The following is a 41,408-nucleotide window of genomic DNA, read 5'->3' on the forward strand; positions in this document are numbered from 1 at the left end:
CGACACCACCGCCGGCCGCGGTGCCCGTATCCGGTCCGCCGGCGTCGGTGGTGCCGACGTCCGGGCCACCCTCCTCGGCCGTACCCGGCCCGAGGAACGGCTCGGACGGGGAGAACGAGCAGGCGTCCGCGCCATCCGGCGAAGCGCCATCCGACGAGGCGCCATCCAGCGAAGCGCCGCCGGTGGTGACCCGCCCGTCGCTGGCCGACCCGGGCGACCCGGAGCAGGTGCTGGCCGCGTACCGGTGGCGGTTGGACCCGGTCACCCTGCGCGAGGAGTTGACGGAGCCGGACGACCTGCGGGCGATCCGGCGGCGGCTGACCGAGAAGTTGGGCTCGGCGGTCGACAACCGGGCCCGGGCCCGGCTGCTCAGCCTGCGGGCGGTGGCCTCGCGGATTCTCGGCGACCTGGACGACGCGCTGGCCGACGGTCGGCTCGCCCTCACCTACGCCGAAGCCACCGGCGAGCTGCGCCGGACCGCGCTGGCCCAGGCCCGGCTGGCCCACGTGCTGCGCTGGCGCGGCGATTTCGCCGAGGCCGATCAGCTCTTCGCCCAGGCCAACTCGGTCGAGTTGCCCGACCGGCTACGGGCCGCGCTGCACGAGCACGCCGGGCGGTCGTGTTACGACCAGGGGCGGCTCATGGAGGCCTGCGAGCATTTCGAGAAGGCGCTCGACCTGCGCGGCGCGGGCGACGCCGAACTGCTGGACCGGGTCCGGATAGCCCTCGACGCGGTCACCGTCCGGGCCGAGGCGGATGGCTTCGGGGCGTACCCCCGGGGTCGGGACGAGGTGCTCGACCGGGACCGACCCCCGTTGCCGGACCAGGACGGGCCGCTGTGGGGTTACACCAGCCAGGACGGCGACGTTGTCGTCCCCGCCCGGTACGCCGAGGCGCAGCCCTTCCACGACGGGTTGGCCTGGGTCCGCCGGCCGGACACCGACCGCTGGTCGCTGATCAACCTGCTCGGTACGACGGTGATCCCGCCGTCCTTCCGGGCCGCGCAGCCGTTCAGCGACGGCCTGGCCTGGGTGGTCGGCGACGGTGGTTGGACGGCGATCGACGCGACCGGGGCGGTGCAGGTCGCGCCCAACTTCGCCGAGGTACGACCGTTCCGTCGTGGGCTGGCAGCGGTGCGGCGCGAGGGGTGGGGGGCTGTCGACCGGACCGGTCGGGTCATCGTGCCCACCCGCTACCACGGCTTCGTCACCGAGTTGGCCGACGGCCAGCAGATCGACGGATTCACCGACGAGGGGCTCGCCGTGGTCGACGTGGCGGGTCGGCGGGGCGTGGTGGACCGCACCGGCACGGTGCTGGTCCCGCCGGCGCACCCGATGCTGGTCATCCACCCGGTGGCGTTCCTGGTCGAGAGCGACAACGGGCGGTGGGGCGCGCTGGACCGGCGCGGCGTGCCGCTCATCGACCCGGTGCATCGCGATCGCGCCGAGGTGATGGAGGAGATCGACCGGCTACTCACCGACGCCAATCCGGTGCTCTGAGGCACCGGTCGCCACTGGTGATCCACTGGAGCTACTGTCGGTACATGGAATTCCGACACCTGGGCCGTTCCGGCCTGATGGTCAGCGAGATCTCGTACGGCAACTGGATCACCCACGGTTCGCAGGTCGAGGAGGACGCGGCGTTCGCCTGCGTCCGCGCCGCTCTCGACGCGGGGATCACGACCTTCGACACCGCCGACGTGTACGCCGGCACCCGGGCCGAGGACGTGCTCGGCCGGGCGTTGCAGAACGAGCGCCGTGAGGGCCTGGAGATCTTCACCAAGGTCTACTGGCCGACCGGGCCCGGCCGCAACGACCGTGGCCTGTCCCGCAAGCACATCATGGAGTCGATCAACGGCTCGCTGCGCCGACTGCGCACCGACTACGTGGACCTCTATCAGGCCCACCGCTACGACAGCAGCACCCCGCTGGAAGAGACGATGGAGGCGTTCGCCGACGTCGTCCACTCCGGCAAGGCGCACTACATCGGCGTCTCCGAGTGGACCGCCGCCCAGCTGCGCGCCGCCCACCCGCTCGCCCGGGAGCTGCACATCCCGCTGGTCTCCAACCAGCCGCAGTACTCGCTGCTCTGGCGGGTCATCGAGACCGAGGTCGTGCCGGCCAGCGAGGAGCTGGGCATCGGGCAGATCGTCTGGTCACCGATGGCGCAGGGCGTGCTCTCCGGCAAGTACCGGCCGGGCCAGCCGCCACCGGCCGGTTCCCGCGCCACCGACGAGAAGTCGGGTGCGGGCTTCATCTCCCGGTTCATGAACGACGACGTGCTGACCCGGGTCCAGCAGCTCAAGCCCCTCGCCGAGCAGGCCGGGCTCAGCATGGCCCAGCTCGCCGTGGCGTGGGTGCTGCAGAACCCGAACGTCTCGTCGGCGATCATCGGCGCGTCCCGCCCCGAGCAGGTGCACGACAACGTGAAGGCGGCCGGGGTGAAGCTCGACGCCGACCTGCTCAAGGCGATCGACGACATCGTCGGCCCGATCGTCGAGCGGGACCCGGCGAAGACCGAGTCCCCCGCGCAGCGTCCCTGACGCCGTTCCGGCCCGGCCGGCGCGAAACCCTCGCGCCGACCGGGCCGGGTCAGCAATCAGCCCCGCCCGATCAGCCCCGCCAGAAGCGGATCAGCTCCAGGCCGGTGGCGTAGAGCCACGACGGCAGACCGAGCAGGTCACCGACCGCGAAGACCGCGTCGAAGAACCAGCCGCCGATGCGCGGGTTCCACAGCAGCGCGAAGAGCAGGATGAAGCCGTACGGCGCGAACAGGTCGTACATCTTGCGCCACTGCGGGTTGAGCCACGGCTGGATCATGTTGCCGCCGTCCAGGCCGGGTACCGGCAGCAGGTTCAGCACACTGGCGGTGAGCTGGAGGAAGGCGAGCAACGCCACCCCGGCCCAGAACTCCACCGGACCATCCGACTGGGTGCCGAGCCGCACCGCCGCCACCAGCACCAGCGTGAACAGCACGTTTGTCGCCGGGCCGGCGAGGCTGACCAGGGTGTGCCGCAGTCGACCCGGGATGGCGTGCCGGTCCACCCAGACCGCGCCACCCGGCAGGCCGATGCCACCGAGCAGCACCACCACCACCGGCAGCACTATCGACAGCAACGGGTGGGTGTACTTCAACGGGTTGAGCGTCAGGTAGCCACGATGGGCGATGTCCCGGTCGCCGGCCCGGTAGGCAACCACCGCGTGGGCGTACTCGTGCAGGCAGAGCGACACCAGCCAGCCGGACACCACGAAGAGGAACACGTTGAACCGGACGCTGCCGTACCCGTTCCAGGTCAGCACCCCGCTGACCGCGAAGAGCGCGACCAGGCCGAGGAAGACCGGGCTGGGCCGGAACGCCGCCTTGGGTACGCCGAGGACCAGCCCGTCACCGCCCGGGCGGTCGTAGGCCATCACTCGGCCGTGGGCAGCAGGCTCATCCGGTACTCCACCCGGTCGTCCTCCACGAGCGCGACCGAGGTGACGCCGGACGCCGCGAGCTCCCGCCAGGTCTGACCGATCCAGGATTCGGCGTCGGCCTGGCTGCCGAACGACTCCGCCGGTCCCTCGACCGTCTGGCCGTCCGTGCCCTCGTACCGCCAGCTCCACGCCATGCCGCGTCTCCCCTCGCCGCTGAAGTCCCCGTGGGACGAACCCTCGCCAGCGTAGTCGGCCCGACGCGCAACGGCCGCTCGCTCGCCCCGGCGGGACCCACGGGGTGGATCAATCCGATCGACGGCGGCCGGTACGGTGGCTCGGTGCTGACACGGGGAGTGCTGCTCGGCGACCGGTACCGGCTGGGCGAGCGGGTGGCGACGGGTGGGATGGGCGCGGTCTGGCGCGGCACTGACGTGCTGCTGGAACGCGAGGTCGCGGTGAAGGTGCTGCTGCCGTCGCTGGTCGCCGATCCGGAGTTCACCGCCCGGTTCCGGGCCGAGGCGCGGATGCTGGCCGCGCTGCGGCACCCCGGCGTGGTGCCGGTGCACGACGTGGGGCAGGCGGCGCTCGACGACGGCAGCCAGGTCGACTACCTGGTGATGGAGTACGTCGAGGGCGAGCCGTTGTCCGCCCGGGTGCGCACGGTGGGGCGGCTGGATCCGGCCACCACGATGTCGGTGCTGGCCCAGGCCGCCGACGCGCTGCACACCGCCCACCTCGCCGGCATCGTGCACCGCGACGTGAAGCCGGGCAACCTGCTGGTCAAGGGCGACGGCACTGTGGTGCTGGTCGACTTCGGCATCGCCCGGTCCCGCAACATGGCCGGGCTCACCGCCGCGAACATGGTGCTCGGCACCGCCTCGTACATGTCTCCCGAGCAGGCCACCGGGCAGCCCGTCTCGGCCGCCACCGACATCTACGCGCTCGGCGCGGTCGCGTACTTCTGTCTTGCCGGGCAGCCGCCCTTCCACGGTGACAACCCCCTCGCGGTGGCATTGCGGCACGCCCAGGAGGACCCGGCGGCGCTGCCGGCGGACACCCCACCGGCGGTTGCCGCCGTGGTGTCCCGCGCGCTGGCCAAGCGTCCGGAGGACCGGTTCGGCAGCGCCGCTGAGCTGGCCGCTGCCGCCGCCGATGCCCGGGACGCGACACTGGCCAGCATTCCGGTCTCGGCCCGCCCACCGTGGGCGCTGGCCGCTCCCACCCCGCGTGCCTCGGCCCCCGCCACGCCTGGGGTCCCGGCCCCCGCCGGGCCGGTTCCCGCCTCACCCGCCGGGCCGGTGTCGGCGGGGCTCGCCGCCGCCCCGCCACCGGCGCGCGTCGCGGGCGAACCGACGACCGAACCGAAGCCCACCCGGGAGGACGCGCTCCCGGCCGGGCCGGGCGGCCGACGTCTGCCGCTGTTGCTCGGGGCCGGCGCGGCCGTCCTCGTCGCGGTGATCGTCGCGGCGGCCGTGCTGGCGCTGCGACCCGAGGCGAACCCGGGTGCGGCGGACCCACCACCCGCACTGGCCGGGGAGTCAGCGGTAGCGACCGACGCCCCGCTGCCGGCCGGCGACGCGACCACCACCGGGCCGCGACCCAGCGGCACGCCGGGCGCCACCCGCACCGCGCCGGCCGACCCGACCGGATCCCCCGCCGACGCGCCCGCCAGCGGCGGACCGGCCGAGACCCCGGGAGCGGGAAACGCGCCCACCGGTACGGCCAGCAGCCGACCGACGTCCAGCGGCAAGCCGTCGAGCCGGCCCAACCCGTACACGGCCGCGCAGGCGTGCGGCAGCGGCTACCAGGTGATCGACTCGGCGACGCTGACCGGCGGGGACGGGCAGCGCAGGGGTCGGGTCTTCCTGCTCTACCACTCGGGCACCGGCACCAACTGCGTGGTCACCCTCAAGGACAGCGCGGTGGGCGCGAAGTCGGCCGCCTCGGCGTACCTGGAGGTGCAGGGGCGGGCACGCAGCACCGACAGCGGGTCCTTCGACTACTACGCCGGACCGGTGAAGGCGGTCGCCGCCGGGACGTGCGTCAAGTGGGGCGGCTCCACCGGCGGGGTCAGCTACGGCAGCGGGTTCGAACACTGCGACTGAGCACCGGTAGGCACCCGGGCCCGCAGGCGCGGCATCGAGGGGTTGTCCGCCTGCCTACTTGTCGCTGACGTAGGTGCCGCGCTGGGGAACGGTCATCACCAGTCCGCGCTCCCGGAGCAGGCGCACCGCCGCCCGGACCGTTCCACGCGCCACGCCGTACTCCTGCTGGAGCGTCGACTCACTCGGGATCGGCCGCCGGGGAGGCAGCTCTCCGTCCTCGATCCGTTTGGCGATCACGTCTGCGAGTTGGACGTAAATCGGCGTCGGAGACAGCGGGTCGATCATGGACGCAAACATAGGAGACGTTCATAGACGTCTAGTCTTTCGGTACGTCTATAGACGTACACAGACGTACACAACTACGGTTGGTTGCGGATGAGCGACCGACCGTAGGAGTTCGAGTGCGGAGAGTTTGGTTCGACGACTACCTCCTCTCAGCGGCATTGACGCTGGCGCGCCGCCACCGGCCGGTCTGGTCGTGGATCCGGTGGCGGAACGTCTGCCGCTGCGGCGCGGAGCTTCCCTGCCGATCCCGCCACCGCATCCCGATCAACCGGGGGCACCGGCCGGGTGAACGCCGATGACGCGGCACGGACCGGTCCTGCCCCTGTGGCTCTGCGAGACGTGTGGCAAGCCGTGGCCCTGCGTCACCCGCCGGGAAGAACTGTTGGGCGAGTACGCCGACGCCTCGTTCACGCTGGCCGTCTACATGGGCACCTATCTGGTCTCCGCCGAGCAGGACCTGAGTTGGGCTCAGCCAGACGGGCTCCGCCGCCGCTTCCTCGGGTGGGTGCCGTGACCACGCTCCACCCCGGCGACATCGTCCGCATCGGGTTGGCGTGCTCGGTGCAGTTCACCGGGAACCGGGTGCTGCGGCTTCGACTCGTGGCTGTCGGGGAGCCCGACCCGTACAACGACTGGATCTGGTTGACGGGCTACGTCCTCGGCCCGAAGGGCAACGCCACCGACAAGCGCGAGGTCTACGTCCAGCGCGCCGGAGTCGTGGTCGTGGAAGGGGTTCCCCGACCAACTCTCTCGACGCGGAATCCGCACGCCCAACCTCACCCCAGGCGCACCCGGGTACGGACGGTCTGAGGTGCGCGTAGCTCGGTGCCGCGCCGACGGTTGGGAACATCGGCCCGCGACGGACGCAGGACGAACTTTCGATCTTCGGTTGGGCTGGGGCGAGGTGCCCGGGTCCAAGGCGGGAGAACTAAGGTACGGGCATGTCCGTAGACGGGTGGAACACGGTCCTGGTGCTCGGCGGTATCCGGTCCGGCAAGTCCGAGTTCGCCGAGTCCCTGGTCACCGACGCGCCGGTGGTCCGCTACGTCGCCACCGCGCCCGAGGGCGACCCGGAGGACACCGAGTGGGCGACCAGGCTGGCGGCGCACCGCGCCCGGCGGCCCGGCAGCTGGACCACCGAGGAGACCACCGAGGACCCGCGTCGGCTGGCCGACGTGCTCGAGTCCGCCGAGCCGAACGAGATGCTGCTCGTCGACGACCTGGGCGGCTGGGTGACGGTGCTGCTCGACCCGGACCACCAGCCCGCCGACGACGTGGCGACCATCGCCGAGCTGGCCGAGGCGATCCGCGGGTGTGCTGCCCGGGTGGTGCTGGTGAGCCCCGAGGTGGGGCTGTCGCTGGTGCCGACCACCCCGCTGGGCCGGGCGTTCACCGACGCGCTGGGCGCTGCGAACCGCGCGGTCGCCGACGCCTGCGACGCTGTCGTACTGGTCGTCGCCGGTCAGCCGGTCTGGCTCAAGCCGGCCGCCACCGCGACCGAGCTGTCCGCTCCCGCCACCGTGACCGCGCCGACGGCCGCCGCCACCGCACCGGTCGTGGCGAGCCTGGCCGACACCGAGCCCACCCCTGAGGTGCAGCTGCCCGACGTGCTGACCCCCACGCCGCCGGCCGCCCCGACCGCGGAGTCGGGCAACCCGTGGGCGGCGCCGACCATGGCGCTGCCGATGGTGTCCACCGGGCTTGTCATCCAGCCCGGCATGGAACTGCCGATGCCCGACGAGTACGCCGGCCCGCAGGCTGTCGACCGGCTGGCCACGCTGGACGTACCGGGTGCCGGGTTGGGCGTGCTGGACCGGGTGGTGGGCTTCGCCGCCGCCACCCAGGGCACCTCGACCCCTGTCGCCTGGGGCTCGGTGCGGGTGCTGCTGCTGCACGGCGACCACGCCGGCGGGGCGGCGGCCGGCACCGTCGCCGGTGAGTCGGCGCGCCGCGCCGCGCAGGCCCGCGCCGGTCAGGGCGCATTGGCGCGGCTGGCCGCCGAGAGCGGCGCGAGTCTCCAGGTGGTGGACACTCCGGCCTCCGCGCCGATCGAAGACCAGCCGGCTCTCGCGCCGGAACAGGTGGAGTCCGCGCTGCGCTACGGCTGGCGGCTGGCCGAGCAGGCCGCCGACGCGGGCGTACAACTGCTGGTGCTCGGTGCGTGCGGCGCCGGCACCGAGGCGGCGGCCGCGGCGGTGCTCGCGGCGACCGCGGGCGCGGAGCCACCCGCCGTGCTGGGCCGGGTGATCACCGACTCCGGCGAGATCGACGACGCGGCGTGGATGATCCGCTGCGCGGCGGTGCGCGACGCGCTGCACCGCACCCGGCGCTCGTCGCGCGGCGCCAAGGACATCCTGGCCGAGCTGGGCGGCGGCGACGTGGCGGTGGCCACGGGCGTGCTGCTCGGCGCCACCGCCCGCCGGGTGCCGGTGCTGCTCGACGGGCCGGTCGGGTTGGCCGCCGGCATGGTGAGCCGCGACCTGGCCGGGCAGGCCCGGCACTGGTGTCTGCTGGCCGACCACGGCGGGCACCCTGCCGTGCGGCTCGCCGCCGACGTGCTGGGTCTCACCCCGCTGCTCGACCTGCGGATGGATCTCGGCGAGGGCGCGAACGCGCTGGTCGCGCTGCCGCTGCTGCGCTCGGTGCTGGCGTTGTCCGCCGCGCTTCCGGTGCACCCGTCGCTGACCGGCACCGACGACACCGACCCGGCCGCCGACGAGCCGGAGTCCACCGACCCGAGCTACGCCGACCCGGATCTCACCGAGCCCGACCCGACCGAGCCCGACTTCGCCGAGCCGGAGCCGGCCGGACCAGGACCGGCCAGCACCGGGGCGGACGAGCAGCCGGCGTCGAGCTGGCGTGCCGGCTGAGCCACGGCTGCTCGCCGGGGCCCGGCTCGCGGTCACCACGTTCACCACGCTGCCGGTGCGGGCCGGGCGCATCGACCGCCCGGTCGCCGGCACGGCGATGGCCCTCGCCCCGGTGGTCGGCGCGCTGCTCGGCGCCCTACTGGCCGGTGTGCTGCTGCTGGTCGGGGCGCTCGCCCCACCGCTGGTGGCGGCCGGCGTGACAGTCGGCGTCGGCGCGCTGCTCAGCCGAGGGCTGCACCTGGACGGGCTGGCCGACACAGTGGACGCGCTCGGCTCGTACCGGCGGGGCGAGGCCGCCCTGGAGATCATGAAGAAGCCGGACGTCGGCCCGTTCGGGGTGGTCGCCCTGGTGGTCGTACTCCTGGTGCAGGCGGCGGCGCTCGCCGACCTCGCCGGTCGGTCCTGGCCGGCGTGCCTCGCGGCGGTGGTCGCGGCGACCGCGGCCGGGCGGCTCGGTGTCACCGTTGCCTGCCGGCGGGGCGTGCCGGCGGCCCGACCCGACGGGCTGGGCGCGCTGGTCGCCGGCACTGTCGGCCCGGTGGCAGTGGCCGCCGGCGCGATCGCCGTCGTGCTGCTGGCGGTGCCCGCGGTGCCGGGCCGCCCATGGCAGGGGCCGCTGACCGTCGTCGCCGCGATCGCCGTCGCGCTACCGCTGCTCAACCACGTGGTACGCCGCCTCGGCGGGATCACCGGCGACGTCCTCGGCGCGACCGTCGAGGTGGTCACCACGCTGGTCTACCTGGGTCTGGTGCTGTCCGGCTGAACCGGGCCCGGCGGGCCGGGTAGCGTTCGGCTCGACAACACCGGCGCGGCCACCGGGGGAACCCACAATGCTCATCACGGACGACTTCCTGCCCGTTCCGGTGCCGGAGTCGCTCAGCGCGACCTACCTGGTGCCGATGGCGGGGCTACCGAAGGTCAGTGCGAAGACCGCGGTGGCGGCCCTGACCGGCCGGCTGGCCGAGCCGGTGCACGGGCTGGCCCGGCAGATGCTCGACAGCCCGCTGATGAGCGTCGACACCCGGCCGATCGCCGAGTTCCCCGAGCTGCCACCGGACCTGCTCACCGCGTTCGGTGCCACGAAGGAGCAACTGGACCGGCTGGCAGCGGCGACGCACCTGGTGGTCGTACAGGCCGAGTACCGGCCCGGTTGGCCACCCGCGCACGAGTGGGCCGCCCGGGCGGTCGCGGCCGCCGTGGCGGAATCCGTCGACAGCGACGTCGTGGACGTCTTCGGCCTCCAGTTCCTCGACCCGGCGACCGCGCTGCGCTCGCTCCCCGACGAGAACGGCCGGATCCGGCTTGTCGACTGGGTGCTGGTGCCGTACTCCTCGGACACCGAGGGCCTGTGGTTCACCACGAAGGGGCTGCGCCGCTTCGGTCTGCTGGAGTTGCAGACCCAGGGGGTGCCCGACCACCTCACCCGCGCCTGGGGTGCGGTGATGACCGGGGCGGCCCGCCGACTCCTGCGGGACTGGACCGACGGGCTCACCGGCGAGGAGGTGCCGGCGTTCGTGCAGTTGCCGGTGCTGGCCACTGTCACCGGGCACGACATCGCTGTGGCGTACGGCAACCCGGAGCAGCACGGCGCCACCGCCCCGGTGCTGCTGCGCCTCGAACTGGACCCGGCGACCGACCCGGAGGCCGACTCGTTCCTCAGCCTGCGCCCGCCGGCCGGGCACCCCGGCCCGGACGGGCGCTACTACGCCGCCGCCTGCGCGACCCTGTTCTCCGGGATCCAGCCGGACGTGCGCTACGCCCGCTCCGGTGACGCGATGAGCCGTGCGGTCGCCACCGCCCGGGGCGCGTTGGCTGACGCGCGGGCCCGGTTCGTCGCCGGCCAGTTCCCCACCGAGTCGCAACTGGTGGTGAAGTACGGCCTGCCCGGAGACGACGGCCCGGAGTACGTCTGGGCGGGCGTCACCTCGTGGGAGACCCCGGAACGCATCGTCGGCGTGAGCGCCAGCGACGCCAACACCGACCAGAGCGTCCGCATCGGCGCCCCAGTGGTCGTGGAGACGTCCGACGTGGTCGACTGGGCCGTCCTGGACGCCACAGGCGTCATAGAAGGCGGCTGGACCCAAGCAGTCCTGGACTCAGGCGAACCCCCAACCCCCTCCCGCTAACCTCCCGCGGTCCCACCCACCCCCACCCCCACCCCCACCCCGCGTTGATCATGAAGTTATTGCCACCGCCGTCGGCGTGTCGTGGCAATAACTTCATGATCAACCAGGGCCAGGTCCAGGGCAGGGCCAGGGCAGAGGTGGGGGTGGGGGTTACTTCACTGAGGGGGTTACGAAGGGGGGTTTGGTCAGGGTCAGGGGGGCTCGGCGGCCTCGGATGTCGATCTCGACCTCGTCGCCGTCGGTCAGGTTGGCGGCGGTGTCCAGCAGGGCCAGGGCGATGCCCTGCTTCCTCGTCGGGCTGAAGGTGCCGCTGGTCACTGTGCCGACCTGGGTGTCCCCCACGTGCAGGGTCATGCCGGGACGCGGGATGGCCCGGTCGACTGCCACCAGGCCGCGCAGCGTACGCCGGGGGCCGGCGGCCTTCTCGGCGAGCAGCGCGTCGCGGCCCCAGAAAGCCGGCTTGTCCCAGCCGACCGCCCAGCCGGAGCGGGCCTGCACCGGGCTGATGTCCAGGGAGAGGTCCTGCCCGTGCAGCGGGTAACCCATCTCGGTCCGCAGTGTGTCCCGGGCGGCCAGCCCGCAGGCGCGCAGCTCGAACGCCGCGCCGACGGCGAACAGCGCATCCCACACGACGACCGCGTGCTCCGCCGGCACCACCAGCTCGTAGCCCAGCTCACCCGTGTAGCCGGTACGACAGACCGTCAGCTCCACCCCCTCGAGGCTCGCGGCGGAGAAGCTCATGTAGCCGTGTTCGGTGGGCAGGTCCAGGGCGGCCAGCAACTCGGCCGAGCGGGGGCCCTGCACGGCCAGCACCGCGTACGCCTCGTGCTCGTCGGTGACTGTCACCTGCGCGGGAGCGGCGGCGCGCAACCGGCGCACCACCTCGGCGGTGTTCGCCGCGTTCGGGATGAGGAAGACGTGGTCGTCGGCGTACAGGTAGGCGATGATGTCGTCCACCACGCCGCCGGTGGCGTCGTCGCAGCAGAGCGTGTACTGCGCCCGGCCCGGGCCGATCCGGCCCAGGTCGTTGCTGAGGCAGGAGTTGACGAAGTCGGCCGCGCCGGGGCCGCTCACCCGGGCCTTGCCCAGGTGTGACACGTCGAAGACCCCGACCGCCGTACGCACCGCGGTGTGCTCCTTGAGCACTCCGCCGCCGGCGTACTCCAGGGGCATCTCCCAGCCCCCGAAGGGGGCGAACTTGGCTCCGGCGGCGGTGTGCCGCTCGTGCAGCGGGGAACGGCGCAGCCGGGTCGCGGCGGCGTCGGAGGTCACGTCGGTCATGGGTGGCAACTTACCGGGGACAACGTCGCTGGTTAGCATCGGCGGGAGCCCGCTGGCGCTGTCGGCGGGACAGCCATGACGTCCGGCGGGTAGGTTCCGCCGGAGACCTTCACCGCTGGTACGCGACGCCGCGACCGGCCCGGCCCGCCCGGAGTAGCTTCAGTGACTTCACCCCGCACCACCAACCTGAGCCTGGTCGACACCGACCCGGCCGAGCTCGCCGTCGACGCGATCGTGATCGGCGTGCACAGCCAGACCGGAGAGCAGGGCGCCACCAGCGGCCTCGCCGGCACCCTGCTGCTCGCCAGCGGCGCGGAGAGCATCGCGGCCGCGTTCGACGGCAAGCTGACCGAGACCCTCGCGCTGCTCGGCGCGACCGGCGGGCCGGGTGAGGTCATCAAGCTGGCCACCCTGGGCACCGTGACCGCCCCGCTGGTCACCGCGGTCGGGCTCGGCCCGGAGCCGTCGGGTGCCGCCCCGGCCCCGGAGACGCTGCGCCGGGCCGCCGGTGCGGCGATCCGGGCCCTGGCGGGCGCGCCCACTGTCGCGCTGGCGCTGCCGCTGCCCGACGACGCGGACGCGTCGGCTGAGCTGCGCGCGATCGCCGAGGGCGCGCTGCTGGGTGGGTACCGGTTCGCCGGTTACAAGACGCGGCCCCAGCCGACCCGGCGCGAGCCGGTGGCCGAGGTGCTCATCGCGGTGCCGGACGCCGGCGACGCGGGCGCCCAGGCGGAAATCGCCCGGGCGCAGGCGGTGGCGGGCGCGGTCCGGCTCAGCCGGGACTGGGTGAACACCGCGCCGAACGAGCTGCGTCCGCCGTCGTTCGCCGACGCGGTCGCCACCGCGGCGCGCGAGGCAGGCCTCGGCGTCGAGGTGCTCGACGAGGCGGCGCTGGCCGCCGGCGGGTACGGCGGCATCGTCGCGGTCGGGCAGGGCTCTGAGGCCCCGCCGCGGCTGGTGAAGCTGACCTACACCCCGCAGGGCGGCGGCAACGGCAAGCGGGTCGCGCTGGTCGGCAAGGGCATCACCTTCGACACCGGCGGCATCTCGATCAAGCCGGCGCAGGGCATGTGGGAGATGAAGTCCGACATGGCGGGCGCCGCCGCGGTGGGCGCGGCCATGCTGGCGATCGCCGCGCTGAAGCCGACGGTGGCGGTCAGCGCGTACCTGCCGATGGCGGAGAACATGCCGTCGGGCACCAGCTACCGGCCGGGTGACGTGGTCACCATGTTCAACGGCAAGCGGGTCGAGGTGCTCAACACCGACGCCGAGGGCCGGATGATCCTGGGCGACGCCATCGCCCGCGCCTGCGCGGACGGCACCGACTACCTGTTCGAGACCTCCACACTGACCGGTGGCCAGGTGATCGCGCTGGGCAAGCGGATGGCCGGCGTGATGGGCACCCCGCAGTTGTGCGACCGGGTGAAGGTGGCCGGCGACGCCGTCGGCGAGCCGGCCTGGCCGATGCCGCTGCCCGACGACGTCCGTAAGGGCATGGAGTCGGATGTGGCGGACATCTCGCAGGTCAATGCCGGGATGGACCGGGCCGGTCACATGCTGCAGGGCGGCGTGTTCCTGCGCGAGTTCGTGGCCGACGACGTGGCCTGGGCGCACATCGACATCGCCGGGCCGGGCTACCACTCGGGCGAGCCGACCGGCTACTGGACCAAGGGCGGCACCGGCGTTCCGGTCCGCACACTGGTGCAGCTCGTCGAGGACGTCGCCGCCAACGGCTGACCGGACACGCGGAAGGGGCCCCCTGCTCAAGGGGGCCCCTTCCGCGTTGCTCACTACCGCTCGGGGCGACGTTTGCGGCGTTCGTTGAAGTCGCGCATCCGCTGCGGGTAGCCCATCAGCCGGACGTCGTACACCGGGATGCCCATCCGGTAGGCGAAGCGTCGGGCTCCGTCCGGGCCGTCGATGCGCCGACGGGTCCACTCCCCGTCGTCGGCGATCAGGATGACGGTGGTCTCCGTCACCGTCGTACGGGGTTCGATGAACGCCTCGACGCCGCGCCGACTCCGGATGAAGTTCTCCAAATGGTCCAGATCGCCGCGACTGGCAGCACGGTCATGGCTCGGCACAGCCGTCTGTTTGCGGCGCCGGAACAAGCCCACCGGATCTCTCCCCCACCGTGCGTCATCGACAACGGTGCCAAGGGTACGTGTCGATGACGTGTCGTTGGGCACCTCGGTACGCACCCTGTGCCCAGTGGTGACAAGATGACCGAGGTGGGGTGTGTCCGTGTTACACCTCTGTGACCCCCGATGCAGCGACGCGACCTGGGAGTTGGACGTGAGCGAGCCGAACGAAGCGACCTTCGACATTGTCATTCTCGGAGGTGGCAGCGGCGGCTACGCGACCGCGCTGCGCGCCGTCCAGCTGGGCCTGAAGGTCGCGCTGGTCGAGAAGGGCAAACTTGGCGGCACCTGCCTGCACAACGGCTGCATTCCGACGAAGGCACTGCTGCACGCCGCCGAGATCGCCGACCAGGCCCGCGAGTCGGAGCAGTTCGGCGTGAAGGCCGAGCTGATCGGCATCGACATGGCCGGGGTCAACTCGTACAAGGACGGCGTGATCGCCCGCCTGTACAAGGGCCTGCAGGGCATGTTGAAGGGCAACAAGGGCATCACGATCGTCGAGGGCGCCGGCAAGCTGGTCGGCAAGAACGTGGTCGAGGTGGACGGCAAGCGTTACACCGGCCGCAACATCGTCCTGGCCTCCGGCTCGTACGCGAAGAGCCTGCCCGGCCTGGAGGTCGACGGCGAGCGGATCATCACCAGCGACCACGCCCTCACGATGGACCGGGTGCCGTCGTCGGTGATCGTGCTCGGTGGCGGCGTGATCGGCGTCGAGTTCGCCAGCGTGTGGAAGTCCTTCGGTGTGGACGTGACGATCGTCGAGGCGCTGCCCCGGCTGGTCGCCGCCGAGGACGAGGAGTCGTCCAAGGCGCTGGAGCGGGCGTTCCGCAAGCGGAAGATCAACTTCAAGGTCGGCAAGCCGTTCGAGAAGGTCGAGAAGACCGACAACGGCGTCAAGCTGACCATCCAGGGCGGCGAGACCGTCGAGGCCGAGCTGCTGCTCGTCGCCGTGGGTCGCGGCCCGAACACCGCCAACCTCGGGTACGAGGAGCAGGGCGTCAAGATGGACCGCGGCTACGTGCTGACCGACGAGCGGCTTCGCACCAGCGTGCCGAACGTCTACGCGGTCGGCGACATCGTGCCCGGCCTCCAGCTCGCACACCGGGGCTTCCAGCAGGGCATCTTCGTCGCCGAGGAGATCGCCGGGCAGACCCCCGCCGTGATCGACGAGGTCGGCATCCCGCGCGTCACCTACTGCGACCCGGAGCTGGCGTCGGTGGGCCTCACCGAGGCCAAAGCCAAGGAGCAGTACGGCGCCGACAAGGTCAAGACGTACAACTACAACCTGGGTGGCAACGGAAAGAGCCAGATCCTCAAGACCACCGGCTTCGTGAAGCTGGTTCGGGTCGAGGACGGCCCGGTGGTCGGCGTACACATGATCGGCGCCCGGGTGGGTGAGCTGATCGGTGAGGCGCAGCTCATCTACAACTGGGAGGCCTACCCGGCGGAGGTCGCCCAGCTCGTGCACGCCCACCCGACCCAGAACGAGGCCCTGGGCGAGGCGCACCTGGCCCTCGCCGGCAAGCCGCTGCACTCGCACGCCTGATCATCCACAACCGCGGCGTCCGGCGACGGGCGAAGATCCCACCAGGGGAATGAAGGAGTCTCAGAAAATGCCGGTATCGGTCACCATGCCCCGGCTCGGCGAGAGCGTCACCGAGGGCACCGTCACTCGCTGGCTCAAGCAGGAGGGCGACACGGTCGAGGTCGACGAGCCCCTGCTCGAGGTCTCCACCGACAAGGTCGACACCGAGATCCCGTCACCCGCTGCCGGCGTGCTGAGCCGGATCGTGGTCGGCGAGGACGAGACCGCCGAGGTCGGCAGCGAGCTGGCCGTCATCGCCGGTGAGGGCGAGTCGACCGGCGGTGGCGAGGCCGCCGGGCAGGAGCAGGCCCCGGCCGAGTCGGTCGAGCCGGCTGCCGAGCCGACGGCCGCCGCCGAGGGCACCGCTGACGAGGTGGCCCAGGACGAGGCTCCGGCCGAGGCGCCGGCTCCGGCCGCCGCCTCGTCGGGCGAGGGCACCGCGGTGAAGATGCCCGCCCTGGGCGAGAGCGTCACCGAGGGTACTGTCACCCGCTGGCTGAAGCAGGTCGGCGAGACGATCGAGGTCGACGAGCCGCTGCTGGAGGTCTCCACCGACAAGGTGGACACCGAGATCCCGTCGCCGGTCGCCGGCACGGTGCTGGAGATCAAGGTCGCCGAGGACGAGACCGCCGCGGTCGGCGCCGACCTGGCGATCATCGGCGTTGCCGGCGGGGCCTCCGCCCCGGCGCAGCCCGAGCCGAAGCCCGAGCCGAAGGCGGAGGCCAAGCCGGCGCCGAAGGCCGAGCCGAAGCCGGCGCCGAAGGTCGAGGAGCCGACCCCCGGCATGTCGTACAACGAGCCCGCCGCGGAGACCGAGAGCTCGGCGCAGCCGGCGAAGACCGAGCAGGCCGCACAGCCGGCCGCGTCGACCTCGACGCCGCCGCGTCCGTCCGCCCCGGCACCTGGTGCCGGCGAGGAAGCTGCCGGGTACGTCACGCCGCTGGTGCGCAAGCTGGCCAGTGAGCACGGCGTCGACCTGGCCGCGCTCAACGGCACCGGCGTGGGTGGTCGGATCCGTAAGCAGGACGTGCTGGAGGCCGCCGAGAAGGCGAAGGCCGCCAAGGCCGCTCCGGCTCCGGCGGCTGCTCCCGCCGCCGCGCCCGCGGCCAAGCCGGCCGCGAAGCCGCAGCCGAGCACCAAGCGGGGCACCACGGAGAAGCTGCCGCGGATCCGGGCGACGATCGCCAAGCGGATGCAGCAGTCGCTGCACGAGACGGCGCAGCTGACCACTGTCGTCGAGGTCGACGTCACCAAGGTCGCCAAGCTGCGGGTCCAGGCGAAGGACTCGTTCCAGGCCAAGCACGGCGTGAAGCTGTCCTTCCTGCCGTTCTTCGCCCTCGCCGCCGTCGAGGCGTTGCAGACCCACCCGATCATCCAGGCCAGCATGGACCTGGACGGCGGCACGATCACCTACCCGGCCGCCGAGCACCTCGGCATCGCCGTGGACACCGAGCGCGGGCTGCTCGTGCCGGTCATCCACAACGCCGGTGACCTCAACATGGGCGGCATCGCCAAGCGGATCGCCGACCTGGCGGAGCGCACCCGGGCCAACAAGATCACCCCGGACGAGATGGCCGGGGCGACCTTCACGCTGACCAACACGGGCAGCCGGGGCGCGCTCTTCGACACCCCGATCGTGCCGTCGCCGCAGTCGGCGATGCTCGGCACGGGTGCCGTGGTGAAGCGTCCGGTCGTGGTCAACGACCCGGAGCTGGGCGAGGTCATCGCGGTCCGGTCGATGGTCTACCTGGCCATGTCCTACGACCACCGGCTGATCGACGGCGCCGACGCGGCGCGCTTCCTGACTGCTGTCAAGGAGCGGCTGGAGGGCGGCAACTTCGAGGCGGAGCTGGGCCTGGCCTGATCCGCAGTAACGCCGAAAGGGGCGCCCCGGTCATCGACCGGGGCGCCCCTTCGTCTGCGCCGCTCAGCCCTTGAGCAGATCCGTCGAGACCTGCCAGAGCCGCTCGGAGGCCTCCGGGTCCAGCGCGTAGTCGGCGACACCCGTCCGCCCGCCGGGCTGGGCGGGGGCGGCCTGCTGACAGTCCTCGAAGTAGCGCCCGCCCACTCCGTCGAGCAGCGGCGAGGCGGCGACCAGCACCGAGGTGGCGGCGCCCTGTTCGACTGTCTTCCAGGCCGCCGCGTTGCCCGCCCGCATCCGGTCCAGTTCCTCCTTGCTGACGTAGCGCTGGAGGTTGGTCTGGATCGCGCCGGGCATCAGCGAGTTGGTGTAGATGCCGTCGTCGGCCCAGCGGCGGGTCGCCTCCACGGCGAACAGCACGTTTGCCGTCTTGGACTGCCCGTACGCCTGCCACGGCTCGTACTCCCGCTTGTCGTACTGGATGTCCTCGAAGACCACCGGTGAGCGCAGGTGCGCGGCGGAGCTGACCGAGACGATCCTGGCGCCGTCGCCGGCCGCGAGTGCCGGGCGCAGACCGTTGGCGAGTGCGAAGTGCCCCAGGTGGTTGGTGGCGAACTGCATCTCCCAGCCCTGCGGGGTGCGCGACAGGGGTGCGGCCATGATGCCGGCGTTGTTTACCAGGATGTGCAAGGGGCCGTCCCAGTTGGCCACGAAGTCGGCGACCGATCCCTGGTCGGCGAGGTCGAGCGGGGCGACCAGCACGCGGTCGTTGCCGGTGGTGCCGGTGATGTCGTTGGCGGCCTGCTGACCCGCGTCGGGGTTGCGGACGGCCAATGTGACCTCCGCGCCGGCGCTGGCCAGGGCGCGGGCGGTCTCCACGCCGATCCCGGAGGACCCGCCGGTGACGACCGCCCGCCGCCCGACGAGGTCCACGCCCCGGATCACGTCCATGGCGGTGGAGTGATGGGCGAAGGAAGTGGTGATCGGGTTATTGGTGGTCATTGTCCATCCTTGTCCGGGGTGGGGCGGACCGGCCGGCCCGCTGTGGGAGGCCGCGGCCCCGGTGTTTTCCCGACCCTGGCCGGAGGTAACGCCGGACGCCTTCGCCATCGCCGTTCGGCCTCCGACCAGCCCCGACGCTGCCAGAGTGGGATCGTGGGCGGCTACCGGCGGGGTGGACAGCTGGGACCGGCCGTCCCGATCGCCCCCGGCGCGCGGGTGGACAAGTTCGAGGTCTTCTTCGATCTGGTCTTCGTCTTCTCGTTCTTCATCATCACCCGCGCCACCGCCGCGAACATCACCAGCCGGCAACTGCTGCACGCCGGCCTGGTGCTCGCCGTGCTGTGGTGGATCTGGGTGGTGCACAGCCTGGTCGCCACCCGGGTCCGGCTCGGCGAGGGCTACGTGCCGGTGCTCATGGTGATCGCGATGGTCGCCCTGTTCGCGTTCGCGCTGGCACTGCCACAGGCGTTCACCGACCCGAAGGGGAGCGCCGCCGGCCCGATGCTGGTGGCGATCAGCTACGTCGTGGTCCGTGGCATCCACTGGGTCCTCTATCAGCACGTGGTGCGGGACAGCCCGCAGGAGCGGCGGCAACTGCGGCGGTTCGCCCCGGAGCTGGCGGTGAGCATCGTGCTGCTGCTGGCCGCCGCGCTCATCCCGCCGCAGATCGCCGACCCCGACCAGGCCGCCATGGTCCGCGACGGCCTGTGGATCACCGTGGTGGTGGTGCAGTACGCCACCGGCTTCATCGTCGGGACCTGGGGCTGGGGGGTGACCAGCGCCGAGCACTGGACGGAGCGCTACGACCTCATCCTGATCATCGCGCTGGGCGAGTCGATCATCTCGACGGGCGTGGGCGGAAACCTGCTCGGCAAGCCGGTCACCTGGCCGGCGGTGGCGGCCGCCGCGCTCGGCATCGTGGTCACCGCGGCGCTCTGGTGGGCGCACTTCGACTTCATCGGGCCGGCCGCCCGGATCGCCCTGCACGCGGCGGAGGGCGCCCCCCGGGTGGCGATGGCCCGCGACGCGTACGCGTACCTCTACCTGCCGATGATCGCCGGGGTGATCCTCTTCTCGATCGGCAACGAGGAGGTCCTCCACAAGATCACCGACCCGGCCGGCGGGCTCGCCGAGAAGGTCGAGGGGCCTGCGGTGCCGATGCTCTTCGGCGGCTTGATCTGCTATTTCGCCGTCAACCTGCTCTTCCAGTTACGCACCCTGCACACCGTCACCTGGACCCGCGTCGGCGTCATAGTGGCGCTCACCGCGGCCCTCCCGGTGGGTCAGCACCTGCCGGCGCTGCTGGCGCTCAGCCTGGCGACAGTGATCTGCGTGGCGCTGGTGGCCGTGGAGGTGGTGGTGATGGCGCAGTCCCGGCACGCCCTGCGGGCCGCCGTCTTCCAGGAGCGGACCACCCACGAGGCCCACGAGGCCGAATGGCGGGCGCGCTGGCACGACGTCCGGGAGACCGACGAGCCGACCACTCCGTGACGGCGGAATTGGGGGCGTGACCGGCTGGCCCTAGACTTCGTCGCAGCGTCGCAGTGCACCCGGCCCGAAGGCCGCCGTGGGCATGGAGGCGCGGGGACAGCATGGGACGAAACGTGCACCCAACAGGTTCACCGGCCGGCCGGCTCGCCGCCGTCGGCAATCAGATGATCGAGATCCACCTCTGGCTCAGTGCGGAACTGGCCCGACTGCAGGCAAGCCTCGACGCCCCGTCCCGGGACCTGCGGGCGCACTGCCTGACCTTCTGCGCCGCGCTCGGCCGACACCACAGCGGTGAGGACGCGGGCGCGTTCCGGTTGCTGGCCGAGGAGGCCCCCGAGCTGCGGCCGGTCATCGACAACCTGATCACCGATCACGAGGTGGTGGCGGGGATCCTGGAACGGGTCGAGGCACTGCTGGGCGGCGACGCGGCGGTGCCGGTCGCCCAGGTGCGCGCCGAGTTGGGCGGGCTGGCCGCCCTGCTGGAGTCGCACTTCCGCTACGAGGAGAAGCGTCTGGTCACCGCCCTGAACGCGCTCACCGGTCGAACCGGAACGACAGAGGACCTGCTCGGTCTGAGCGCGCCCGGTTCCCGCTAGCCGGCCTCCGACCCCGCTGCGGTGCCGGATGGCCGCTCGTAGAAGCTGATCTTCTCCCGGAGGTGGTCGTACTGGCGCTGGAGCAGGCGCATCTGCTCCTCGACCCGCGCCGCGTGGTGGCACAGCAGCTCGTGCCGCTCGTCTGTGGTGTGCTCACCGTCGCGGGCCAGTTGCGCGTAGCGGCGCATCTGCGCGATCGGCATCCCGGTGTCGCGCAGGCAGCGGAACAGCACCAGCCAGCCGAGGTCGTCGTCGGTGAAGACCCGCTGCCCGCCCGACGTGCGCTCAACGTCAGCGAGCAGGCCGATCTTCTCGTAGTACCGCAGAGTGTCCAGGCTGAAGCCGCTGCGGCGGGCGGCCTCCGAGGGGGCGTAACCGCTCATGTCGCGAGATGGTAGTGCTTGACCTGGAGCGCGCTCCAGGTTGGAGGCTGCTGACCATGACGACGACACGGACGCTGGGACGCAGCGGCATCACGGTGAGCGCGATCGGAATGGGGTGCTGGGCCATCGGCGGCCCGCTCTGGGGTGACGACGGGCAGCCGTTCGGCTGGGGCGAGGTGGACGACGACGAGTCGATCCGCACCATCCACCGGGCGCTCGACCTCGGGGTGACCCTGTTCGACACCGCCAGCAACTACGGCGCCGGGCACAGCGAGCGGATCCTCGGTCAAGCACTGGCCGGGCGGCGGGACAGCGTGGTGATCGCCACCAAGTTCGGCAACGTCAGCGAGGAGGGCACCCGGCGGGCGCTCGGCACGGACGCCAGCCCGGCCTTCGCGGTGCGCAGCCTGGAAGACTCGCTCCGCCGGCTCGGCACCGACCACGTCGACCTCTACCAACTGCACATCAACGCACTGCCGGTGCCCGCCGCGCTCGATCTTGTCGACACCATGGAGGCCCTGGTCGACCAGGGCAAGATCCGGGCGTACGGCTGGAGCACCGACGACGCGGCCTCGGCGGAGGCGTTCGCGGCTGCCGGCCCGCACTGCGCCGCTGTCCAGCACGACGAGTCGGTGTTGCGCGACAACGCGGCGGTGCTGGCGGTCTGCGACAAACACGACCTGGCCAGCCTCAACCGTGGGCCGCTGGCGATGGGGCTGCTCACCGGGTCGACCCGGGCGGTCGGGACGGATGATGTGCGCGGGCGCGCACCGGAGTGGCTGGAATGGTTCACCGACGGCCGGCCGACGCCACGCTGGGCGGCCCGGGTCGACCAGGTCCGCGCGGCGCTCACCGCCGACGGGCGCACCCTCGCGCAGGGCGCGCTCGGCTGGCTGCTGGCGCGTAGCCCCCGTACCGTGCCGATCCCGGGTCTGCGCACCGTGGCCCAGGCCGACGAGAACCTGGCCACCCTGGAGCAGGGCCCGTTGAGTGCCGACTCCTACGCCGAGGTGGAGCGACTGCTCGCCGACCTGCGCACCCCCTAACCCCCTCCCCCCTCGCCGATCTTGCAGTTGCTGTCCCGACGAAACGGATGTGTCGGGGTGTAACGGCGACAGAAAGTGCAAGATCGGCGAGGGGGTGCGTCCGTCGGCGGCGTTCTGGACGAAGATGGGGGTATGCGGATCCTTCTGGCCGGCGCTTCCGGTTTCCTTGGCACCCGACTGGCCGACCTGCTCGTCCGCGACGGGCACGAGGTCACCCGGTTGGTCCGTCGGTCGCCGCGCGACTCGAAGGAGCGGCGGTGGGACCCGGCCGCCGGGCAGCTCGACCCGGCCGTGGCCGCCGAGGCCGACGCAGTGGTCAACCTGGCCGGCGCGGGCGTCGGCGACAAGCGCTGGAACGACGACTACCGGCGGTTGATCCGCACCAGCCGGGTGGACACCACCACCACGCTGGCGACCACCATCGCCGGGCTCCCCGCCGCCGACCGACCCGGCGTGCTGCTCAACTCATCGGCCGTCGGCTGGTACGGCAACACCGGCGACCGGGCGGTCGAGGAGGACGCACCGGCCGGCGAGGGCTTCCTGGCCGACGTCTGCCGGGTGTGGGAGGCCGCGACCCGGCCGGCCGAGGACGCCGGGGTACGCGTGGTCCGGCTGCGTACCGGTCTGCCGCTGCACAGCGAGGGCGGGTTGCTCAAGCCGCAACTGCTGCCGTTCAAGCTGGGCATCGCCGGCCGGCTGGGCAGTGGCCGACAGTGGCTGCCGTGGATCTCGATGGCCGACTGGCTGGACGCGACCCGCTTCCTGCTCGACCGTGACGACATCGCCGGACCGGTGAACGTGGTGGGACCGAACCCGGTCACCAACGCCGAGTTCACCCGCGAGTTGGCCCGGCAACTGCACCGCCCGGCGATCATCCCGATCCCCGCGTTGGCGCTCAAGGTGGTCCTCGGCGGCTTCTCCCACGAGGCCCTCACCAGCACCAGAGTCCTCCCCGGAGTCCTCACCAGGGCCGCCTACCCCTACCAGCACCCCACCCTCCCCGAAGCCCTCCACGCAGCCCTGACTCCCTGACCCGGTGGTTCGGCCCTCGGCAGAATCGGCTGCCAGCGGGTCGTCGGTGGGCCGGCGTGGGCCGATGCTGGACCAATGGCGACCTTCTCCCTCCAGGCCACCCCGACCGACGCGGCGAGCTGGGCCGAGCTGGCCCGTCGGGCCGAGACCGCCGGCTTCGACGCTCTGCTCGCCGCGGACCACCCCGGCGACGTGACGTCACCGTTCGTGGCGTTGGCCGCCGCCGCCCCGGTCACCTCGACGATCGGGCTCGGCTCGTACGTGTCGAACCTCGGCGTACGGGAACCGATGCTGCTCGCGGCCGACGTGGCCACCCTCGATCTGATCTCCCGTGGACGGGCCCGGCTCGGTGTCGGCGCCGGTCACACCCCGGCGGAGTGGCGCGCTGTGGGCCGGGAACGCCCCGATGTGGCCGGTCGGGTCCGCCGTTGCGTGGCCGTCGCCGAGGCGGTCCGTGCCCTGCTCGACGGCGCCTCGGTCACCGTCGACTCGGCCGAGCTGACGATGCGCGAGGCGGTGCTGCGCGAACCCCGGCCGGTGCAGGACCGGATCCCGCTGACGATGGGTACGGCGAACTCGACGCTGTTGCGCTGGGCCGGCGCGCACGCCGACGTGGTCGGGCTGACCGGGTTCGGACGTACCCTCGCCGACGGCCACCAGCATGAGGCGCGCTGGCGGGCCGACCAGATCGAGGCGCAGTTGGCCTGCGTTGCCGCCGGCGCCGCCGGCCGGACCGACCCGCCGGCGCTGGAGTCGCTGGTGCAGACGGTGGTGGTCACCGACGACGCCGAGGCTGCCGCCGTGGAACAGGCCCGGCGCAACGGCATGACCGCCGCCGAGCTGCTGGCCACCCCGTTCGTGCTGATCGGCACGGTGGGCGAGATCATCACGGCGGTCGCCGAGCACGAACGGCGCTGGGGGGTGACCCGGTTCGTGGTCCGCAGCGACGCGCTGGATCCGCTCGCGCCGGTCCTGGCCCGCCTAACCTGAGCCCCCGCCCCCCATCGCTGTTGATCAAGAGGTTTGCGTCATCCGGGAGCCGGAATCTGACGCAAACCTCTTGATCAACAGGGACAGGCGGGTGGGTGGGGGGTTCAGCAGCCGATCACCCAGTAATTGGGGGCGGTTTGCTTGAGGGCGCTGGTGTAGAAGGTGTTGTAGAGACCCATGCGCTGGTTGGAGCCGTTGGCGTAGGCGTAGCCGCCGGACTGGTACGCCCGACCCGCTGCCACGTGCGCGTAGTTGCTGGCCGTCACGCAGGTCGGCGGCGTGGTCGGGGTGGCCGTCGGGGTCGGGGTGGCCGTCGGGGTCGGCGTGGGGGTGGCCGTCGGGGTCGGGGTCGGGTTGGTCCCGCCGCCGTTCAGACCGAAGAAGAGCGCGTCACGGTACGTCGAGCAGATGGTGTCCAGGAAGTACGCGCCAGCGGTGCCGCACTGCTCGGCCGCCGAGCCCGGGTCGACCGGGGTGCCGTGGCCCATCCCGGAGATCCGGTAAAGGCGAACGTCGTCGTTGCCGTACACCTCCAGGCTGGTGTTGCCGGGCAGCGACGAGGTGCTGGTCGGGGTCTGCGACACGCCTCGCACGTTGGTCCACTGGTCGCGGGACTCGGTGCCGTTGAGCGGGGCGACAGTGGTGTCCGAGGTGCCGTGCCAGATGGCCACTCGGGGGCGCGGGCCGGTGTAGCCGGAGTACGCGCCCCGCACCAGGTCGCCCCAGGCCGCGGGGGTCTTGTCGGCACCCGGGTTCATGCAGCTGAACGCGTTGACCATGCTGGTGGCGCAGCGGTACGGAATCCCCGCGATGATCGATCCGGCGGCGAAGACGTCCGGGTAGGTGGCCAGCATGACAGCGCTCATCGCCCCGCCCGCGGAGAGCCCGCTGACGTAGACCCGGGAGCCGTTCACCCCGAAGTTCGCCTTGGCGTGGTCGACCATCTGCTTGATCGACAATGCCTCACCCTGACCTCGGGCGGTGTCCCCCGCCTCGAAGAAGTTGAAGCAGGAGTTGGCGTTGTTGCCGCTGGGCTGCTGGGCGACGATCAGGGCGAACTTCCACTGGTCGGCGTACTTCTGCCAGCCGGAGTTGGCGAAGTAGCCGGAGGCGTTCTGCGTACACCCGTGCAGCAGGACGACGGCCGGGGAGTTGGCCGGCAGGCCGTCCGGCCGGTAGGCGTACATGGCGAGGTTGCCGGGGTTGGAGCCGAACCCGGTGACCTGGGTGAGGGTGGCGGCCTGGGCTGGTGCCGCGACGGCGACCGCGCCCGCGACGGCGAGGGCGAGCCCGGCGACCGCACCGAGCAGCCGGGTGAGGGTGGACGAGGAGCGGCGCACGGCGGCCTCCTGAAGGGGCGGACTGTGAACTGGGTCACGGTCGAGTTGCCGAGACGTTACGACGATGTGTCGCCGCTATGACATGGGGCACACTCACACATTCACGACGGACGCTGTGTACGTCAGACAGTCGACGTGGCGGACCGAATCCGTCCCCAACGGTCCCGTCCTTGCAGGTCTGACCGGCCCGTCCAGGTCCGGTTGGTAACGTCCGCTGCGTGCCGTCCTCCCCGTCGCTGGCCACCGGGCCCGCACCCGTGCCACCGCCGCACACCGTCCGGGACCGCCGGGCCGACCTGATCGTCGTGCTGGTGGCGCTCGCGCTCGCCGTCTGGGTGACCAGTGGGCTGTGGCGGGACCCGAACGTCCGCACCATCACCGTCAACTCCAGCGACCAGGCGTTGTTCGAATGGTTGCTGGCCTTCGGCGGGCACGCGGTCACCCACTGGGAGAACCCGCTCTTCACCTACCTGATCAACGTCCCGGACGGTGTGAACCTCGCGGTCAACACGACGATCACCGTGTACGCGGTGGTCTTCGCCCCACTCACGTACCTGATCGGGCCACCGGCGACGTTCCTGGTGATCCTCACCCTGAACCTGCTCGCCACAGCCCTGGTCTGGTACTGGCTGCTCTCCCGGCACCTGGTCCGCAGCCGGCTGGCCGCCGGGGTCGGCGCGCTGTTCATCGCCTACTCCCCCGGCATGGTGTCGCACGCCAACGCGCACCTGAACTGGACCGCCGGTTGGCTGGTGCCGCTGCTGATCTGGCGGCTGTTCGCGCTGCGCCGCGCCGGGCACTGGCTGCGGGACGGGGTGATCCTCGGCGTGCTGGTAGCGGTGGCCTTCTCGATCGCCGCCGAAGGGCTCTTCTTCGCCGCGCTGGCGCTGGGGTTGTTCGTCGCCATCTGGGCGCTGCACCCGGCCAACCGGGCCGAGGCCCGCGTCGCGCTGCCCAATTTCCTGCGCGGGCTCGGGGTGACCGCCGTGGTCGCCGGTGTGCTGCTGTCGTACCCCTTGTGGTTGCACTTCGCCGGGCCGCAACGGTTCCACGGCACCGGCTTCGACCCGGTGATCCACTCCGAGGACATCGCGGCGTTCGCCGCCTTCCCGCGCCGCTCGCTGGCCGGTGAGGCGGGGCTGGGCACCTCGCTGGCACCGAACCCGACCGAGGAGAACTCGTTCTTCGGCATCCCGCTGCTGGTGCTCAGCGTGGTCTGTTTCGTCGTGCTCTGGCGGCGGGCCGACCCGCACCGCCGGGCCACCCTCTGGGCGCTGGGCGCCGTCGCGCTGATCTTCTCGGTGCTCTCTTTCGGCCCGATCGCCAAGGTCGACGGGCGACGCACCGACCTCCCCATGCCGTTCGACCTGCTCGGCCAACTGCCTGTGGTGAACGCCGCGCTGCCCGCCCGGCTGGCGCTGGTGGTCGCGCCGGTGATCGGGCTGCTGCTGGCGTACACGGTCGACCAGTTGCGCGCCGCACCACCCCGGCACCGCTCCACGGAACTGGCCTGGCTGCTGGGTTTCGCGGTGGCCCTGGTGCCGCTGCTGCCCACCCCGCTGCTGACCGACGAGCGGGAGCCGATCCCGCGCTTCATCACCTCCGGCACGTGGCGGGACTACGTCTCACCCGACGGGGTGCTGACCCCGGTGCCGCTGACAGTGGACATCTACCCGGACGGCCAGCGCTGGCAGGCGTACGCGTTGTCGCACCGGCAGGGCGAGTTCGCCATCCCGGGCGGCTTCTTCCTCGGCCCCGGCGGGCCGGACGGCCGGGGCCGGATCGGTCCGGTTCCGCGCACCCTGAGCGCCCTGATGGACCAGGCCGGTCGTACGGGCCTGGTGCCCATCGTCACCGACGGCACGATCCGGGAGGTCCAGTCGGATCTGCGGCACTGGCGCATCGAGACGGTGGTGCTCGCCGACCAGGTGCACGGCGCGAAGTTCGAGGTTGACGAGGAGGCGCTGCTGCGTACCGGCACCGCCCTGTTCGGCGAGCCGCAACGGGTCGACGACGTCTGGCTGTGGCGCATCCCGCCCGCCGATCGGTAGACCGCGACGCGGCCGGCCGGGGCATCACGACCGGCCGCCGTCGCGTCTAATGGGCCGATGAGATTGACCGGTGGGCGATTGCGGCGTGCCGCCGTGGTCGGGCTCGCGCTGGGGCTCGTCGCGCTCAGCGCGCCAGCCGCGAACAGCGTCGCGCTCGGCGCGCCAGCAGCCGGCGCCGCGAACAGCACTGTCGCCGACAGCACGGCCGGCGGGAGCACCGTCACCGACAGCACGGTCGGGGTGGTGCCGAGCCGGGTGCGCGATCCGTGGCTGTGGCAGGCCACCGTGGGGCAACGACCCGCCGGTCCGGCCGCGTTGGTGTTCTTCACCGACCGCACCCGCTACTTCGAGTCGACAGGGGTGCTGGTCGCCCGGGACGGCGCCTACCGGCTCATCCCGATCGGCATCGCCGAGGGGCACGGGCTGCTCTCCCCCGACGGGCGGCACTACCTGCGGCCGCAGTCCGGCGAGCTGCTGGACCTCACCACCGGCCGGCAGCACCGCACACTGAAACCCGGGCTGCACCCTTTCGCCTGGTCGCCGGATGGGCGGCGCGTGCTCGGCACCCGCAGCAACGACGATTCGGTGATCAGCTACGGGCCGGACAACCAGCAGCTGAACGACCCGGAGAAGCCCGACGACCTGCTCGTCGTCGACCCGTACCAGGGCACCGAACAGGTCGTCGCGGCCGGCACCTTCGCCGCCCACAACCAGGCGGCCTGGTCACCCGGTGGCGACCTGGTGGCGGTCACCGGCCCGCCGGACGTGCCTGCCCAGCTCGCCGAGCGCCAACGACTGGTGGTCGTCGACCCGGCCGGCGGCGGTCCTCGCTGGCAGGTCGACCTGGGCGACCGGCGGACACTGGCCGGCCCCGCCGCCTGGCACCCCGACGGCCGGCGGCTCGCGCTGCTCGCCTTCGACGGCTGCGCCGGGCCCAGGTGCACGGCCGAGCAGGCGGCGGCGCGCACCTGGCGAATCGAGTTCCTGGACACGGCCACCGGTCAGGCGGTCGGCCAGGCCCTGCCGGCCGGCACTTCGGCCAGCGGGATCATCGGCTGGCGCGCGGACGACCCGATCCTGCGGTATGTCAGCGATACGGAGCAGGACACGGACCGGCAAGCCCTCCTCGCCGCGCTGTCGCCCGACGGCGGTCGCGAGGTGCTGGTGACCACGCCGGTCGGGTCGACCGACCTGATGGTGCCGGCCGACCTGCTGACCCGGGCCGCGTTCGGTGGGCCGGAGCCCCGGCCGTCACCGTTCGCCGCCCCGCTGTGGGTCTACCTGACGCTGGGCGTGCCGACGCTGCTCGCGATCGCTCTCATCGTTCGCCGCACCCGCCGCCACCGCGCTGCGACGGTCCCTGCTCCGGAGTGACACGAGCCGCCGAGCGGTGCCGCCGAGCGGCACGACGACGTCCTCGTGAGGCGGCTCACCAGCGAAGATCGCCTCCAACAGGATTAGGCTGGGGCCGTGACGACGACGACCCCCGGCCTCACGGCCGTCCGTGCCGGCCTACTCGACTACCAGGCCGCCTGGGACGAGCAGCGACGCCTGCACGAGTCGGTGGTGGCTGGCGAGCGCGGCGACACAGTGCTGCTGTTGGAGCACCCGAGCGTCTACACCGCGGGCAAGCGCACCGAACCGTGGGACCGACCGATGGACGGCACTCCGGTCGTCGACGTGGACCGCGGCGGCAAGATCACCTGGCACGGGCCGGGGCAGCTCGTCGGCTACCCGATCCTGCGCCTGCCCGACCCGGTGGACGTGGTCGCCTACGTCCGCCGGACCGAGGAGCTGCTCATCGACGTGTGCGCCGAGTTCGGGCTGACCGCCGGCCGGGTCGAGGGACGCAGCGGGGTGTGGGTTCCCGAGGACGACAGGGGGCCGGCCCGCAAGGTCGCCGCCATCGGCATCCGGGTGGCCCGGGGCGTCACCCTGCACGGCTTCTCGATCAACTGTGACTGCGACCTGACGTACTTCGACCGGATCGTGCCGTGCGGCATCCGGGACGCGGGCGTCACCTCGCTCACCGCCGAGCTGGGCCGCCCGGTCACCGTGGCCGACGTGCTGCCGGTGGTCGAGCGCCGGCTGTCCACCCTCGTCACTGTCTGACACCCGGCCGCGCGCCGGGTGACCGAAGGTCGCCTACCCTCGGTCGGGTGCAGATCGATCTCGTCACCGTCGTCGTCACCGAGTACGACCCGGCCATTGCCTTCTTCACCGACGTCCTCGGCTTCGAGCTGGCCGAGGACACCCCGTCGCTGACCAACGACGGGCGGCCGAAACGCTGGGTGGTGGTCCGCCCGCCGGGCGGCGGCACCGGGCTGCTGCTGGCCCGCGCCGACGGCGAGCGGCAGCAGGCCGCGGTGGGCGACCAGACCCACGGCCGCGTCGGGTTCTTCCTCCAGGTCGACGACTTCGACGTCACCTACCGCCGGATGGCCGAGATGAACGTCGAGTTCGTCAAGCCGCCCCGCACCGAACCGTATGGCCAGGTCGCCGTCTTCCGGGACGTCGCCGGCAACCTCTGGGACCTGCTCGGTCCCGCCTGAGCCCCTGCCGGCCCGCTCCACGCGAACGAGTGGGCCGGCAGGGCACAGTGCTACGGAGTCAGGCGGTGCAGGTCCCGCGGGAACGCGGTGACCTCCCTGATGTTGGCCGCGCCGACCAGCCGGGCCACGAACCGTTCCAGGCCGATGGCGAAACCGCCGTGCGGTGGCATGCCGTGCCGGAACGCGTCCAGGTAGCCGGCGTACGGCTCGACCGGCTCGCCCCGGGCCGCCAACGCCGCCAGGTAGTCGGCGTGCCGGTGCAGCCGCTGCCCGCCGGTGACCAGCTCCAGACCGCGAAAGAGCAGGTCAAACCCGTTGGAGTACGCGGGCCGCGCCGGGTCCGGGTGGGTGTAGAAGGGCCGCTTCGCCATCGGGTAGCCGGTGACGAAGAGGAAGTCCGACAGGTGTTCGCGGCGGGCCCACTCGCCCAACGCCCGTTCGTGGGCGGGCGCCAGGTCCGGTTCGTCGGCGGGCGCGCCGGCGATCGCCAGCGCCTCGGTGAAGTGCACCGCCGGGATCTCCGTGGGCACCTGCGGCGGCGTGACGCCGAGCGCGGCCAGCGCGCCACCGGCCCGCTCGCCCACCGCGCCCAGCATCCCGTCGAGGGTGTCGCGCAGCACCCGCATCACGTCCCGGTGGTCGGCGACGAAGCCCAACTCCGCGTCGAGTGACGTGTACTGCGCGAGGTGCCGGACGGTGTCGTGCGGTTCGGCCCGGAACACCGGCCCCACCTCGTAGACGCGTTCGAAGACGCCGACCATCAGCTGCTTGTAGAACTGCGGCGACTGGGCCAGGTACGCGGGCCGGCCGAACCAGTCCAGCGCGAACACGTTCGCCCCGCTCTCGGTGCTGGAGCTGACCACCTTCGGCGTGTGGACCTCCACGAAGTCCTGGGCGTCGAGTGCGGCCCGGAACCCGGACACCGCTGCCGCCGAGATCCGCAGCGCTGCCGACCGGGTGGGGTGCCGCAGCGCTGTGGGCGCGTTGTCCAACTGGGTGGGCAGGCTCGCGGTGAGCGCCGGCCGGTACAGGTCGAACGGTGGCGGTGCGGCGGGCGGCCCGAGGAGACGTACCGTCGGGTCGGTCAGCTCGACCCCGGCGGGCGCGGTGCCGTTCGCGGTGGCCGTCGCGGTGACCTCGACGACCGTCTCCTCGGTGAGTTTCTCCAGCTCGGCGCGGACGGCCGGGTCGGTGACGACCACCTGGGCCAGGCCGGTGGCGTCGCGCACGATCAGGAAGGCAACCGACTTGAGCAGTCGGCGGCGGTGCACCCAGCCGGCGATCCGCACTGTCGTGCCGATCCTGGCGGGCAGTTGCTGGGACAGGGTTCGTTGCATGGCGGGCTGCTCCTCGGTCGATCGCCACGCCGTCGCCGCCCTGGGGTGGCGAAAGCGTCGCATCAGCCCCAGGGAGGTGTGGGCGAGCGGGAACCTCGCGGTGCCACCACACCTTCGCCCCCGCCTAAGCGGGGGCCTCGTTCGTCGCCTGATGACCGGGGCCAGCCGGGCGGGCTCTACTGGGCGCGGGGAGCCCGCGGCCGTTCTTCCCGCAGCTCGGGAGGGTCTTCGCGCCCCGGCGCCAGACCGCCTCTCAGCACCGGCGGCTCTCTGCACTGGCGGGTCGAGGGCTACTCGGCTCCGTCGTCGCTGTTGCCGGCGACCGTAGCACCCGATTCCCCGATCTGTGACGCCCTTTTCCGACCGGCCGGTGTCCGGCGTCACAACGTTCGGGGCGTGACGCCGGTCGCCTGACGCACATAGACACCCGCCGTCCAGCGTAGGCTCATTTTCGTGACGATCGAGCACTCCGCGCCGACGACCGGCCAGGCAGCGCGCACCGCAACGGCGGCCCCCGAGGGGCGGCGTCTGCTGCGGATCGAGGCGCGTAACGCCGAGACGCCGATCGAGCGCAAACCGCCATGGATCAAGGTCAAGGCCAAGATGGGCCCGGAGTACACCCAACTGCGCGGGCTCGTCTCGCGCGAAGGGCTGCACACCGTCTGCCAGGAGGCCGGCTGCCCCAACATCTACGAGTGTTGGGAAGACCGGGAAGCCACCTTCCTCATCGGTGGTGACCAGTGCACCCGGCGCTGCGACTTCTGCCAGATCGACACCGGCAAGCCGGCCGAGTTCGACGCCGACGAGCCGCGTCGCGTCGCCGAGTCGGTGGTCTCGATGGGCCTGCGTTACGCCACCATCACCGGTGTCGCCCGTGACGACCTGCCCGACGGCGGCGCCTGGCTGTACGCCGAGACCGTCCGACAGATCCACGCCCTCCAGCCCGGCTGCGGCGTCGAGCTGCTGATCCCGGACTTCAACGCCGTCCCCGAGCAGTTGGCCGAGGTCTTCGGCTCCCGCCCCGAGGTGCTGGCCCACAACGTCGAGACTGTGCCGCGCATCTTCAAGCGCATCCGGCCGGCGTTCCGCTACGACCGCTCGCTGGACGTGATCCGGCAGGCCCGCGCCGACGGCCTGGTCACCAAGAGCAACCTCATCCTGGGCATGGGCGAGGAGCGGGCCGAGGTCTCGCAGGCGCTGCGCGACCTGCACGACGCCGGCTGTGAGCTGATCACCATCACCCAGTACCTGCGCCCCTCGCCCCGGCACCACCCGGTGACCCGTTGGGTCAAGCCGGAGGAGTTCGTGGAGCTGCGTGAGGAGGCCGAGGAGATCGGCTTCGCCGGGGTGATGAGCGGGCCGCTGGTGCGTTCGTCGTACCGGGCCGGCCGGCTCTACAAGCAGGCCATCGACGCCCGCGCCGCCGCCTCGGTCGCCACCGCCAGCTGACTCCGTCGGCAGCGCCGCACGGCCGTTCGACGCCCGGGTGTCATGATCCTGTGATGACCGTCGGGGTACGCGAGCAGCCGCGCGGCGCTGGCTCGCCCCGCCCGCGGCCCGGCGCACGTCCCGGCCTGGTCGGTTGGCTCACCGGGTTGGCCGTGCTGGCCGGGGTGGGTTACCGGCTGTGGCTCCTGCTGCACGCCGCGCCGCCGACGAACAGCGACGAGGCCACCATGGGGCTGGCCGCGCTGCACATCGCCCGGGGCGAGGGTTTTCCGGTCTGGTTCTACGGCCAGCAGTACATGGGCACGCTGGAGGCGTACCTGGCCGCGCCGGTGTTCGCCCTCGCCGGTGGGCCGTCGCTGCTCGGGCTGCGGCTGCCCACGCTGGCCCTGTACGCGCTGTTCCTGCTGTTGGCCTGGCGGCTGACGCTGCGGCTGACCGGGGACCGGTGGTTCGGGTTGCTGATGGTGGCGCTGCTGGCCCTCGGCTCCGACCGGGTCATCAAGAACCAGCTGATCGCCGGCGGCGGCTACCCCGAGATGAACGCGGCCGGGGCGGCGCTGGCCCTGCTCACAGTGGATCTGGCCACCCGTCGCCCGGGGCGGCGACCGGCCGACGCTGAGCGACCCGACGGGCGGACGGCAGACACCGGGCGACCCGGCTGGCGGCTGGCGCGCTGGGCCGCATGGGGGTTCCTGGCCGGGCTGATGCTCTGGGTCGACCCGCTGGTGCTGCCGTACGTCGCGGCGACCGGCGCGATCCTCGTCGGGTTCTGCCGCCAGGAGCTGTGGGGTGCCGCCGGGGCGCTGCTCGGGGCGGCGGCCGTGCTGGGGGCGGCCCCACTGCTGCTGCACAGCCTGTCGACCGGGCGCAACCCGCTGCGCGCCGTGCTCGCGGCCAGCGGTGCGGACGCCAGCGCGGGCTGGCCGGACCGGCTGCACGGCGGCCTGGTGCTCGGCCCCGGACTGGGCATGGGCTTCTGCGCTCCCGGCCAGTGCGCCACCTGGCAACTGTGGTGGTCGCTCGCCCTGCCGCTGCTGCTGGTCATCGCCGCCACCACCGCCTGGCGGGCGCTACGCACCCCCGACCCCGATCCTGCTGGCTCTGCCGCTGTCGGCCCCGACGCGGTGTCGCCTCGGGTGGCGGCGGCCGCACGGTTGGCGCTCGTGCTGGCCGCGGTGGCCACCCTCGGCCCGTACACGGTGAGCAGTTCCGCCGGCCTCACCCCGGTGGAGAGTTCCCGCTACCTGTCCTGCCTGCTCATCTCCCTGCCGGCGCTGCTCTGGCCGGTGTGGACGGTGGCCCGGCACGGGCTGCGTCCGGCACCGACCGGCCGGCGCGGAGTCGGGTCGACGCTGGCCCGAACGGTCGCTGTGGTGTCGCTCGCCGCCACGCTGGGCACCGCCGCCCACGCCACCCGGCGGGCAGCGCAGACCGCCCCGGCGACCCGGGCCGCCGAGGCCCGGCACACCGAGTTGGTGAGCACCCTGCGTCATCTCGGCGTACGACACGTACGCGCCGGCTACTGGACCTGCAACCGACTCACCTTCGCCAGCGCGGAGCAGGTGGTCTGCGCTGTCGTCGACGACACCCTGCGCCAGGGTTTCGACCGCTACCCCGCGTACCGGCGGGAGGTGGACAACGCGGCGGCACCGGCCTGGGTCGCGCCGGCCGGCTCACCCCTGGCGGAGGTGCTCGACGAGCGGCAGCGGGCCACGCCGGGCAGCCTGGACCTGGTCACCATCGAGGGCTGGCGCATCTACCTGCCACGCTGACCTCGACTGCGCGCCTCAGCGCGGCGCGGCGGGCTCGGTGAGCAGGCCGAGGCGGTGGGCCAGGGCGGCGGCCTCCACCCGGTTGGTCACACCCAGCTTCGCGATGATCCGGGAGACGTGCACGCTCGCCGTCTTCGGCGAGATGAACAGCCGCTCGGCGATCCGGCTGTTGCTGTGCCCCTCGGCGACCAGGCGCAGCACCTCCCGCTCCCGGGCGGTCAGGAGGTCCGCGCCGACCCCGCCCCCGGAGCGCAGGCCGACTCGCCGCGCCAGGGTGGCGGCTGCCTCGACCAGCGGGGTCGCACCCAGCCGCCGGCCGATCTCGGTGGCCTCGATGATAGTCGCCGCCGTCTTGTCGCGGTCCCCGGCTGCGGCGGTCGCCTCGGCCAGCGCCAGCAGCGCCCTGCCCAACGGGTAGGGCTGCCCGTCGGCTCGCCACGCGTCGACCGCCGCATGCCACGCCGGCAGCGCCTGGTCGCCGACCGCGAGCAGCGCGGTGACCTGGGCGGCGTGCGCGCGGGCCGCCGGGTGCCGCGCGGGCAGGTCGGTGGCGAGCGCCGCCACCGCGGCGACCAACTCCCTGTCGCCCACCCGTGCCGCGGTACGCGCGGCGGCGCTGAGCACCGGCCAACCCTCCCTGGGCAGCCGCGACAGGCTCTCGTCGGTGACCGCGACGCGGGCCGCCCGTACCGCCTCGATCTTGTCGTCAGCGGCCAGCGCCGCCTCGATCGCCAGCTCGTGCAGCGGCAGGCGGTGGTTCGGCCACAGGTACGGTCGGTTGAGGAAGGTGAGCGCCCGGTCGACCAACTCGTCGGCGCCCGGATGGGCGCGGGCCAGCCGCAGCCCGGCGCCCAACTGGAGCCAGTGCAGACCGGTGACACCGGACAGGTCGATTCGAGCGGCCTCCGCGCAGACCGCCTCGGCCTCGTCCCACCTACCCAACGCGATGAGCGCCTCGGCCCGGTTGGAGAGCAGGTACGCCCCGGTGGAGCGGCTGATCCCCACCCGTCGCGCCTCGGTCACACCGGCCTCGGCGGCCTGTGCGGACTCGGCGTAGCGGCCCAACTCGCAGAGCATGTCCGACTCGAACACCATGGCGAGCACCAGCGTCGGCGCGTCCCCCGCCGCACGGGCAGCGGCGGCCGCCTGGCCCAGCTCGGCCAGCCCGCCGGTCAGGTCCCGCTCGCCGTGGCAGAGCAACGCGATCCGCGTCGACAGCAGGGCCACCTGTTCGTCGAGTGCCTCGGCGTCGGCGGCGGCCTCGGCTGCCACCCGGGCCGCCTTCTGCGGGTCGATCTTGACCAGGTGGGTGGCGATGTCGGCGAGCAACCGGACCCGCTCCGCGCCGGGCGGGCCAGCGGCCGCCAGCCGGTACGCCTCATCCAACTCGGGGCTGCCGTCGCTCTTGCCGAGCAGGGCCATCAGTCGACCGCGCTGGTCCAGCAGGCGGGCGGCACGCAACGGCGCGGCGTCGGCGTCCACCTCGGCCAGCCCAGCGCGGGTCAGGGTGATGGCCCGACTGAAGTCGCCGGCGGTCACCGCGGCGTCCAGGGTCTGCTCCAGCAACGCCAGGTGGTCCATGCCGAGCAGGTCGGCGGCGTCCGGCACCAGCTCCCACAACTCCAGCGCCCGCTCCAGCAGTCGGCGCTGCTCGGCGTACGCGTACCGCTCGGCGGCGGCGCACGCGGCGGCTCGTGCGGCGACGAGGGCGCGCGGGTGGTCGTGCGCGGCGTGCCAGTGGTGGGCGATCTCGGCCGGGGCCCGGCCGGCGGCTACCAGATGCGGCTGGGCCTCGATGGCGGCGGCGAAACGGGCGTGCAGCCGGGCGTGCTCACCGGGCAACAACTCGTCGTGTACCGCCTCGCGGACCAGCGCGTGTCGGAACTCGTAGTCCCCGTCCCGGTCGGCCACCACCAACTGGGCGGCGACGGCGGCGCGTAACGCGTCCTCCAGCTCGGTCTCGGGCAGCCCGGCGACCTCGGCGAGCAGGTCATGGGCGAAACGGGTGCCGCCGGCGGCCGCGATCCGCAACACCCGCTGGGCCGGCTCGGGGAGCCGGTCCACCCGGGCCAGCAGCAGGTCACGCAGCGTCTCGGGGAGCGCCGCGCAGCCGATCGGGTCACCGGCCACGGCCAGCTCCTCGATGAAGAAGGGGTTGCCCTGGGTGCGGTCGTGGACATCGTCGACGGTGCGGGCGAGCGGCTCGGCGCCGAGCAGGTCGGTGAGGATCGCGGCGGTGCCGTCGCGGTCCAGGCGGGCCAGCTCGACCCGCTCCACACCGCGGGCCCGATCCAGCTCGGCGAGGAACGGGCGCAGCGGGTGCCCGCGCTGCAACTCGTCGGTGCGGTAGGTGCAGACCAGCAGCAGCCGGCCCGGCCTCGCCGCCCGGACGAGGAAGCCGATCAGGTCCCGGGTGGAGCGGTCGGCCCAGTGCAGGTCCTCGATGATCAGGACCAGTGGGCGGGCGTCGGCCAGCCGCTGGAACAGCTCGGCGACCAGGTCGAACAGGTATCCGCGCGGGGCGTCGCTGAGCGGGACGGCACGCGGGGTGGTCAGTGCCGCGGAGGCGCGGCCCAGCTCCGGCAGGAGCGGGGCGAACTCCGCCTCGTAGCCGGCGAAGACCTCAGGGCCGTCGGCGCGCAGCACAGTGCGCAACGCGGCGGCGAACGGCGCGAACGGCAGACCCGCCTCGCCCAGCTCCAGACACTGGCCGACCAGCACCCGCGCCGCGCCGTCGGTGGCCCAGCCCGCGAACTCCTCCAGCAGCCGGGTCTTACCCACACCCGCCTCGCCGCCGACAAGCACTGTGGTCGGCTCCCCGGCCCGCGCCCGGCCCAGCGCGCCCCGTAGCGCCCCGGTCTCGCTGTGGCGCCCGACGAGGACTGAGCTGGCGGCGCGTACGGTCACGTGTTCGAGCATGCCATGGCGGCCCACCCCGCCGACCCCGCCGATCGGCCGGCGGCCGGGCGGCGGGGTCGGATCGGGTCGAGCGGCCAGCCCGACGGGTGTGGCGGACGTGACGGCCGCGCCGAGCGCTGTCGGCGTGGCGGCCGAGCTGGGCCTGGCGGCCGAGCTGGGCGCGGTCACCGGCGGGCGTCGCCGGTGCGACCGGCCTGCCTGCGCCGGCCCAACCACCCGCGGCTCACCGGACGGGACAGCGACCGGGCGAGCCGGTCCGCGGCCGCGTCGGCGCGCAGCTCAGCGGCATGGGTGCGGTGCAGGGTGAGCAGGAAATCTGCGTCGTTGCCGAACATGTCGGGCTCCTTCGTGGCGTCGTCGTCTTCTGCTGACGACTCTTCGCGCGAAGGCCCCACCCGGGCATGGGCATGGCGCCTCATCTTCCCCGCCCACAGCCTCCTTACCCGGCCGCTCCGGGCGCGTACGGCGACGTAAGGTACTCAGCTGCCCCGGCACCCGGACGCGGATCAACCGGGCCGGCGGCGACCACTAGACTCTGCGGCATGGCAAAGCCCCAGGAGAAGGTCTCGTTCGGCCAGCGGCTGAAGCAGATCGGGATGGTGTTCCAGTTCACCGCCAAGCAGGACCGGTGGTTCGCGCCGTTGGTCGCCGCAGCGGTGCTGCTCCCGCTCGCGCTCACCGTTGTCGCTGTCATCCTCTGGGGCTGGATCTGGCTGCCGCTGGGCATCCTGTTCATCCTGCTCGCGGTGCTGATCGTGCTCAACCTGCGGTCCAACAAGGCGATGATGAACGCCGCCGAGGGGCAACCCGGCGCGGCGGCGCAGATCATGGAGAACATGCGCGGCGACTGGCGGGTGACCCCGGCGGTCAGCTCGACCACCCAGATGGACATGGTCCACCTGGTGATCGGTCGCCCGGGCGTGATCCTGCTGGCCGAGGGCAACCCGCAGCGGGTGCGCGGCCTGCTCGGCCAGGAGAAGCGGCGGCTGTCGAAGGTGATCGGCTCCGCTCCCCTGCACGACTACGTGATCGGGCAGGAGGAGGGCGAACTGCCGATCCGCAAGCTGCGGACGACGCTGCTGCGCCTGCCCCGCGCCCTCTCCGGCAAGGACGTCAACTCGCTGGACAAGCGACTCAAGGCGCTCACCGCCCGGCCGCAGATGCCCAAGGGCGCGATCCCGAAGAACATGCGGCCGCCGGGCGCCTTCCGCCAGTCGCGGGGCCGCTGACCCCTCAGGTGTACGTGTAGAAGGAGCCGGGCCCGTGCGGGCCCGGCTCCTTCTACGCGTACGCCCACAGGTGCCCACCCCCGACGCGCCGCCCGCCTCGGGCCACCCCTCGTCCCCGCCCCCACCTCGCCATGATCGCGCTAGCCCCCACCACGCCATGGTCGTGCTCCGCCCACGCCACGCCATGATCGTGCTCCGCCCACGCCACGCGTGATCGTCCTCGCCCCCACCACGCCATGATCGTGCTCGATCCTGGATTTAGGGGCCTCGCTCGCGGCGGATGCCACTGGATCCTGGATCGAGCGCGATCTTGCGGTTCGCGCGGTCCCGGAGGGGTTGGCTCAGCCGCGGGGGGCGTCGACGATGACCGAGCCGGCGACTCGGTCGTGCAGGCCGCGCCGGTGCTCGTCCATGATCAGTGCGGGGACGACGAGGGCCAGCAGCAAGCCACGGATCAGCCCCCGGAGCACGCCGATCCGGCCACCGTCGAGCCAGTTCACGCAGCGGATCTTGGTGATGTACATGCCCGGGGTCTGGGCAAACAGGCCCAGGAAGATGCCGTACTCCAGGACGAGCACCAGCACCGGGGCCCAGCCGTCGCGTACCGGGTCGGCGAAGAAGTTGGACACCAGCAGGCAGAGGACCCAGTCGATGATCAATGCCCCGAACCGCCGACCGAGGCTCGGCGCGGCGAAGGTGGGGTCGGTGGCCGGCGCTGCCGGGAGGTGCGGATTGGTCACAGCGGTCAAGGGTATCCGCGCCGGGATGAGAGGTTGCCGGGTGCCGCCGCCGCTGTGTGCCGATTCAGGCCAAAGGCATCAGATGTCATTACACTGGCACAGTCGGTACGGCGTTCCTGGCGGGCCGGAGGCGCGGACCGGGGCGTCGCTGACGCTCCGCGAGGGACGTAACACGGCAGAAACAACGGAGACACGGCCGGGCAACCCCCCGGCCCTAGCGTCGCCAGAAGCCTAGCCACCCCGTGGACGTGCCAGGAGGATGTGTGTTCGCCAACCCCGAGGAACTGCTGCGATACCTCAAGAACGAGGACGTGAAGTTCGTCGACGTTCGCTTCTGTGACCTGCCCGGCGTGATGCAGCACTTCAATCTGCCGGTCGAGTCCGTCAACGACGACCTCTTCACCGACGGCCTCGCGTTCGACGGTTCGTCGATCCGCGGTTTCCAGGCGATCCACGAGTCGGACATGCTCCTGCTCCCGGATGTCGCCACCGCGTTCATCGATCCGTTCCGCGCGCAGAAGACGCTCGCGCTCAACTTCTTCATCCACGACCCGTTCACCCGTGAGGCCTACAGCCGCGACCCGCGCAACGTGGCGAAGAAGGCCGAGGCGTATCTGGCGGCGAGCGGTATCGCCGACACCGCCTACTTCGGGGCCGAGGCGGAGTTCTACATCTTCGACTCGATCCGCCACGAGACCTCGGCGCACCAGTCGTTCTACTACATCGACTCGATCGAGGGCGCCTGGAACACCGGCCGCGAAGAGCCGGGCGGCAACCGCGGCTACAAGACCGCGTACAAGGGCGGCTACTTCCCCGTCCCGCCGGTCGACCACTACGCCGACCTGCGTGACTCGATCGTGCGCCGCCTGGTCGACACCGGCTTCAACGTGGAGCGCTCGCACCACGAGGTGGGCACCGCCGGCCAGTCCGAGATCAACTACCGGTTCTCCACCCTGCTGCACGCCGGTGACCAGCTCCAGCTCTTCAAGTACATCGTGAAGAACGAGGCCTGGGCCAACGGCAAGACCGCGACGTTCATGCCCAAGCCGCTGTTCGGCGACAACGGTTCCGGCATGCACACCCACCAGAGCCTCTGGCTCAACGGTGAGCCGCTGTTCTACGACGAGACCGGCTACGCCGGCCTGTCCGACATGGCCCGCTGGTACATCGGTGGTCTGCTGCACCACGCGCCGTCGCTGTTGGCTTTCACCAACCCGACGATCAACTCGTACCGTCGCCTGGTGCCGGGCTTCGAGGCGCCGGTCAACCTGGTCTACTCGCAGCGCAACCGGTCCGCCTGCACCCGCATCCCGGTGACCGGCGCGAACCCGAAGGCCAAGCGCGTCGAGTTCCGCGTCCCGGACCCGTCGGCCAACGTCTACCTGGCCTTCTCGGCCATGATGATGGCCGGCCTCGACGGCATCAAGAGCAAGATCGAGCCGCCGACGCCGATCGACAAGGACCTCTACGACCTCCCGCCGGAGGAGTGGGGCGACGTCAAGCAGGTGCCGGGCTCGCTGTCGGCAGTGCTCGACTCGCTGGAGGCCGACCACGACTACCTGCTCGACGGCGGCGTCTTCACCCCCGACCTGATCTCCACCTGGGTCGACTGGAAGCGCGCCAACGAGGTCGACCCGGTGCGTCTGCGCCCGACCCCGCACGAGTTCGCCATGTACTACGACTGCTGAGCAGTCGCTAGAACACCGGCCGGGGGGGGGGGGGGGGGGCGGGGGGCGGGGGGGGCCCCCCCCCCCCGGCGCCCCGCCGCCGGCCCCCCCCCGCCCCGCCCCCCCCGCCCCGCCCCCCCCC

The 41,408-nt window shown here is 72.4% G+C and carries 36 protein-coding genes (1 of these 36 running past the window's edge); 24 read left to right on the forward strand and 12 right to left on the reverse strand.

The features are described 5' to 3' along the window. Nucleotides 1-1,499, forward strand: partial view of a WG repeat-containing protein gene (locus AB0B98_RS14605; protein ID WP_357362975.1) — the final stretch only. The gene continues 3,544 nt to the left of window position 1, outside the view; 1,499 of the gene's 5,043 nt are visible here — the last part of the coding sequence; its start codon lies beyond the left edge, outside the window; the stop codon is at nt 1,497-1,499. A gap of 44 nt (nt 1,500-1,543) precedes the next feature. Beyond that, entirely contained in the window at nt 1,544-2,542 is a 999-nt protein-coding gene (locus AB0B98_RS14610) for an aldo/keto reductase family protein (protein WP_357362977.1), read from the forward strand. A 70-nt stretch (nt 2,543-2,612) separates the two neighbouring features. Here the strand turns inward: AB0B98_RS14610 and AB0B98_RS14615 are convergent, their stop codons facing one another. After that, entirely contained in the window at nt 2,613-3,410 is a 798-nt protein-coding gene (locus AB0B98_RS14615) for a site-2 protease family protein (RefSeq protein ID WP_357278397.1), read from the reverse strand. Beyond that, complete coding sequence (locus tag AB0B98_RS14620) at nt 3,410-3,610, reverse strand: hypothetical protein (RefSeq protein ID WP_030337978.1); 201 nt, start codon at nt 3,608-3,610, stop codon at nt 3,410-3,412. The genes AB0B98_RS14615 and AB0B98_RS14620 overlap by 1 nt, the downstream gene beginning before the upstream one ends. Nucleotides 3,611-3,754: 144 nt before the next feature. On the opposite strand from AB0B98_RS14620, the gene AB0B98_RS14625 reads away from it, so the two are divergent. After that, the gene (locus AB0B98_RS14625; RefSeq protein WP_357362979.1) at nt 3,755-5,521 is read left to right on the forward strand and encodes a protein kinase; all 1,767 of its coding nucleotides are present in this window, start codon (nt 3,755-3,757) and stop codon (nt 5,519-5,521) included. Between the two features lie 54 nt (nt 5,522-5,575). Here AB0B98_RS14625 and AB0B98_RS14630 read toward each other — a convergent pair whose 3' ends face one another. Further along, the gene (locus AB0B98_RS14630; RefSeq protein ID WP_238667454.1) at nt 5,576-5,806 is read right to left on the reverse strand and encodes a winged helix-turn-helix domain-containing protein; all 231 of its coding nucleotides are present in this window, start codon (nt 5,804-5,806) and stop codon (nt 5,576-5,578) included. Between the two features lie 295 nt (nt 5,807-6,101). On the opposite strand from AB0B98_RS14630, the gene AB0B98_RS14635 reads away from it, so the two are divergent. From AB0B98_RS14635 to AB0B98_RS14655, 5 genes are all read left to right on the forward strand, one after another. After that, a complete protein-coding gene (locus AB0B98_RS14635; RefSeq protein ID WP_238667455.1) occupies nt 6,102-6,320 on the forward strand; it encodes a hypothetical protein in 219 nt (72 codons plus the stop codon). Further along, nucleotides 6,317-6,616: a hypothetical protein gene (locus AB0B98_RS14640; RefSeq protein ID WP_357362981.1), complete on the forward strand. Its 300-nt coding sequence runs from the start codon at nt 6,317-6,319 to the stop codon at nt 6,614-6,616. Before AB0B98_RS14635 ends, AB0B98_RS14640 begins: the two co-directional genes overlap by 4 nt. Before the next feature lie 131 nt (nt 6,617-6,747). Further along, on the forward strand, nt 6,748-8,676 hold the full coding sequence (locus tag AB0B98_RS14645) for a bifunctional adenosylcobinamide kinase/adenosylcobinamide-phosphate guanylyltransferase (RefSeq protein ID WP_357362983.1): 1,929 nt from the start codon (nt 6,748-6,750) through the stop codon (nt 8,674-8,676). Then, a complete protein-coding gene (locus AB0B98_RS14650) occupies nt 8,666-9,439 on the forward strand; it encodes an adenosylcobinamide-GDP ribazoletransferase (RefSeq protein ID WP_357362985.1) in 774 nt (257 codons plus the stop codon). Before AB0B98_RS14645 ends, AB0B98_RS14650 begins: the two co-directional genes overlap by 11 nt. Nucleotides 9,440-9,506: 67 nt before the next feature. Then, on the forward strand, nt 9,507-10,802 hold the full coding sequence (locus AB0B98_RS14655; RefSeq protein WP_357362987.1) for a DUF2314 domain-containing protein: 1,296 nt from the start codon (nt 9,507-9,509) through the stop codon (nt 10,800-10,802). A 150-nt stretch (nt 10,803-10,952) separates the two neighbouring features. Here AB0B98_RS14655 and gcvT read toward each other — a convergent pair whose 3' ends face one another. Beyond that, nucleotides 10,953-12,083, reverse strand: coding sequence for a glycine cleavage system aminomethyltransferase GcvT (gene gcvT, locus AB0B98_RS14660; protein WP_357362989.1), 1,131 nt, complete (start codon nt 12,081-12,083; stop codon nt 10,953-10,955). Between the two features lie 162 nt (nt 12,084-12,245). On the opposite strand from gcvT, the gene AB0B98_RS14665 reads away from it, so the two are divergent. Further along, entirely contained in the window at nt 12,246-13,820 is a 1,575-nt protein-coding gene (locus AB0B98_RS14665) for a leucyl aminopeptidase (protein ID WP_357362991.1), read from the forward strand. Nucleotides 13,821-13,873: 53 nt separating this feature from the next. Here AB0B98_RS14665 and AB0B98_RS14670 read toward each other — a convergent pair whose 3' ends face one another. Next, nucleotides 13,874-14,200 carry a hypothetical protein gene (locus AB0B98_RS14670; RefSeq protein WP_357289769.1) on the reverse strand — a complete coding sequence of 109 codons (327 nt, stop codon included), beginning with the start codon at nt 14,198-14,200 and terminating at the stop codon, nt 13,874-13,876. A 178-nt stretch (nt 14,201-14,378) separates the two neighbouring features. Between AB0B98_RS14670 and lpdA the strand changes: the two genes are divergently transcribed. Continuing rightward, on the forward strand, nt 14,379-15,770 hold the full coding sequence (gene lpdA / locus AB0B98_RS14675; RefSeq protein ID WP_357362993.1) for a dihydrolipoyl dehydrogenase: 1,392 nt from the start codon (nt 14,379-14,381) through the stop codon (nt 15,768-15,770). Between the two features lie 67 nt (nt 15,771-15,837). Continuing rightward, nucleotides 15,838-17,673, forward strand: coding sequence for a 2-oxoglutarate dehydrogenase, E2 component, dihydrolipoamide succinyltransferase (gene sucB / locus AB0B98_RS14680; protein WP_238667464.1), 1,836 nt, complete (start codon nt 15,838-15,840; stop codon nt 17,671-17,673). 63 nt (nt 17,674-17,736) lie between these two features. Here the strand turns inward: sucB and AB0B98_RS14685 are convergent, their stop codons facing one another. Then, a complete protein-coding gene (locus tag AB0B98_RS14685) occupies nt 17,737-18,672 on the reverse strand; it encodes an SDR family NAD(P)-dependent oxidoreductase (protein WP_357362995.1) in 936 nt (311 codons plus the stop codon). Nucleotides 18,673-18,825: 153 nt separating this feature from the next. Here AB0B98_RS14685 and AB0B98_RS14690 point away from each other — a divergent pair, with 153 nt between their 5' ends. After that, complete coding sequence (locus AB0B98_RS14690; protein WP_357362996.1) at nt 18,826-20,163, forward strand: low temperature requirement protein A; 1,338 nt, start codon at nt 18,826-18,828, stop codon at nt 20,161-20,163. Nucleotides 20,164-20,264: 101 nt separating this feature from the next. Beyond that, entirely contained in the window at nt 20,265-20,759 is a 495-nt protein-coding gene (locus AB0B98_RS14695; RefSeq protein ID WP_357362997.1) for a hemerythrin domain-containing protein, read from the forward strand. On the opposite strand, the gene AB0B98_RS14700 is transcribed toward AB0B98_RS14695, so the two are convergent. Continuing rightward, complete coding sequence (locus tag AB0B98_RS14700) at nt 20,756-21,142, reverse strand: MerR family transcriptional regulator (protein WP_238667468.1); 387 nt, start codon at nt 21,140-21,142, stop codon at nt 20,756-20,758. The two genes, AB0B98_RS14695 and AB0B98_RS14700, sit on opposite strands and share 4 nt — an antisense overlap. Before the next feature lie 56 nt (nt 21,143-21,198). On the opposite strand from AB0B98_RS14700, the gene AB0B98_RS14705 reads away from it, so the two are divergent. From AB0B98_RS14705 to AB0B98_RS14715, 3 genes are all read left to right on the forward strand, one after another. Beyond that, a complete protein-coding gene (locus AB0B98_RS14705; RefSeq protein WP_357362999.1) occupies nt 21,199-22,188 on the forward strand; it encodes an aldo/keto reductase in 990 nt (329 codons plus the stop codon). A 132-nt stretch (nt 22,189-22,320) separates the two neighbouring features. Beyond that, on the forward strand, nt 22,321-23,220 hold the full coding sequence (locus tag AB0B98_RS14710; protein WP_357363001.1) for a TIGR01777 family oxidoreductase: 900 nt from the start codon (nt 22,321-22,323) through the stop codon (nt 23,218-23,220). A 75-nt stretch (nt 23,221-23,295) separates the two neighbouring features. Beyond that, complete coding sequence (locus tag AB0B98_RS14715) at nt 23,296-24,210, forward strand: LLM class flavin-dependent oxidoreductase (RefSeq protein WP_357363003.1); 915 nt, start codon at nt 23,296-23,298, stop codon at nt 24,208-24,210. 104 nt (nt 24,211-24,314) lie between these two features. Here AB0B98_RS14715 and AB0B98_RS14720 read toward each other — a convergent pair whose 3' ends face one another. Then, on the reverse strand, nt 24,315-25,550 hold the full coding sequence (locus tag AB0B98_RS14720) for a PHB depolymerase family esterase (protein ID WP_357363005.1): 1,236 nt from the start codon (nt 25,548-25,550) through the stop codon (nt 24,315-24,317). 218 nt (nt 25,551-25,768) lie between these two features. On the opposite strand from AB0B98_RS14720, the gene AB0B98_RS14725 reads away from it, so the two are divergent. The 4 genes from AB0B98_RS14725 to AB0B98_RS14740 all read left to right on the forward strand — a co-directional run bounded on the left by AB0B98_RS14725 (nt 25,769) and on the right by AB0B98_RS14740 (nt 30,153). Continuing rightward, the gene (locus AB0B98_RS14725) at nt 25,769-27,601 is read left to right on the forward strand and encodes a DUF2079 domain-containing protein (RefSeq protein WP_357363007.1); all 1,833 of its coding nucleotides are present in this window, start codon (nt 25,769-25,771) and stop codon (nt 27,599-27,601) included. A 57-nt stretch (nt 27,602-27,658) separates the two neighbouring features. After that, nucleotides 27,659-28,975 (forward strand): hypothetical protein, encoded by a 1,317-nt coding sequence (locus AB0B98_RS14730; RefSeq protein ID WP_357363009.1) that lies wholly within the window; start codon nt 27,659-27,661, stop codon nt 28,973-28,975. A 96-nt stretch (nt 28,976-29,071) separates the two neighbouring features. Next, entirely contained in the window at nt 29,072-29,713 is a 642-nt protein-coding gene (lipB, locus tag AB0B98_RS14735) for a lipoyl(octanoyl) transferase LipB (protein ID WP_238667475.1), read from the forward strand. A 47-nt stretch (nt 29,714-29,760) separates the two neighbouring features. Beyond that, nucleotides 29,761-30,153: a VOC family protein gene (locus AB0B98_RS14740; RefSeq protein WP_238667476.1), complete on the forward strand. Its 393-nt coding sequence runs from the start codon at nt 29,761-29,763 to the stop codon at nt 30,151-30,153. Between the two features lie 50 nt (nt 30,154-30,203). Here AB0B98_RS14740 and aspS read toward each other — a convergent pair whose 3' ends face one another. Beyond that, nucleotides 30,204-31,490 (reverse strand): aspartate--tRNA(Asn) ligase, encoded by a 1,287-nt coding sequence (gene aspS, locus AB0B98_RS14745; RefSeq protein ID WP_357363011.1) that lies wholly within the window; start codon nt 31,488-31,490, stop codon nt 30,204-30,206. A gap of 453 nt (nt 31,491-31,943) precedes the next feature. On the opposite strand from aspS, the gene lipA reads away from it, so the two are divergent. Both lipA and AB0B98_RS14755 read left to right on the forward strand, forming a co-directional pair. After that, nucleotides 31,944-32,939, forward strand: coding sequence for a lipoyl synthase (gene lipA, locus AB0B98_RS14750; protein ID WP_238667478.1), 996 nt, complete (start codon nt 31,944-31,946; stop codon nt 32,937-32,939). 53 nt (nt 32,940-32,992) lie between these two features. Next, nucleotides 32,993-34,711: a hypothetical protein gene (locus AB0B98_RS14755; protein ID WP_357363014.1), complete on the forward strand. Its 1,719-nt coding sequence runs from the start codon at nt 32,993-32,995 to the stop codon at nt 34,709-34,711. A gap of 15 nt (nt 34,712-34,726) precedes the next feature. Here AB0B98_RS14755 and AB0B98_RS14760 read toward each other — a convergent pair whose 3' ends face one another. Both AB0B98_RS14760 and AB0B98_RS14765 read right to left on the reverse strand, forming a co-directional pair. Beyond that, nucleotides 34,727-37,798, reverse strand: a complete 3,072-nt coding sequence (locus AB0B98_RS14760) for an AAA family ATPase (protein WP_357363016.1) — start codon at nt 37,796-37,798, stop codon at nt 34,727-34,729. Beyond that, nucleotides 37,795-37,965, reverse strand: coding sequence for a hypothetical protein (locus AB0B98_RS14765; RefSeq protein ID WP_167362519.1), 171 nt, complete (start codon nt 37,963-37,965; stop codon nt 37,795-37,797). Before AB0B98_RS14765 ends, AB0B98_RS14760 begins: the two co-directional genes overlap by 4 nt. Nucleotides 37,966-38,172: 207 nt before the next feature. Here AB0B98_RS14765 and AB0B98_RS14770 point away from each other — a divergent pair, with 207 nt between their 5' ends. After that, nucleotides 38,173-38,859 carry a DUF4191 domain-containing protein gene (locus tag AB0B98_RS14770; RefSeq protein ID WP_145779624.1) on the forward strand — a complete coding sequence of 229 codons (687 nt, stop codon included), beginning with the start codon at nt 38,173-38,175 and terminating at the stop codon, nt 38,857-38,859. Nucleotides 38,860-39,200: 341 nt separating this feature from the next. Here the strand turns inward: AB0B98_RS14770 and AB0B98_RS14775 are convergent, their stop codons facing one another. Next, complete coding sequence (locus AB0B98_RS14775) at nt 39,201-39,599, reverse strand: RDD family protein (protein ID WP_357289810.1); 399 nt, start codon at nt 39,597-39,599, stop codon at nt 39,201-39,203. 263 nt (nt 39,600-39,862) lie between these two features. Between AB0B98_RS14775 and glnA the strand changes: the two genes are divergently transcribed. After that, on the forward strand, nt 39,863-41,287 hold the full coding sequence (gene glnA / locus AB0B98_RS14780; protein WP_112671701.1) for a type I glutamate--ammonia ligase: 1,425 nt from the start codon (nt 39,863-39,865) through the stop codon (nt 41,285-41,287). Nucleotides 41,288-41,408 lie beyond the last annotated feature (121 nt).

The organism is Micromonospora sp. NPDC048947 (assembly GCF_040649495.1).
GTDB lineage: Bacteria > Actinomycetota > Actinomycetes > Mycobacteriales > Micromonosporaceae > Micromonospora > Micromonospora alfalfae.

Bases quoted from the DNA above. Each gene is read 5' to 3' on its own strand.
- AB0B98_RS14610 (WP_357362977.1), top strand. From the start codon at position 1,544: ATGGAATTCCGACACCTGGGCCGTTCCGGCCTGATGGTCAGCGAGATC.
- AB0B98_RS14615 (WP_357278397.1), bottom strand. From the start codon at position 3,410: ATGGCCTACGACCGCCCGGGCGGTGACGGGCTGGTCCTCGGCGTACCC.
- AB0B98_RS14620 (WP_030337978.1), bottom strand. From the start codon at position 3,610: ATGGCGTGGAGCTGGCGGTACGAGGGCACGGACGGCCAGACGGTCGAG.
- AB0B98_RS14630 (WP_238667454.1), bottom strand. From the start codon at position 5,806: ATGATCGACCCGCTGTCTCCGACGCCGATTTACGTCCAACTCGCAGAC.
- AB0B98_RS14635 (WP_238667455.1), top strand. From the start codon at position 6,102: ATGACGCGGCACGGACCGGTCCTGCCCCTGTGGCTCTGCGAGACGTGT.
- AB0B98_RS14645 (WP_357362983.1), top strand. From the start codon at position 6,748: ATGTCCGTAGACGGGTGGAACACGGTCCTGGTGCTCGGCGGTATCCGG.
- AB0B98_RS14655 (WP_357362987.1), top strand. From the start codon at position 9,507: ATGCTCATCACGGACGACTTCCTGCCCGTTCCGGTGCCGGAGTCGCTC.
- gcvT (WP_357362989.1), bottom strand. From the start codon at position 12,083: ATGACCGACGTGACCTCCGACGCCGCCGCGACCCGGCTGCGCCGTTCC.
- sucB (WP_238667464.1), top strand. From the start codon at position 15,838: ATGCCGGTATCGGTCACCATGCCCCGGCTCGGCGAGAGCGTCACCGAG.
- AB0B98_RS14685 (WP_357362995.1), bottom strand. From the start codon at position 18,672: ATGACCACCAATAACCCGATCACCACTTCCTTCGCCCATCACTCCACC.
- AB0B98_RS14695 (WP_357362997.1), top strand. From the start codon at position 20,265: ATGGGACGAAACGTGCACCCAACAGGTTCACCGGCCGGCCGGCTCGCC.
- AB0B98_RS14700 (WP_238667468.1), bottom strand. From the start codon at position 21,142: ATGAGCGGTTACGCCCCCTCGGAGGCCGCCCGCCGCAGCGGCTTCAGC.
- AB0B98_RS14705 (WP_357362999.1), top strand. From the start codon at position 21,199: ATGACGACGACACGGACGCTGGGACGCAGCGGCATCACGGTGAGCGCG.
- AB0B98_RS14710 (WP_357363001.1), top strand. From the start codon at position 22,321: ATGCGGATCCTTCTGGCCGGCGCTTCCGGTTTCCTTGGCACCCGACTG.
- AB0B98_RS14715 (WP_357363003.1), top strand. From the start codon at position 23,296: ATGGCGACCTTCTCCCTCCAGGCCACCCCGACCGACGCGGCGAGCTGG.
- AB0B98_RS14730 (WP_357363009.1), top strand. From the start codon at position 27,659: ATGAGATTGACCGGTGGGCGATTGCGGCGTGCCGCCGTGGTCGGGCTC.
- aspS (WP_357363011.1), bottom strand. From the start codon at position 31,490: ATGCAACGAACCCTGTCCCAGCAACTGCCCGCCAGGATCGGCACGACA.
- AB0B98_RS14755 (WP_357363014.1), top strand. From the start codon at position 32,993: ATGACCGTCGGGGTACGCGAGCAGCCGCGCGGCGCTGGCTCGCCCCGC.
- AB0B98_RS14765 (WP_167362519.1), bottom strand. From the start codon at position 37,965: ATGTTCGGCAACGACGCAGATTTCCTGCTCACCCTGCACCGCACCCAT.
- AB0B98_RS14770 (WP_145779624.1), top strand. From the start codon at position 38,173: ATGGCAAAGCCCCAGGAGAAGGTCTCGTTCGGCCAGCGGCTGAAGCAG.